At 45.1% G+C, this 57,671-nt stretch carries 42 protein-coding genes (2 of these 42 cut by a window edge); 5 read left to right on the forward strand and 37 right to left on the reverse strand.

Features of this window, described 5'->3' with window-relative positions:
• From H70737_RS22755 to H70737_RS22795, 9 genes are all read right to left on the reverse strand, one after another.
• Positions 1-1,299, reverse strand: the 5' portion of a protein-coding gene (locus H70737_RS22755) for an NfeD family protein (protein ID WP_042194375.1). The gene continues 66 nt to the left of window position 1, outside the view; the window shows 1,299 of its 1,365 coding nt (coding positions 1-1,299); it begins with the start codon at positions 1,297-1,299; its stop codon lies off the left edge, out of view.
• Positions 1,300-1,438: 139 nt separating this feature from the next.
• Positions 1,439-1,882, reverse strand: coding sequence for a GatB/YqeY domain-containing protein (locus H70737_RS22760; protein WP_042190953.1), 444 nt, complete (start codon positions 1,880-1,882; stop codon positions 1,439-1,441).
• 15 nt (positions 1,883-1,897) lie between these two features.
• Positions 1,898-2,071, reverse strand: coding sequence for a 30S ribosomal protein S21 (gene rpsU / locus H70737_RS22765; RefSeq protein WP_036657994.1), 174 nt, complete (start codon positions 2,069-2,071; stop codon positions 1,898-1,900).
• Between the two features lie 139 nt (positions 2,072-2,210).
• A complete protein-coding gene (locus H70737_RS22770) occupies positions 2,211-2,570 on the reverse strand; it encodes a histidine triad nucleotide-binding protein (protein WP_042130338.1) in 360 nt (119 codons plus the stop codon).
• A 366-nt stretch (positions 2,571-2,936) separates the two neighbouring features.
• Positions 2,937-6,350 (reverse strand): AAA family ATPase, encoded by a 3,414-nt coding sequence (locus tag H70737_RS22775; protein WP_042190955.1) that lies wholly within the window; start codon positions 6,348-6,350, stop codon positions 2,937-2,939.
• 1 nt (position 6,351) lies between these two features.
• Positions 6,352-7,533: an exonuclease SbcCD subunit D gene (locus H70737_RS22780; protein ID WP_042190957.1), complete on the reverse strand. Its 1,182-nt coding sequence runs from the start codon at positions 7,531-7,533 to the stop codon at positions 6,352-6,354.
• Between the two features lie 41 nt (positions 7,534-7,574).
• The gene (addA, locus tag H70737_RS22785; RefSeq protein WP_042194376.1) at positions 7,575-11,693 is read right to left on the reverse strand and encodes a helicase-exonuclease AddAB subunit AddA; all 4,119 of its coding nucleotides are present in this window, start codon (positions 11,691-11,693) and stop codon (positions 7,575-7,577) included.
• 2 nt (positions 11,694-11,695) lie between these two features.
• Positions 11,696-15,208 carry a helicase-exonuclease AddAB subunit AddB gene (gene addB, locus H70737_RS22790; RefSeq protein WP_042190959.1) on the reverse strand — a complete coding sequence of 1,171 codons (3,513 nt, stop codon included), beginning with the start codon at positions 15,206-15,208 and terminating at the stop codon, positions 11,696-11,698.
• Between the two features lie 504 nt (positions 15,209-15,712).
• The gene (locus H70737_RS22795) at positions 15,713-16,507 is read right to left on the reverse strand and encodes a MerR family transcriptional regulator (protein WP_042190961.1); all 795 of its coding nucleotides are present in this window, start codon (positions 16,505-16,507) and stop codon (positions 15,713-15,715) included.
• 248 nt (positions 16,508-16,755) lie between these two features.
• On the opposite strand from H70737_RS22795, the gene H70737_RS22800 reads away from it, so the two are divergent.
• Entirely contained in the window at positions 16,756-17,430 is a 675-nt protein-coding gene (locus tag H70737_RS22800; RefSeq protein ID WP_042190963.1) for a DUF4097 family beta strand repeat-containing protein, read from the forward strand.
• A 358-nt stretch (positions 17,431-17,788) separates the two neighbouring features.
• Here the strand turns inward: H70737_RS22800 and H70737_RS22805 are convergent, their stop codons facing one another.
• Positions 17,789-19,213, reverse strand: coding sequence for a class I SAM-dependent rRNA methyltransferase (locus H70737_RS22805; RefSeq protein ID WP_042190965.1), 1,425 nt, complete (start codon positions 19,211-19,213; stop codon positions 17,789-17,791).
• A 99-nt stretch (positions 19,214-19,312) separates the two neighbouring features.
• Here H70737_RS22805 and H70737_RS22810 point away from each other — a divergent pair, with 99 nt between their 5' ends.
• Positions 19,313-20,299 carry a Na/Pi cotransporter family protein gene (locus tag H70737_RS22810; RefSeq protein WP_042190966.1) on the forward strand — a complete coding sequence of 329 codons (987 nt, stop codon included), beginning with the start codon at positions 19,313-19,315 and terminating at the stop codon, positions 20,297-20,299.
• Between the two features lie 52 nt (positions 20,300-20,351).
• Here the strand turns inward: H70737_RS22810 and H70737_RS22815 are convergent, their stop codons facing one another.
• From H70737_RS22815 to H70737_RS22830, 4 genes are all read right to left on the reverse strand, one after another.
• On the reverse strand, positions 20,352-21,182 hold the full coding sequence (locus tag H70737_RS22815; protein ID WP_042190968.1) for an energy-coupling factor transporter transmembrane component T family protein: 831 nt from the start codon (positions 21,180-21,182) through the stop codon (positions 20,352-20,354).
• Entirely contained in the window at positions 21,179-22,885 is a 1,707-nt protein-coding gene (locus tag H70737_RS22820; RefSeq protein ID WP_042190970.1) for an ABC transporter ATP-binding protein, read from the reverse strand. Before H70737_RS22820 ends, H70737_RS22815 begins: the two co-directional genes overlap by 4 nt.
• 110 nt (positions 22,886-22,995) lie before the next feature.
• The gene (locus H70737_RS22825; RefSeq protein ID WP_042190972.1) at positions 22,996-23,556 is read right to left on the reverse strand and encodes an ECF-type riboflavin transporter substrate-binding protein; all 561 of its coding nucleotides are present in this window, start codon (positions 23,554-23,556) and stop codon (positions 22,996-22,998) included.
• A gap of 158 nt (positions 23,557-23,714) precedes the next feature.
• Entirely contained in the window at positions 23,715-25,943 is a 2,229-nt protein-coding gene (locus tag H70737_RS22830; RefSeq protein WP_042190974.1) for a hypothetical protein, read from the reverse strand.
• A 211-nt stretch (positions 25,944-26,154) separates the two neighbouring features.
• On the opposite strand from H70737_RS22830, the gene H70737_RS22835 reads away from it, so the two are divergent.
• Positions 26,155-26,889 (forward strand): AzlC family ABC transporter permease, encoded by a 735-nt coding sequence (locus H70737_RS22835; RefSeq protein ID WP_042190976.1) that lies wholly within the window; start codon positions 26,155-26,157, stop codon positions 26,887-26,889.
• Entirely contained in the window at positions 26,880-27,206 is a 327-nt protein-coding gene (locus H70737_RS22840; RefSeq protein ID WP_042190979.1) for an AzlD domain-containing protein, read from the forward strand. Before H70737_RS22835 ends, H70737_RS22840 begins: the two co-directional genes overlap by 10 nt.
• 793 nt (positions 27,207-27,999) lie before the next feature.
• Here H70737_RS22840 and mtaB read toward each other — a convergent pair.
• The 11 genes from mtaB to H70737_RS22895 form a co-directional block, all read right to left on the reverse strand.
• Complete coding sequence (mtaB, locus tag H70737_RS22845) at positions 28,000-29,343, reverse strand: tRNA (N(6)-L-threonylcarbamoyladenosine(37)-C(2))-methylthiotransferase MtaB (RefSeq protein WP_042190981.1); 1,344 nt, start codon at positions 29,341-29,343, stop codon at positions 28,000-28,002.
• A gap of 3 nt (positions 29,344-29,346) precedes the next feature.
• A complete protein-coding gene (locus tag H70737_RS22850) occupies positions 29,347-30,111 on the reverse strand; it encodes an RsmE family RNA methyltransferase (RefSeq protein WP_042190982.1) in 765 nt (254 codons plus the stop codon).
• A 278-nt stretch (positions 30,112-30,389) separates the two neighbouring features.
• On the reverse strand, positions 30,390-31,073 hold the full coding sequence (locus H70737_RS22855) for a site-2 protease family protein (RefSeq protein ID WP_042190984.1): 684 nt from the start codon (positions 31,071-31,073) through the stop codon (positions 30,390-30,392).
• A 2-nt stretch (positions 31,074-31,075) separates the two neighbouring features.
• Positions 31,076-32,131, reverse strand: coding sequence for a 50S ribosomal protein L11 methyltransferase (gene prmA / locus H70737_RS22860; protein WP_042190986.1), 1,056 nt, complete (start codon positions 32,129-32,131; stop codon positions 31,076-31,078).
• Between the two features lie 190 nt (positions 32,132-32,321).
• The gene (locus tag H70737_RS22865) at positions 32,322-32,900 is read right to left on the reverse strand and encodes a DNA-3-methyladenine glycosylase I (protein WP_042190988.1); all 579 of its coding nucleotides are present in this window, start codon (positions 32,898-32,900) and stop codon (positions 32,322-32,324) included.
• A 136-nt stretch (positions 32,901-33,036) separates the two neighbouring features.
• On the reverse strand, positions 33,037-34,713 hold the full coding sequence (locus tag H70737_RS22870) for a DUF4179 domain-containing protein (protein WP_042190989.1): 1,677 nt from the start codon (positions 34,711-34,713) through the stop codon (positions 33,037-33,039).
• Entirely contained in the window at positions 34,673-35,233 is a 561-nt protein-coding gene (locus H70737_RS22875; RefSeq protein WP_042190991.1) for an RNA polymerase sigma factor, read from the reverse strand. The genes H70737_RS22870 and H70737_RS22875 overlap by 41 nt, the downstream gene beginning before the upstream one ends.
• A gap of 197 nt (positions 35,234-35,430) precedes the next feature.
• Positions 35,431-36,342 carry a methyl-accepting chemotaxis protein gene (locus tag H70737_RS22880; RefSeq protein WP_042190993.1) on the reverse strand — a complete coding sequence of 304 codons (912 nt, stop codon included), beginning with the start codon at positions 36,340-36,342 and terminating at the stop codon, positions 35,431-35,433.
• Positions 36,343-36,864: 522 nt separating this feature from the next.
• Positions 36,865-37,239, reverse strand: a complete 375-nt coding sequence (locus tag H70737_RS22885) for a hypothetical protein (RefSeq protein ID WP_042190995.1) — start codon at positions 37,237-37,239, stop codon at positions 36,865-36,867.
• Between the two features lie 93 nt (positions 37,240-37,332).
• On the reverse strand, positions 37,333-37,512 hold the full coding sequence (locus tag H70737_RS22890) for a YfhD family protein (RefSeq protein ID WP_042130382.1): 180 nt from the start codon (positions 37,510-37,512) through the stop codon (positions 37,333-37,335).
• A 39-nt stretch (positions 37,513-37,551) separates the two neighbouring features.
• A complete protein-coding gene (locus H70737_RS22895; protein ID WP_042190997.1) occupies positions 37,552-37,911 on the reverse strand; it encodes a hypothetical protein in 360 nt (119 codons plus the stop codon).
• A 284-nt stretch (positions 37,912-38,195) separates the two neighbouring features.
• Between H70737_RS22895 and H70737_RS31510 the strand changes: the two genes are divergently transcribed.
• Positions 38,196-42,677, forward strand: a complete 4,482-nt coding sequence (locus tag H70737_RS31510) for a S8 family serine peptidase (RefSeq protein ID WP_052404390.1) — start codon at positions 38,196-38,198, stop codon at positions 42,675-42,677.
• 316 nt (positions 42,678-42,993) lie between these two features.
• Here the strand turns inward: H70737_RS31510 and dnaJ are convergent, their stop codons facing one another.
• The 12 genes from dnaJ to H70737_RS22960 all read right to left on the reverse strand — a co-directional run.
• The gene (gene dnaJ / locus H70737_RS22905; RefSeq protein ID WP_042130386.1) at positions 42,994-44,115 is read right to left on the reverse strand and encodes a molecular chaperone DnaJ; all 1,122 of its coding nucleotides are present in this window, start codon (positions 44,113-44,115) and stop codon (positions 42,994-42,996) included.
• 257 nt (positions 44,116-44,372) lie between these two features.
• A complete protein-coding gene (gene dnaK, locus H70737_RS22910; protein ID WP_042190999.1) occupies positions 44,373-46,220 on the reverse strand; it encodes a molecular chaperone DnaK in 1,848 nt (615 codons plus the stop codon).
• Positions 46,221-46,336: 116 nt separating this feature from the next.
• Positions 46,337-46,918, reverse strand: a complete 582-nt coding sequence (gene grpE, locus H70737_RS22915) for a nucleotide exchange factor GrpE (protein ID WP_042191002.1) — start codon at positions 46,916-46,918, stop codon at positions 46,337-46,339.
• 62 nt (positions 46,919-46,980) lie between these two features.
• Complete coding sequence (gene hrcA, locus H70737_RS22920; RefSeq protein WP_042191003.1) at positions 46,981-48,012, reverse strand: heat-inducible transcriptional repressor HrcA; 1,032 nt, start codon at positions 48,010-48,012, stop codon at positions 46,981-46,983.
• Between the two features lie 104 nt (positions 48,013-48,116).
• Complete coding sequence (locus H70737_RS22925; RefSeq protein WP_042194380.1) at positions 48,117-48,608, reverse strand: N-acetyltransferase; 492 nt, start codon at positions 48,606-48,608, stop codon at positions 48,117-48,119.
• 93 nt (positions 48,609-48,701) lie between these two features.
• A complete protein-coding gene (gene hemW / locus H70737_RS22930; RefSeq protein WP_042191005.1) occupies positions 48,702-49,874 on the reverse strand; it encodes a radical SAM family heme chaperone HemW in 1,173 nt (390 codons plus the stop codon).
• Positions 49,875-50,086: 212 nt separating this feature from the next.
• The gene (locus H70737_RS22935) at positions 50,087-52,336 is read right to left on the reverse strand and encodes an FAD-dependent oxidoreductase (RefSeq protein ID WP_042191008.1); all 2,250 of its coding nucleotides are present in this window, start codon (positions 52,334-52,336) and stop codon (positions 50,087-50,089) included.
• Positions 52,337-52,355: 19 nt separating this feature from the next.
• The gene (locus H70737_RS22940; RefSeq protein ID WP_042191010.1) at positions 52,356-53,183 is read right to left on the reverse strand and encodes a carbohydrate ABC transporter permease; all 828 of its coding nucleotides are present in this window, start codon (positions 53,181-53,183) and stop codon (positions 52,356-52,358) included.
• A gap of 63 nt (positions 53,184-53,246) precedes the next feature.
• Positions 53,247-54,131, reverse strand: a complete 885-nt coding sequence (locus H70737_RS22945) for a carbohydrate ABC transporter permease (RefSeq protein ID WP_231573337.1) — start codon at positions 54,129-54,131, stop codon at positions 53,247-53,249.
• Between the two features lie 91 nt (positions 54,132-54,222).
• A complete protein-coding gene (locus tag H70737_RS22950; protein WP_042191012.1) occupies positions 54,223-55,527 on the reverse strand; it encodes an ABC transporter substrate-binding protein in 1,305 nt (434 codons plus the stop codon).
• A 95-nt stretch (positions 55,528-55,622) separates the two neighbouring features.
• A complete protein-coding gene (locus tag H70737_RS22955) occupies positions 55,623-56,390 on the reverse strand; it encodes a response regulator transcription factor (protein WP_042191014.1) in 768 nt (255 codons plus the stop codon).
• Positions 56,375-57,671: the 3' portion of a cache domain-containing sensor histidine kinase gene (locus tag H70737_RS22960; protein ID WP_231573338.1), read on the reverse strand. 509 nt of this gene lie beyond the right edge of the window; the window shows 1,297 of its 1,806 coding nt (coding positions 510-1,806); the start codon falls outside the window, past its right edge — the gene reads right to left on this strand; the stop codon is at positions 56,375-56,377. The genes H70737_RS22955 and H70737_RS22960 overlap by 16 nt, the downstream gene beginning before the upstream one ends.

Raw genomic sequence — 57,671 nt, forward strand, 5'->3', positions numbered from 1 at the left:
AACGCTAATAAAGCTGCCTTCAGTAACGACATCTACTCGCTCGCCGCCAATCATAGCCGTTCCGGATGGACGAAGTGGAGTAACACTGTTTCCTATAGCTCCAACTAAGCTTAACTTCTCTTCAACAGGTACAAATCCCTGATCTTTAGAGAGCGTATCCTTTAAAATAAACCTATTCCAAATTCCACGTTCTTTAAAGGCGACAGCCACAATCACAATGACTACTGTTGCAGCCGCGAATGCGATACCGAGACTAAACAATGCATGTGTGAAGCTGTATGCTGCGCGTACGACACCTGCCACAAGGCTCACGGAACCAAGTATCCCCAATATCCCAAAGCTCGGCACGAATAGCTCCAGCACAAGCATGACAAGTCCGATTATGAACAAAAGCCAAGTCTCTGATCCGGCAAACCCTGCTACAGAATTTCCGAAAAAATATAAAACAAAGGCTAATGTCCCAATAATCCCAGGTGCACCGAAGCCCGGAACGATCAACTCAATCACAATGCCTGTGATCCCGATGAATAGCAAAATCGTCATAATAATCGGATTCGTCAGAAATTGTGACATTTTCTCGGCACCCGTATGCTCCACACGAAAAATGTCATCTGTAGTATAACCTAACCAAGTAATCGCCTCTTCTGGAGTGGTTGTAATTTGATCAGCATAACCAGCTTTTAAAGCTTCGTCACTAGACAAAGCAATAATTTCGCCCTGCGCTTTAGATACGCCAAGATCTGGCTTATCCACAACCAAATTACTATCGACCATTCCCGCAGCAATATCAGGATCACGCTCATTCAGAGCAGCGGCTCCAATCATTTTTGATTTCCAGTAGGAGACCATCTTCGCGTCATCTACTTTCTGGCCGCTACTATCTACTAGAGATGCAGAACCGATCATGCTGCCCGGCTTCATGATGATTGCACCTGCGTTAAGTGCTATGTAACTGCCTGCGGAAGCGGCATCACCTTTAATAAAAGCAGCCGTAGGTATGTCACTATCTCTTACCATCGTCCCAATCTGTTCTGCTGAACTCACCAGTCCACCCGGTGTATCCACCTCCAGTACAATTAGAACCGCTCCATAATTAGCAGCTTCTGCAAACCCTCTTTCCAAAAAGCTTTGCAGACCTCTTTCAATTTTCTGATCAACCGGAATAATAAACACAGGGCCTTTCTTCATCTCACCATTCGCAGCCTTTGGTGCTTTTGGTACCGTTACATCAGCGCTGACGTTCGGGATAAACGGCGTTAAGAGCAATAGCAGTAAAACAACTGGAATGCTGGCTAACATAATTTTCCGTAATCTTTTCAATGTTTTTACCTCCCTTCTTCAACTTGACCCGGGACACATAAACTTTATTACGTTGTAAGCGTAATTACGTTTCAAAACAAAGAAAAGCACCCCTTTTACAAGGGGTGCTGGCGCTATATTATTGCAGAAATTGCTGAACCGCTTGGTTCACGAGTTTACCATCGGCGCGACCTTTGACCTTAGGCATCAGTGCGCTCATGACCTTACCCATTTCGCTTTTCGAAGAAGCACCGGTTTCCTGGATGGTCTGCTGTACAATTGCTTTAATTTCTTCTTCGGAAAGTTGCTCGGGAAGATACTTAATAATAATCTCGATTTCTGCCTTCGTACTCGCGGCAAGCTCGTCGCGACCCGCTGATTCAAATTCTTGGAGGGCATCTTTGCGCTGTTTGATTTCACGACTAAGGATATCAAGCACTTCGTTGTCGTCCAATGTTCTCTTCAAATCTATTTCAAGATACTTTATTGTAGAACGAACCATTCGAATCGTGGAGAGCGTGAACTTGTCCTTACTCTTCATCGCTTGCTTCATATCTTCGTTCAATCTCTCGCTAAGATTCATGCGTGGGTAATCCTCCTAAAACTTTCTCTTACGAGCAGCCTCAGACTTCAGCTTTTTCTTAACGCTTGGCTTTTCGTAATGTTTGCGTTTCTTCACCTCAGCCAAGACACCATCTTTTGCGATGGAACGTTTAAAGCGACGAAGTGCAGCATCAATTGTCTCGTTTTTGCGAACTTTCGTTTCAGACACAGTTTCCCCTCCCTCCGACCATACCGTCCAAGAGCATAACACGGTTTATCAAATTCCATTATAGGTCAAACGGAAATAGGGTGTCAACCTTCGTGTTATTCTTTTTTTCTGGCAAGTTCTTCAACATTTAATGATTGTACTATGCGTGAGAAGCTGAGTTTCCTGTAAGAGCTCCCAGCTTGGCCCCACCAAGCAAGTGATAATGAAGATGAGGCACAGCTTGTCCACTATCTGGACCACAATTATTGATCAAACGATAACCAGATTCGGCAATCCCAAGGTCGATAGCGATCTGTTGCGCTACACTGTGAATTTCTGCAATTAGCGGAAGATCCTCAGGTGTGACATCATTCATAGAAGCAATGAACTTCTTTGGAATGATCAACACATGCACCGGTGCAGCCGGCTCGATGTCGTAGAATGCAAGAATACGTTCGTTCTCAAATACTTTTTTGGAAGGAATAGTACCCTCAATAATTTTGCTAAACACGGTCTCCATAGAGTGCTTGCCTCCTAAAAATTGGTGAAATTTCACTTCATCATAAGATAATCATACAGGATAATCACCAATTACGAAAGACGCTAGAAGATTCAACATCCACACTCTAAAACTGTATCTATTACAGAATGAAATCCGTTTACAAATGAAGTTGAGCTATATATATACCCGTAGGGCCTAAAAAGGCAAAAAAAAGAGAAACACCCTTCACAGCTTATAAAGCTGATTCGGCGGCGGACGTATGAAAAGGAGTACATTCCCGGTCATACGTCCGCCGAGGTGTTTCGAAAGTAATGTCGGCTTAGCTGTATTATAACAGCGCGTTGATGCTGTATCTGTGATATCGATCACACAGTTTAAAATGCTTCACATTTTTTCCAAAAGGATACGCGATCCCCCTCCACCTTGTTCAGCAGGAACTACCACCAGCTTGCGCGGCAACCTTGCACGAAGCTCTGGAACGTGGCTGATAATACCGACAGACAGCTGGTCATTATGCAACCTTTCAAGTGAAGTAATCACTGTATCCAGCAGCTCTGGGTCGAGAGTACCAAACCCTTCATCTAGGAAGAAAAATTGCAACGGATATTGCCCACGCAGCTGGATCTGAGCTGAAAGAGCAAGTGCCAGCGAAAGGGATGTTAGGAAGGTCTCTCCACCAGACAGGGTTGAGACAGGTCTTCTCACCCCGCCGTTCCCGTCATCACGGATCACAAAGCCGCCACCCGAATCAACCTCCAATGCATAACGCTGCTTACTCAGGAATCGAAGCCGCTGGGAAGCGGACTGACACACCTGCATCAATTGTTCCTCAGCAATGTACTCAACAAAGGCGTTCCCACGTAAGACCGTCTGTAGTTTGGAGAGTTGATCTTGCATAGAAGCGTGCTCAATCCGCTTAGCTTCGAGCTCCATCCAGCGAATATGTCGATGCCGCAGGTCCTCCAGATCACGCTCTGCACGTGCTCTTGCCTGAAGAGATACTTCATCCTCAGCCTTGCTTTCTCTTAAGATCCCCTGACTTTCTTGCCATTCTTCTTCACTTAAGCTGGCTCCGTCAAGCTTCTCTTCAATATTACGCAGTTGCAACGAGACCTCAGCTTCTTCGGCACGATGAGCACGTACGCGGGAATAAGCCATTTCCCTTGCTTCGGATGTGAGCGCTGCTCCTTCAACCTCGGTGGCTGAACTAAACGGTGAAGAAGCCAAGCTTTGTTCCCAATGACTGGTAGCTGCTACGTAATGTTCACGCGCAGATTCCGCAGCCTGGCGAGTAATCGCTGCTTCCTTAACCTCATGCTGAGCCTTCTCCGCCGCTGCGAGATGTGACTGCTTGCTTGTCTCCAGAGCAGTTAACAATTCCTGCAGACGTCCTTCACATTCCGCTAGAAGAGGAGCAGCAGCACGACCATTCGTCCACTCCAGTAGACGCTGTTCTTTTTCACGCTGCAATTCTTCCTTGCCTTCGATCTGTGTGATCCACTGAGCCAGCTCTTTATCCAGCCCCGTTATGGTTTCTTGAAGGTTCTGCACTGAAGCACTTTTCTCCTCCAGAAACTTGACACTGATATCAAGTCGAGATCTAATTTCTTCAGCTTGTGCATCCTTAGCTAACAGATCACGGTAAGCTTGTTCCACTTCTCCAGGTGCCATATCCGGGAACTGCTGTGTCCAGTTCTGCCGTAGAGCCGTTAGCTGGGCGCTGAGTTCCTCAGCTTTGGCAGCAATTCCTTCTACCCAGCTCCGTTCACCTGCGACAGCTGCCGCTTCTTTGAGGCAGAGCTGCTGGACCTCCTGCATCGATTGCTGCCACTGTACCGCAGTTCGGCGTACTTCACCTGACTGTCCTTTTAATCCCAAATGTGCAGCTTCAAGTTCTGCCAAGGCTTTTTCATCTGGAATGATTAAATCGGTGGAAGTAACTGCACTACTTACTTCTGAACCTGCAGCTGCAGGGTGATTTGCCGCTTCGATGACTTCATTTCCAAATACCTGCTCCAGCCATACTTGATCCTGTTCGCGAAGACCACGGAACAGATGACGAGCTTCCAAAGCCCGTCTAGACAATGTTCGAACTTGCTGAAGCTTCATTTCCAGTTCTTGCTGCTCTAAGCTATCCTGCAATAATGCAGGTGCAGGATGATGCTCGCTGCCGCATACAGGGCAGGGTTGTCCTTCTTCCAGCTCCTTAGCTAGTGCTAACGACAATCTGTGAAGCTCTTGATCCTTCATAGCCGCTTCCAAAGAGCTGACATGTTGCTCCAGACGCTCCGCTGTGGTACGCGCAGCTTCTTCTGTCGCCAGCAGCTTCTCTTGATGCAGCGCCGCCTCGCGGATCAGTTGCCCGCGAGCAGCTTCCTGCAGCTCGCGACGGCCCTCGGCCTCCGCGAGTCTCGCCTGCGCAGCCGCGAGTGCAGCGGCACGCTCGCGGCGCTCCTTCTCCGCCTTATCCCACTGGGATTCGGCGGAATGCAGCCCTTGCAGTCTCTGCATCGCTTCTTGCAGAGACTGCCGCTCCTGGGAGCGGACACCGAGCGGCTGCAAGCTCTGCTGCAGCTCTTGCTGGCGCTTTTGGCCCTTGGCCAAAAGCTCACGCTCCCGGGCCATGCCCTCCCGCAGCTCCGCTAGCTTGCGGGAGGCCTCTTCGCGGCGCTCGCGCAGAGCCGCGAGTTCGCGCCGCAGGCCGCCGAGCTCGGACTCGAGCTCGAGCGCGCGGCGGTAGGTGCCGGCCCCCTCCCGGAGGGCCGGCTCTTCCGCCGCAAGCGCGGCCTGCGCAGCAGCCGCGACGGCAGCGGCACGCGCCGCCTCCTGCTCGGCGGCGGCGGCCAGCACCTCTTGGCCCTCCGCGCGGGCCAATCGGCTCTTAAAGGCTTCTTCCGCGCTGCGCCATGCTTTCAGCGCGGGAAGCCTTGCCTCGGCCTCGTCAGCTTGGCCGAGCTTCTGTTCAAGGAGGAGGATCTCCTCCTCCTTGGCGAGCAGCCCCTGCCGCTGTAACTCGCGGCGGGTCCGTTCCTCTTGGAGCTCGCGTATACGCGCGAAACGCTCCGAGACCTGCAGCGCCGCCTCCAGCTTTCGGCGGCATTCCGCAGCATAAAGGGTGGCCTGCTCGAGGCGCTCCGCCGCTGCCTCTACATCTCCTTTGCCTGCACTGCCAAGACCCTGCTGCTCAGCGATAAGCGCGCGAAGCGCAGCCTCATTCTCCTTCACCCGGCGGCTAAGCTTGATCGCAAGCTGATCGCCATACTGTTCCAGGTGGAACAGGCGCTGCAGCATTTGCCGGCGATCTACGCCACGAAGCGATAAGAATTCGGCAAATTTCCCCTGCGGCAATACAACCGCTCGCGTGAAGTCATCCATTTTTAGACCGATATGCTCCTCCACACAGCGCGTAACATCTGCGAGCTTATCCGCCATAACATTATCACCGTCAGGTGTGATTTCAATGAAACGGCTAATCGTGTTGCTGACAGTTTGTTCACCAGTCCGCTTGAACTTCCTTTCAACACGATAACGATGTGCCCCCGCGGAAGAAGTGAGCTCAAAGGTAAACGCCACGCTGAGTGAATCTTCAGAGTGGTTCATAATCCCCTGTGTTCCATTAACAGCACGTTCCACTTTCCCGTACATCGCCAAAGTAATAGCATCCAGCAAGCTAGACTTGCCGCTGCCCGTAGGTCCAAAAATCCCAAACAGTCCCGTCTCACACAGACTTTCAAAATCTATTTCTTGCATTTCTCTATAACTCTGTAATCCTGCTACTTTTAATAGAATAGGTTTCACCTTAGTTCTCCTCTCCTTCCTCTGGCTGACGCCGTTCTTCTTCGGTTAGCTGTAAGAACAGCTCTATTAGCTTATCTTCCGGTTCCGCTCCACCTGTCTGACGCTGATAGAATTTACGGAACAATTCTTGCACCGGCATTCGTGAACGGGCAGTTTGTTCGAGCTCCATCTCCATTTGCGGGTAGATGGGACGAATATGAATGATCCCCTCGCGTGATTTGCGCAGGCGCTGAATATCATTCATCGACATGGCTTCACTAAGCCGAATCTCCAAATCTATAAAAGCAGAAGCATCTCTACCTTCATCCAGCCAGTTATATACCTCCTGCAATCCACCTGTGGAGCTCCATCTTACAAGCGGACGCCCACAGCGAAGATAGATTTCTTCAAAGGTTGGCTCACCACCCGGCGCAACATCAATCAGCGTCACCGATTTAGCCTGTCCTGCTTCAGAAAAACTGTATGCCAGCGGAGATCCGCTGTAACGGATCATTCCTTCCCCTTTGACACGTTGTGCGCGATGAAGATGACCTAGTGCAGTATATTGCGCTCCACAAGCCAAAGCAGAAGGATCAACGGTATACGCTCCGCCCACTTGAATTGGACGTTCCGAATCACTTTCCACACCACCAAGCACATAAATATGGCTCATCGCCAAATTTACAGTCTGCGGCGTGAATTCCCGTCCCAACAGCTGCATGAGCTTGCCTACCCGTGCGCTATAAGCCAGTCGAAGCTCCTCTTCTCCGCTATCTCCTGCAAGCAGTTCACCGAGACGCGCCTCGGAGGGATAAGGAAGAGCTGCGATTTTGGCGATCTCACCCGTGCGTGCAGCATGAACAGTCACTGGCTCTGAGGTAGGAAGCCCCACTAATGTAATCCCCTGCCTTAATACAAGCGGTGAAACTGAAGATACGCGCTCCGGTTGATCATGGTTTCCGGCAATCACAACAAGGGGCCTGCCCCCTGCAGTCAGCCTTGCGGCAGCCTCATAGAATAGTTGTTCTGAAGCCGCTGGTGGATTAACGGAATCGTACACATCTCCCGCCATCATTATCAAATCCACTTTATGAAAATCGGCGATCTCCACCAATTCATCTATGAACTGCTCTTGCTCCTTCTGCCGGCTTCTTCCTTCCAGCGTTCGGCCGAGGTGCCAATCTCCCGTATGCAATATCCGCATCTTCGTCCTCTTTCCCCGCTCCTACGCGGTAATGAATAGATTTATAATTTCACAGCATGTCCGCCGTCAAAAAAGTACAGCCAAATCTCGCTGATCGGTTCTCCCAAAATATCATGTAATGCCTTGCTGTATAACTCTAGCTGAAAACGATATTTTTCCTTAAGCGCTTCTAACCCACCCTGATGTTCTAAAACAGAGTCCGTCTTATAGTCTAACAGAATAATCCGGTCCTCTTCGCGGAACAGACAGTCAATGACCCCTTGGATCAGCACTCCTTCACTAAAGCCTTCATTATTATTTCCATGGCTTAGCTCTGTGACGGCTTTATTCATATAATCGAGCCCTCCATAAGCCTCGCCTGCGGGAAGCATATAACTGAACGGCATTTCTCTAAGCTTCCAAGAAGAATCTATTAATCTACGACCAAGCTCATTCGTATAAAAAGTCTCTATCTGATCGGAGGATACCGCCTCCACCTGCTCAGCAGTTAGAATAGCTAATCTCTGCAAACGGGCTAATGTTTCTTCCACAACTTTAGGATCAACAGAACCCTCCAGCGGAATATGCTGCATAACCGTATGGTAGGCTGTCCCGCGCTCCGCTGGGGTTAGACTGCGCTTTTCCATAAATTTCGGACGCCGCAAGTGCAGACTGTCTGCTCCTGCCACATCTGTACGTTTATTGTTTTCTGTTGAGGTGACAGGATATCCACCTTCCTCTAGAAGATCATAAGAAGGCTGGTCCTGCATCGACAACAAAGATTTTAACTCTGTAACAGAGGTTTTGGCCGGAATACCAGAGGCAGCCGCAAACGGATAGGGCCATTCTAGTCTTCTAGCAATTTCATCGCTATTCACTGATCCATTGACACTTACAGATTCACCTTTTTGCAGCGCCTTGAGTACAGATTGACGTTCTTCTGCTTTGTCCTCTGAGTCATCCGAAGGAAGGAACGCCCCGGAATTCAGTTCGGAAGCATTCTGCACACTGATGCTCCAGTTCGAGACATCGCAGTGCAGCACTGTCGAGACTGTGCCTTCAGAGCCGCCTAGCTTCCGAAGAATAGCCGCCGCCGGATGCCGGATCAATGCCGGTCCAACCCAGTCCAGATAGCTGCGACCCCGGGCTAGTAAATGATCAGCAAGCAGTAGCTCATCCCGATTCTGCACACTGCTCCAGCTAGCAATTTTCCGTGGTAAATCTCTTACGGTACCGACTAGAATCATCTTATCTCTCGGACGAGTTAAAGCTACATATAATACCCGCATTTCCTCAGCCAATAATTCAAGTCGTGTACGACGATTAATAGCCAAATAAGGAAGCGTAGGGTAGCTGACCCGTGTTTCCCGCTCCACAAAACGTGGCCCAAAGCCAAGCTCCTTGTGCATCAGGAAAGGAGAATGCAAATCCTGCCGATTAAACTGCTTGGCCATACCCGCTATAAAAACAACAGGAAACTCTAAGCCTTTGGATTTATGGATAGTCATAATTCTGACCCCATTGCCCTCTTCGCCGCCACCACCAGCTACACCAAGATCTCCGCCATTCTCACGAAGCCGTGAAATGAACACCAGAAAACGGAACAACCCACGCGCCGCAGTATCATTCTCAAATTGAACAGCCCGATCATACAGAGCTTTAAGATTGTTCTGTCGCTGTGAGCCTCCAGGCAAGCCTCCAACCCATTCCAGATAGCCGCTCTCACCATAAATACGCCAGATCAGCTCACTGAGACTGCCTTGTCTAGCTGCATCTCTCCAGCTTTCAAGCCGTTCTAGAAAATTCTTAAGCTTTTGCTTCAGCTTTAGGCTGATTTGCGGTAAAGCTCCACTTCCAGATTCCACCTCATTAATGATTTCATCATTATTATCTGAGGTAACTTTCTCTTCCGCTGCACTTGCTGTTTCTATCACATGAGCCGAGAAAAGATCGTATTCTTCCTCAGCTTCGTTTGCATCTTGCATGTTCGCTGCCATTTGTACAGCACGATAGAAAGAACCATGGCTGTACATCCGAACTTTAGCCAGTTCCTCTTCAGTTAAACCAACAACAGGTGAACGAAGCACACCAGCGAGTGGAATATCCTGCTGAGGATTATCGACTATTTTTAAGAGTGAGAGTGCAATTTCTACTTCTGTAGCTTCAAAATAGCCTTTATTCAGATCTCCGTAAGCAGGGATTCCCTCCATCCGAAGCTCTTCAATAATTAAAGGGGTCCATATTCTCGCCGAACGAAGCAAAATCACGATATCACCATAAATCACTGGGCGCATAATCTTAAGCCCTTTATCATAAATCAGCAGCGGAGATCCGCCATTCAGGCCAGTCATCTGTGAAATGCGGCGAGCAATCGCCCGTGCTTCCAGTTGCGCAGTCTCACTTTCAATAGCTTCGCTTTCCTGAAGTGGAGTCTCACCGTCCTCAGTCTCTTCTACTTTACCTGCTGCCGCTCCGCGATCGATCAATAATAGCTCTGGTGCAAAAAAAGTATCTGGCCCCTTCTCTGCTGCACCCGGGAAATTCGCTCCATACACAAGCTCAGCACGTTCGTCATAATTAATCTCCGCCACTGTCTCGTTCATAATCTGCCGAAAAATCATATTTACGGCATTTACAACCTCCATACGACTACGGAAATTACGGGCTAGATCGATAACCGAACCGCCGGACGATTCATTAGGCTTCTCAGATAACTCGCTTAACTCGGATTCGCCAACTGTATTACTGCCACCTCCGGCATTCTTAGAGCCAAAGCTACGGTATTTATCCAGGAACAGCCCCGGCTCTGCCAGACGGAACCGATAAATACTTTGCTTCATATCTCCGACCATAAATCGGTTACCAGGTGTTTCGCGGGAGATAAGCCGCACAATCTCTTCTTGCACACTATTCGTATCCTGATATTCATCTAACAGAACCTCATCGAATTGGGCACGGTACTCCATCGCTGCATCAGAAGGCAGGGAATGGCCTGGTAGAGAATCATGATGGCGCAAAATTTGCAGACAATAATGCTCCAAATCACTAAAGTCGACGAGACCCCGTCCTGCTTTTTCGATTCGATAACGTTCACCGAACGCTATCACCGTCTCAGCAAGCTCTGCCATAAGAGGAGCCGCTTCGTTCAGTTCTCTCAAAAAAACATCTGCAGGACGGCCAAACAATGCCTTCTGAAGATCTAAAATACTCTTCTTCACACTATCGCGCAGTTCTTTAACCATTTCCTGCAGTCCAGGATCTGTCGAATCCTTCTTACAAGCTTTCAATTTTCCAAAGTATACTTCCATGAAAATATCATATAATTCTGCCCATGGCCGTTCATTCACAGCCTCCTGCAATGCATTTACCATCTCAAGGTCAGTCGTCAAATTCTCGGCATAAGGCGCCGGGCCACCCGGCTGTAGCGCGATCTCCCGGCCTTGGATAAGCTGACTGGCTGCACCCGCAAGGGTCAGCTTCGCTTCTTCAAGAATACTTAGCACCCAAGGAGTTCGACCTAAGCTATCTGTGTCTGGTAATGAGAAATCAGCTGCGGTATCACGAAGCCACTGCTCTGGCCAAGGATGGCTGCGGGCATAATCATGCAGTCGCTGTATTAGCGCATGTACCGCATCATCGCTGCGTTCACCACTGAACCAGTCAGCAAGCTGTACAAATACACTATCCGCGCCATCTTCACCTACTTCACCGTATTTTTCCTCCAGCAGCTCTTGAAGCAGCTCCTGCCGCATCATCTCTGCTTCATGTTCGTTCAGGATACGGAAACCAGGATCTATAGGAATAATCTGATAATAACGCCGGATCACTTCCAGACAGAAGGAGTGTAGTGTTGTAATCGAGGCTTTCCCGAGCAACGACAGCTGACGGCGTAAATGGTCATTCTCTCCATTCTCCTCAAGCTCCCGATCTAGTGCTTCCCTAATCCGCTGGCGCATCTCGGCAGCAGCAGCTTTGGTAAACGTAGCTACTAGCAATCTATCTACGCTAAAGCCATTCTCTTCCTTGCTGATTTTGCGAATAATCCGTTCTACAAGTACCGCTGTCTTACCGGAACCTGCCGCCGCGGCAACGAGGATATCATCACCGCTCTCAGCGATGGCGCGCCACTGGTCATCACTCCATATGCTTCCTTCCGGTTTCGCTTCTATTTCAGACTTCATACTCACGGTGTAGTTCCTCCTTTGCGGGACAGCAGATCCCAAATAACGTCCTTCCCTGGCTTACCCAGATTGTTGTAGCCATTGCCTTCCACGGCTTCATCGAACTGGCAGACGGGTCTAAAGGAACAGAATGTGCAGGCTGTCTCTTGCCCAATCCGGTATGGCTCAATCGCCACATCACCTTCCGTAATGCGTGTCCCGATATCCGAGATCGTTCCCCGAACGGATGATAATAAGTGTCCCCACTGCTCTGGTGTAGCTACAGAGGCACTACTATAAAAACTGCCATCAGCTTTTACTGCTACAGGCACGATAGAAGAATACCCTTTGTCTAAAGTCGTATCCATCAGGGATACTACCTCGCGGTCTGCTGTAAGCAGTCCTTTCATCTTGAAGCGTTTCAGCAATTCTTGTTCTGCCTGTTCCTTGTTCATCCCGTTAGATGAGGTTAACAGTGGGTCATGTACGTGGAAATACAGTGTCCCTGCTGGAAGCGCCGGTTGCCCGAGCCATTGCTCCGAGTACGTAAGCAGCACATCCAGATAGGTCAGCATCTGTAGCGATAATCCATAATACACCTCGTGCAGCTTGAGGTCTTTTTGACTCGATTTATAATCAATCACCCGCAGAAGAATTCCATTCTCTCCACGGGCCATGTCTACACGGTCAATCCGTCCAACAACCTCCATCACACAGCCATTCGGCAGCGTAATTCTTAAAGGAGGCAACTCCTTATCCGGTCCAAAATCCAGCTCCAGCCCTACCGGCTCAAAGCTGCCTCGGCGGGCATGCTCGCCCAGAATTACAGAAGCACGTCCAACAATATTTTTTAGCTTGCGTGAGATGTATCCGTAACGTTTAGAGCTCATCAGAATTTCACCCTGCAGCATCGGCGATAAACGTTCTACCGTCTCACTTGCCTCACGCCGACATTCCTCTGGAGACAAGCTTCCCCAGCCGCGGCCCTCTTCTTTCAGTCTTACCGCCATGTCACTTAACGCAGCATGAAACAGTTGTCCAATATCAGGTGCTTGCAGCTTATATAGCTGGCGTTCCTTCAGTCTAAGTCCGTAAGATGCAAAATGGGAGAAGGAGCAAGCAACAAACTTCTCCATCCGGGACACACTGCCTCGCAGTGTCGATCCACCGTACAATCTAAGGCTTGTTCCACGTTTTAGCTTCGTTCCCACGTTACGGTAGAACAATGAACTGAGCAGACGTTTCAATTCGAGACTACGAATATCATCAGCAGCGAACCAGTTATACACATCCCACCATAATTCAGGTATCTCCGTCCCCTGGCGCCACTGGCGTAGCTGCATAATCAATGCACGAAGACTTTGTTCTGGATGACCAATGTAACCGAGGTGAATGGAATCTCTGACTTCTTCTGGTAGTCCTGCAGGGGGAAGTGCTGCCAAGCTGTGCTCATGAACCCTTGGGAACATTCTATGCAAATGACGGATTACCTCAGAGGGAAGGAGCGCCTTGCCCTCATCATCAGCAGTGGCGTAGCTAATCCAGAGCTTTCGACTTCCTGTCGTTAGCGCATTATAGATCAAAAACCGCTCGTCCAGCAGTTTACGAGAAGCACCAGGAGCAAGCTCCATACCGGCGTTCTCAAGTACAGAGCGTTCGCCTTCCGAGAGAATTCCATCCTCCTTAAACTGCGCAGGCACAACACCTTCATTAAATCCAAGCAAAAAAGCGTATTTAACTCCCGTTGGTCGAGTCCGATCCATGTTACCAACCAGTACTTGATCGAGCGCGGGAGGAACAAGTCCCATCTTAAGCTCAGCAAGTCCTGTCTCTAGGACTCCGGTGAACACATCAAATTCAAGTCTCTCGTTGCCCATCATCTCGACGATCTGATCTAGCAGATCAAGCACTGCACCCCACAGCTGACTATGTTCTCTAGCCTTCTCGGGTTGCCCCTTCTCCATAGCACCGACACTAAGTTTCTCCAGCTTTCGAGCAACATCCGTCTCATCAAGCAGCTTGTACACTGCGGTACATAGTTCAAGGCCGCTTCTACTCTTCTGTATCCGTTTCTCAAAAGCAAATAGAGGACCCGTTATACTAGCACGGCATCGCTCCATTGTAGCAAGCAGTTCTTCATCCATCTGTCTGCCGCCTTCCAGCGACAAGCTAGGAATCCCTTTCCATGAACGGCCATCCGTCCAGCGATACCCTTGAATCCCACAAGCCAGCACATAATTCTCTAAGGCGTCCATATCCTCACGCGTAATACTACCGTCCAGCGGTAGCAAAAGCTCTGTCTTTACACAGCGGAATACATCCTCGAAGCGCCAGCGTCGACGCACCACATCCAATGCGGAGCGTACAAACTCTACCAATGGATGGTGCAGCTCATTTACCTTCTGGTCCAGAAAAAAAGGTACTCCGTAATCTTGGAACAACGGTTTAATCAGTTGCTCGTAATCTCCAATATTACGCATCAATACGGCCATTTCACCATATTTTGCACCTTCATCTCGCGCCAGTCTGATCATTTCACGCAGTGCTCCCTCAACCTCTGCTCTATGAGAAACTGCTGCGCCTATAGATATCGCTTCATTTGCCAGTTCATCTGCACCCATCCAGACCTTTCGGCGGTCATATCCCCTTTCGAGATGAGCAAGAACAGGACTTTCTTCAAAACGCGGAAGAACCGGTGGCTCCAGAAGCTCGTCCCACACATCAATGCCTAGCTCTTCAGCTATTCCACGCAGTTTAATGTAAGTAACCGCAGTTGGGTGAAACAATTCAAGCTCATTCAACTGATCTCCATAGGGATACGAACGATCAAGTGTAAGGGACACGGTCAGCTTCGATGCTTGCTGCATCAATTCTCGAAGCACTACGAATTCCTGCGGGGTAAAGCCGTGGAACCCATCTACCCAAATCTCCGCCCCGCGAATGTAAGAGGAATCAGGAATATGCTCAGCTAGTTCCGCTAAACGATCCTCTTCGTCGATATAGAGGCGTGACATTTCCTTCTCTAAATCGCTGAATACCAGCTGTAAATCATCCAGCTTGCCTTCAAGAATAGGACTTCTTGCAATAGCGCCTCGCATTGCGGATAACTGCTCCTCTAAATCAGAGGAAGCCAAGCAGCAACGCTTCATCTCCGTATGCAGTTGATTCAACCGTTCCACAAAACCCGGTCTGTCGGCAGAGGCACCGAACAATTTCAGTTCCTCTTTACGGCGACTTATGATTTTGTAAATCAACATCTTTTTACCTTCTTCACTGATCGGCAGACTAGCGCTGCCTCCAGTTTCCTGTTTCACTCGATAGGCAAGCCGAGAAAAGCTCAGTGTCTGCGCCCGAATGCTTCCCTTCACATTCCCTACGGTCAAAAGCCCCCGTTCTGCTCCAAAGGAACCTTGTTCCGGTACAAGAATAATGATCGGCGCGCCAAGAGGCTCCTTCTCTAATGAAGAAGAAATAGACTCCCATATTTTTGTTGTCTTGCCACTACCAGAGCGGCCTAGTAAAAAGGTTACCGACATAAATGATAGACTCCTTCCGTAGCGGAGAAAATGTATATGAAACAAGGTGAAATACTCACCGTTTGATAATGTTCAAATGAAAAAGTTCAGTCGTTCCTCGTCCCCTCAGTATAACATAGCTGCACAAATCAGAACATGCGTTTGCTAGTATTTTCTAATGATTTACAATAAAAAAGCTACGAAGTAAACAGCAACTAACGTATTGTGGTGACTTGCTGTTTAGTATTTCTAGTTTGTTAATACCCGGTGTGCAACGTTCGATGCTTTCTGTTTGGAGCGTAGAGTTAGGGTTCGAGATTCGGGTTCGCTTATAGCGTTAATCTACCAGTTAGCTTAATAGATAACATTGAACTATAGTTAAATATTTATCTAATCGGCGAAGTATAACGTTCTTGTCCTCAGTCAGGGGCAAGAAACATGATTCCTTAATCAAAAAAAGCCGCTAAATTAGCGGCTTTCAATCAAACATTTTTCTTTTCCTAAACCTTTTCCTTTGTATTTAATCTAACATGAGTGTTTCTTAATGAACAGTTGTATCTGATAATCCCACTGCAATATTCCAGTCACAATAATGTTATGAAGAACAAAATCTGGACACACATTGTATTCCGTCTTTGCCCTTTCAAGTAAACTTTGTAATACAGCATTCTTATTCTCTTCGGTACAAATTGCACACAGATAGTCCCCTTCTGGTAGCACAGTCAGCCCCTCTAAAGACGGATATTTCAAGCAAACAGCAAATAATCGTGTTATTCCTTCAGTCGTGAACATTCCTGCCATATCTTCAAACAGAAATTGTGAATGCAGAGACGTTTCAATTTGTTGATAGAAATGTCTGTGATAGTCCCATAAATTCTTAAGTGTGGGGCTTTCCATTTTATTCGAAAGCATAATTACCCTTTCCTCTATGTGTCTGACAAAGTAATTTTCACTTTGACTATAACCGTCGTGGAACTTATTTTCATAATGTAGATAGGCACGTTTAATTTTCGATTTTGCATACTGCAGACGAGCAATTTTATCGTCTGCTCTTTTTTCTGCTTGTTTTAGAAATGCAATTACTTTAGAGAGATCATTCTGCTGCAAAATATCTTTAATATCCATTAAAGTAAGATCCATTGCTTTGAGCAGTTCAATGGTTTGCAGCTTTACGAGCTCCTGCTCGGAATAGTATCGATATCCCGACAGTTCATCTTTATGGCATGGCTTGACTAATCCAATACGATCATAGTGCCGCAAGGTCTCAGTGGTCATCTCAACGATCTCTGCTGCTTGCTTAATTGTAAAATAGTTGTTCATATCTACCCTCTTGACCTTTTTGTAACACAAAAGTTTATGATGATTAAAACATATGCGACTTATAAACGCAACGAAATACAAAATGAATTTATTACCAGAGAGGAAGGCAAATATGAAGAACTAAATCATGTATCAAAGGATTATCCTTTGTTGTATATCTGAATTTGTCTGCATAGCAGCTTAATATTGGCATTCGTAGGACTGGCTATATTTAAAAGAAAAATGATTTAACGAAGGAGCGTTTTATAATGAAAAGTACTGCAAAAAAATTACTAACTACTATAGGCATATTGGTGACACTATTGATATCATTAGCAGGATGTTCCTCCGACTCCACTTCCATGGAGGAAAAAAATTACACCATACCTGCCCAAAATATTGATACCTTAACAATTGATGTAAAGGACAAAAAAATAAATATCCTCCAATCTAAAGATGAACAAATTCATATTGTTTACTATGAAAGTGAGAAAGATTTTTACAAGATTGATCTATCTGACGATAAAGAACTGTCAATGGTAAGTGACAGTAATAAGGAATGGAACGACTATATCGGAGGAAAAGGCTCGCAAGTAACCAGAACTATTCAGGTATCGATACCTGATGCAACTTTAAAAAATTTGACTTTAAAAACATCAAATGAAAGTATTGTATTACCAACAATCGTGTTTTTAGGGACAGTGGAAGTAAATATAAATAACGGAAATATCCAACTGGACAAATTGAATGTAGGGACGGCTATAACCCTTGAAACAAAAAACGGAAATATTAGCGGTTCAATTCTAGGGTCATCTGATGATTTCGCGATCTTAAGCAAGGTAAAAAAAGGAGAAAGCAATTTGCCTGCCAATAAAGAGAATGGTTCGAAAAAATTATCTGCTTATACAAATAACGGCGATATTACCTTACAATTTTCTGAGTAGCCAGTAGTTAAATATTGGATCGTATGAAGTCAGATACAATATTGAAAGGGATAACCCCTGTGTTCACTTTTGAAACTTCTGGTCCTACCTCTTCGACTATTCTACCGGCCTATAACCGATAAAATATCCGTCTTGTAATGGAAAACAGCGGCTTATACTTTCTGGATTACATTCGGACTCAGGAGTCGCTATTCATGAATTTCGTGCTGTTTTGGCAACTTATCGGACTAAGCGGACATACCTTGTTAATCCCGAATCCTACTCTTCTTAGAACACAGCAAAAAATCCGTAAAAAGAGGCCTCGATCGAAGACTCCTTTTACGGATTAAAATCCATTGCCTATATATGAACAGCCAGCTTATTTCTTACTCCGCACTTCAAAAATCGCAAACTTCAGATAGTGTCCTTCGTTAACGCCTAGAATCTGCGGATGGTCTTTGCCTGCGGCACGCCATTCCACAAGTCTCAATACTTTACCTGCATCTTTAGCTGCGTCGGCAATCGTCTCAAGGAATAGATCCGGCTGCATGTGGTAAGAACAACTTGCAGTAACCAAATATCCGCCTTCGTTCACCAGCTTCATGCCGTGTAGATTGATATCCTTGTAACCACGGCAAGCACCTGCTACTGCACTTTTAGTTTTCGCAAACGCTGGAGGGTCTAGGATAACTACATCCCAAGTTTTACCTCCACCTGCTGTCATCGGCTTGGAGGTATCTGTTTTGGTTGTTTTGCCTCCGGATTTAGCATTTGTAGACGCTACTGTTGATTCCATTCCGCTTGCAATCGTCGCCCGCTCCGAACGTTCCTCCAGACCTTTTACCTGATTGCGCAGGTAGGCAAAAGCATCATCCACTACAAATTCCACTCGATCACTAAAGCCATTCAGCTCCACATTGACCTTGGCACTCTCTATGGCATGAGCGGAAACGTCAAGGCAGGTTACTTTTTTCGCGCCATACTTGCAAGCATGCAGAGTGAAGCTACCTGTGTGCGAGAAACATTCCAGCACTGTAGCACCATCCCAATAAGGGAAGGTTACGTGTTTACCACTCTTGTTTACCGGCAAAGTTTGTAATGAGCCATCTTCTGCTTCGATTTCTTGCAGCGTAATGCCACTTCGTCCACCCCAGCCCTTCATGAGTGGGGCAATGGATGCTCTATTCTCACGCTGATCAAAGAAGTAGCCTGTCTTTTGGCCCTCTTCGATATCTACTACCAGCTTAAGGCCATTCTCACTTACGGTAACATGACGTGGGCATTCCCCGTACAGCACACCTGTAGTCTGCTCCATCCCTTCCAGTTCGCGCACGCTAACATCACTGCGTTCATAAATACCACGCGGTGTCATAACCTGTACAAGTGCTTCAACAATCTCTGTACGGCGCTTGTCCATTCCGAGTGTAAGGAGTTGTACAACTAGAATATCCCCGAACCGATCCACAATAAGCCCTGGCAAAAAGTCCGCCTCACCATAAACCAAACGATATGCATCTGCCCCAGGGAGGAAACGTTCTCTATGTTGCAGACAATTCGTAAACCGTTCTACGAAAAAAGCTGTATCCATGATCGCCAGTGGTCCCTGCGATACAATTCTCACCCGGATTTGCGATGCTGGATTGTAATAGCCCACGGCCAAAAACCGGCCTTGATGATTTAGGACATCTACTAATCCCCCTGCTTCTGGGTTTCCTTCAACTGATGCAACTTCACCTGCGTAGACCCATGGATGGCCCTGTTCTAATCTTTTTTTACGATTGCGTTCTAAAATAACCGATGCCAATGACTTCAACTCCCTGTTTCTCTAAAAATGATTTTATACATGTCCTACACGTTACTTTCATATATTGGTGTACAACCCTCGTCCAAAGGAGTATGCCCAATGTTCCGTGATCTGCTTTTCCCTATTATATATGGTCTTGTCATTTTTCTGGCTGGCATGAAGCTAATGGAAACAGCGTTGTCCAAGCTTGCAGGGCCACTGTTAACTACAAGCCTGAATAAGGCAACCTCTACACCTATCAAAGGCTTGATCGCAAGCAGTGTACTGTCAGCCCTGCTTCAGAGCAGCACGGCTGTAACTGTGCTAACGATCGGTATGGTGAATGCCGGCCTGCTCACCTATGCTCGTACACTTGGCATTATCCTAGGCAGCAACATCGGCACCACTTTGACCACAGAGTTAATCGGACTTCAGATCAATTCCATGGCATCGCCACTGCTGGCTGCCTCACTGAGTCTGTGGGCCGCAGCAGTTATAGCTGGCGAGTTACCGCATACATCACGGGCAGCAGCACTATGCCGGAAAATATCAGAGCCGCTGCAATTCATCAGCCTGGCTGTATCAGGATTCGCCCTAGTCCTATGGGGAATCGCAGTCATGCAGTCCATTGGCGGGACGCTTCAGGAGAGTGGCCTATTCCTTTGGTTCCTGAATCATGCTACCACAAGTGCCCTATGGGGACTCGCCGCTGGTGCCTGCTTAACTGCCCTGTTACATAGCAGCGCAGCAGTTATCGCCATGGCCATGGGCATTGCTGCCTCTGGTGCCATGCCACCAGAGCTCGGCATAGCCATCGTGCTCGGTGCCAACGTCGGTACCTGCGTCACGGCAGTCATCGCTTCCATCGGCGGCTCGACTTCTGGCGTCTTTGTCGCTTGGTCGCATGTTGTCCTCAATGTAAGCGGTGCGCTCCTGTTCCTACCTCTTATTGGGCCCCTACAAGCAACTGCTGCATGGATTGGCGGAGGAGCCGCCTCACAAATCGCTCATGCACAGACTATTTTTAATGTAGTATGCTCGCTAATCGCACTGCCATTATGTTACCTGCCTGTATGGTCAAGACTGGAGAAACGTCTTCAATCGTAACAATATACTGTAACGCCTGATCCCAAACTTTCCACAACTGTACTATTATACTTCAATCGAAAATATTATAAAACCGCGATCCATCGTAAAAAGTGATTACCGTCGAAGATATTGCGATCAGAGCGAATAAGATTAAAGCAATATAGTCATTTCTTGAGAACGGACGACTGCTGTACCAAGTCCGTTTTCTATTAGTTCCGAAGCCACGTAACTCCATAGCCGTACTAATATTCTCAATTCGCTCAATGCTAGTCAGAATCAAGGGCATTAGAATCGAAATGATATTTTTAAGCCGCTTAGGCAGCTTTTCTTTTCGAGAGATGTCTATTCCCCGTGCCTGAGCAGAGAATGATATATTCTCATAATCTCTTTGGATATCCGGAATGTACCGCAGCGCAAGCGATACAGAATATGCAATTTTATAATTCACACCAATCCGGTTTAAAGACGCTGCGAATTCACTAGGATTTGTCGTTAGAAGGAACAACAGTGCCATGGGAATGACTACTGCATACTTAAGGGCAATATTTAATTGGTAGAATAGCTGCTCATATGTAACGGTATACCGACCTACAAGATGAACAATATCATGACGTGAACCGTAAACCTTTACACCTTCCAAAGGAGAAAAAATAAAGATAGCTATATGATTAAGCACAAAGAAGATCAGGATAAAATATAATACGAAAGCATAATCCTGAAATTGAACTTTAGAGACTCTAAAGGCAATCAAACTAAATAATAACATCACTATTAGACATCTTGTATCATATGTAATCATCCCTGTCACAGACCACACTATAAATAAAATCAGCTTAGTAGCGCCTGTAAGACGGTGAATAGGTGAATCTTGCTTCGTAAAAGTTAACATTGTGGCCTTCATCCGCCCCGGCTCCTCCTGTCGTATGCAATAAATCTTCTTACGAACTCTTCTGGCTGATCCAATTGGACCCTCATAGCCAATGTAAATAGTGAGGTCTCTTTCAAATTAGCATTCCTCACTACTTCTATATTGGTTAATACTCGCTCAGGGCTATCATCAGCAAGCTTAACACCATCAGACAACACTACAGCTCTATCGGCATACTCCAGCATAAGATGCATATCATGGGTAATCATAATGACCGTCATTCCCTGTTCCCGAAGCGTCAAAAGAAATTCCATCATTTCGTTGTAGTGCCTATAATCCTGTGCTGCAGTCGGCTCATCTAATATGATCACTTCCGGCTCCAGGATCATAATAGAAGCAATAGTCACACGTTTCTTCTGACCGTAGCTGAGCGCAGAGATGGGCCAGCTACGAAAAGCGTATAGACCGCATATTTTCAAAACATGATGCACTCGCTCACGAATAATCTCCTCGGACACCCCTCGTAATTTAAGGCCTAGCGCAACCTCATCATATAAAAGCGTCTTAGAAATCATATGATTAGGATTCTGCATCACGAAACCGATCCGCTCTGCCCGCTCCTTAATCGTATCCTTGGCAATATCCCTTCCGTTCATCAATATCGAACCGGAAGTGGGCATATAAAAGCCACAGATAAGCTTAGATACCGTGGATTTCCCAGCACCATTTCTCCCAGCTATACAGACCATTTCTCCTTTATGAATAAGAAGGTTAAGTTTATGAAGTACTGGTCTGCTCTTCTCATAACCGAATGAAACATCATGTAACTCAAGGATAGGTAGACTCTCACGTTTATCCTGCTGCGAATTATTATTATCATACCAGTACTCAAGCTTGCTGGAGCAAGAGTCCAGCCGAATTTCATCTATATGCTGTGGATTCATATCTGATGCAATCGTACATCCTGCATACTTTAAAGCCGTTAAATAGAGAGGTTCCCGAATACCTACTTCTGAAAGTAAGCGAGTGCTTAATAGCTCAGCGGCTGGCATATCCGCCGCAATGCGTCCGTCATGGATCACAATAATGCGGTCCACCGCACGGTGAAGTACTTCCTCGAGCCTGTGCTCGATAATAATAACCGTTTTACCGGTCTCTTTTTGCACTCGGTCAATAAGCTCAATCGCTTTTGTGCCAGTATATGGATCTAAGTTTGCCAAAGGCTCATCAAACAACAGGATGTCCACATCACCAACCAGAACACCAGCTAAGGTCGTTTTTTGCTTCTGACCGCCTGACAATTCCTGAGGTGACGCTCCCAAATATTCGTGGATATCCACGGCTGTTGCCGCAGCCACTACCTTTTCTATCATTTCGGCCTGTTGAACCGCGTGATTCTCCAGACTGAAGGCGATGTCCTCTCCAACCGTTAATCCAACAAATTGTCCGTCCGGGTCCTGCAATACAGTCCCTACCTGATCCGACAATGCTGCAATACTAAGTTCTTTCTGCTCCAGACCCTTAATTTGCAATGACCCAGACATTTCACCTTTATAGGCAAAAGGGATGAGTCCGTTTATACAATGAGCCAGTGTACTTTTTCCAGAACCAGAGGGTCCCACAATAAGTACCTTCTCCCCTTCGGCAATCGTTAAGTTGATATCTGTGAGTGTAGGCTCCTGCTGTGCTCGATATTGAAAACTAAAATCCTTAAATTCAATCACTGCTTTTTTCATCCTTGACCTTCCTCTTAGCTTCGTTTGAAGAATTTCACTTCCATTATATGTTTTACAGCCATAAAAAAGCCGGTGATCTCCACCGGCTTTTGGTTTGGATTATATGCTACTCAGGCTTCTCTGGTCAAGCTGCCTTGCTTCGTTCTTGTCTTTGCATATGCAATTGCGAGTAGTGAGCCAATCACTGCTACAGTGACGATATTGGATGCTCCGGCGATAAGTCCTTGTGTGAATACTTTATTCGCTGGTTCTGCATAGATTAGAATATCCAGTACAGGTGCTACTAAGAACCAGGCGATTGCGTTTGCTACAATCTGGGCCAGATTAAAACGAATCAGTTCCTTTCGTCCGAATTCCCCGTCATGAATCCCAATTCTAGCCACAAGCAGACCAACAACGAGCCCAACAATTCCAGAAGCGATCACCCAACTGAACCAAGGGGAACCATAAAAAATCGCATCCTTCAGTGTATGTCCGATCAGGCCAATGAGTAATCCGGCAAACGGACCGTACAACAGTGCGAACAATGCCAGTAAAGCGTATGTAGTCTCAATGTTAGTGTTTGGAATTCCGGATGGAATCGAACCGAACCTGCCCAAAATAACGAATAAAGCAGAACCGATACCAATCGCAACAATCGTCTTAATCGATAACACCTTTTGTTTTGCCATATTTTCATCTCCCCCAACGCTTCTCTTTTATTTTATGTAATTATACATCGGAATAGTCGGAATTAATATAGATTAAAATAAAAAAATCTGCAAAGCAACATTAATGTTGGCTTTGCAGACCCAGACCACTTATAGAGTTATTATATGATTTGCTTTATCTATTTCACAGTAACGGTTACCGTCACTGTCTTGGTGCCAATCTTTCCTTTAATGGATGCCGTTCCTTTGCTCACAGCTACAATCTGGCCGCTAGCAGATACTCTAGCTACAGAAGGCTTAGAGCTAGTCCACGCCGCACTTCCAGTAACAATAGCGGTCTTCCCCGTATCATACTGCGCAATCACAACTGCATTCTGAACAGCTCCCGGAGCCATCTTCAGTCTATTCTCGTTGACAGTCAACTTCATTAGCTTAGGAACTACATTAATTTTGACACTAGCAGCGAGCCCTTGGTAAGAACCTGATAACGTCGCAGTTCCTTCTGTTATGGCTTTAACAGATGTACTTTTAACCGTGGCAACTGCTTCATTCGAAGACTCCCAATTCATGCTGCTGGAGATATTCCCCGTCTTACCATTAGAGTAGTAAGCCGTTACCTTTATGGATTTAGAACCTTTAATATTCAATTCAATCGCATTCGGTTCTACAACAATCTTAGTAACCTTTTGTTCAATAGTAACCGGGATACTAATAGTCTTATTAGCGTAGGTTCCCTTTAAAGTAGCAGAACCCTTCACCAGTCCTTTGATTACCTTGCCGGAAGAGGTTGTCTTGATAATTGCATTCGTACCGGTAATCTCCCATTCCATAGTACCTGTAGCATCGAGTTCATTCCCATTTTCCATCACAGCTTTGACTTCAGGAACAGCCTTCTCTTCACCAGTAACAATCACAACGTTTTCCTCTGGTCCGAGCAGGATATGAACCTTATCTTTAACTGTAACACTCACTACAACACTTTTTTCCCGGATAGCCGCTTTGGAGGAGGTAGGATTCTCTGATTTTATTTTGCCGACAATATTAACAGTACCAGCCTTTTCAGCAACGAGCTTGCCATCTTTGATGGTGGCGATCTCATCGTTGGCAGAAGTCCACTCGATTTCTTGACTGAGATCCAGCTTCGTTCCATCTAGCTTGGTTCCGTTGACCTTTGGCAAACTAACGGAATCCTCTGTGTACATGTCCAGTTCCTTTTTATCAGCTTCCAACTCAGTAATCGTAGGGTATACCGTCAACTTAAAGCTTTTACTAATCCCTCTGTATTCTGCTTTAATAACCGATGTTCCCACTGCTTTTGCGGTGATCGCTGCAGCATCAGTACCCGCAGTAACCGTCGCCGCGAGTTGGTTGTCCGAACTCCATACTGCACTACTGGATACATTCGGAGTGGAATTCGCAGCATCTCTAACTTCTGCTTTAACGTTCAAGCTCTCACCCATAAACAAGAATTGATCGCCTGATGGAGTAAGCAATAATGCCTCGTAAGGAGCACGTACATATACATCCACAGTTTGTGTAATCCCCAGATAAGATACTGTAATTACAGCTTTTCCTGCGGACAGTACTTTGATTTCTCCCTTGTCTACAGTAGCGACACTTGTATTAGAAGAAGACCATTCCGCTTTCTCTGAAATATCATTTGCGGTCGTCTTTGTAGTCTCTTTGGTAAACGCAGCTACTTTCACCGGATTATCGCCAACGAGCATTTCAATTTCCTTAATTACGATGCCCTTATCATTTTTAAGCTCAATTTCAGAATAAGGCAATTTGACTACAGCTTTAAAGGTTGCTGTTAGATCCTTGTATTTGGCAGTAATGGTTGAGGTACCTTCACCCGCCAGTGTGATTTTACCTTCTGCAATCGTCAATACGCTTGTATTGGAGCTGCTCCAAGTGGTATCAGCCGTTACATCCTTGGCAGAAGTTGCTGTTTCGCCACCAATCGCATTGGCTTTGACCAACAGTTTATCCTCTTCGTCACCCAATTTGTAGTTCCCTTCGGAGCTATATTCGAGCTTCAATTCTTTGATCGGATGTGAAACCTCTACTTCTATAGTAGCGAGTGCATGATTATAAGTAGCTGTAATAATAGCCTTTCCGCTATCTATTGGAGTCAATAAGCCATTTACTACTTTTACAGCGTTAGTGTTAGAAGAATTCCATACCACTGCACCAGTCACATCTCTTTTGGAGGAGGACCCTTCCACATTCGCATATACCTTCAGTTGCTTTGGCGTTTGTCCAACCGTAAGCTGCACTTTGGCAGAGCTTTCAAACTCAATCGAGTTGATATCGCCGGCAGCTGCAAAGACACTTACCGGAAAAACCGCAGTAGCTAACAATATCATGATGAGGAGCATTTTCGTCATTTTCCTGTACACAGTCATTTGTTCTCTCCCTTAGGTTATAATGTCGTTTGGTGGTTTATCCCCACACTCTTTTACTTATATCGACAATTGTACACCAAGTGTTTACCCTATAACTCCATAAAGCCAAATTCAGGACTTTCAGACTAGATAATCAGGTGATAGGTTGATCAATATATTAGGAAGTAATATGCTAGCTACTACATTCTTTTTTTGAACCAAGGGGGCTATGATGAGTATAGAGAACTTTCAACTAGAGACAATCCCTACTCCAAAAGAGGAGGATAGCTTCCTTAAAGGGGTAAAAGATTGCATTCCAACACTACTAGGTTATTTGAGCATTGGACTTGCAGCAGGTGTTGTTCAAAAGACAGCCGGACTAAGCATTGCTGAGATTGCCTTGATCAGTCTGATGCTTTATGCCGGTTCAGCACAGTTTATAGCTGCTGGAATGATAGCTGTAAGCAGCTCACCTGTTGCTATCGTCGTTACGATTTTTATCGTGAATCTTCGTCATATTTTGCTTAGTGCAGCTCTGTCACCTTATTTCCGGCATCTTACCCCACTGAGAAACATGCTGGTTGGAACCCTGCTGACAGATGAGACCTTTGGAGTTGCTATTAATCAAACAGTGAATAAGCAACAAATCAGTGAAAAATGGATGCATGGCCTTAATCTCACTGCCTATTTAAATTGGTTTATTGCGAATATAGCAGGAGCTTTTTTGGCACAGTGGATTTCTGATCCAGATCAATTCGGTCTACAGTTTGCTTTACCTGCCATGTTCATTGGCATCCTTGTTATTTCCATGATTGATCGTAATAAAATAAAACTTGATTTAGTTGTCGCAATCCTAGCAGTAATCATCGCTGTAGCTAGCTCCTTCGTATTCTCCGGTAGTGTGGGTGTCATTATTGCAACGGTCATTGCGTCAACAGTAGGGATGGTGTTTGAAAAATGGAAGTGAGATGGGATGTATTTTTGATTATTCTAGGGGCGGCTTTGGTAACCTTCATTCCAAGGGTGGCTCCATTAATGATTCTAAGCCGATTCGAATTGCCTGAATGGGGAATGCGCTGGTTAAATTATGTTCCTATCTCTGTTATGGCGGCACTAATAGGTCAGGAGATCCTCTTAAATGATGGAAAATTCTCACCTATAGCTAATAACGTTGAGCTTTTTGCGGCAATCCCTACTTTTTGGATCGCTATAAAGACCCGGAGTTTGTTAGGAACTGTACTGGTTGGGATTGTTTCGATTATGATCCTGCGGATGTTTTTTTGATCATGCAGGGGACCCCAAAAGCAATGAGTTACCGTGGCTGCTGCTCCCCCCCCCGTCTCTTATCTGACCACTTCTTGGCGCTACTCGTAAGAATTCATTATCAGGAATAGCTGCATTATTTCTACGTAACGATCAGGATTCATCAGGCCAGTTTCGTCCATAAAAGAGTTAAAAAGATGACATAGTACAAGTCATTTATAGTGATTGTAAGCGAGAGCTTCTCTTTCAGGCGCTCCGCACCACCTTCTCAGCGATATCTGGGGGATTTATACCCCTCTTTCTCACGTTTCACACCTTCCAGACGATATCTGGGGGATTTATACCCCTCTTTCTCACGTTTCACACCTTTCGAGCGATATCTGGGGGATTTATACCCCTCTTTTTCATCTTTCGCGCCTTTCGGGCGATATCTGGGGGATTTATACCCCTCTTTTTCATCTTTCGCGCCTTTCGGGCGATATCTGGGGGATTTATACCCCTCTTTTTCACCTTTCGCGCCTTCCGGGCGATACGGGCGCAGTTTTGGGCTTCTTTACAAAATCACTGCTAATATATGTACCACTTTTCCAAGAATATTGTCCCTGGAGTCCGAAAGTATGCTCAAATGACTAAAAAGTATGCTGGTATCTCCATAGAAAACCGCAAGATTAGGAGAGAGCTATACCTCTCCCATGTAGCAGCTATTCCTCTGCTATGCGGTTGCATTTCTCAGCTAACGCCAAACACACAAAGGAGCAATACTCCATTAACGGGAGAATTGCTCCTTTACTGTCTTTTAACTAACGTCTATTCCTTAACGAACAGCCAGCTTAAGACCGCTCTGACTAACCCCGACCAATTCGCCTCGGCATTCGTTCACACCAGCTTCGGTGATCTTCACCTCACAAAGTTCTCCTTGAAGTGAATCCTCTCCATCAAAGAAGACCTGCAAATAGTTGTCGCTGAACCCATGCTGGATATTGCGGCCTGGAGACCCTTTAGCGGATCTTTCCGGAATCACACTAAGCGTCTGTCCTACAAACTTACGGGCATATGCTAATTGCATTTCTTCGGATAGATCAATCAGCTCCTGCACGCGTGCATTTTTGATCTCCTCATCGATCTGATTCTCCATCCGCGCTGCAGGAGTACCTGTCCGCTTGGAATATGGGAATACATGCATCTCCGAGTAATTTACAGCCTTCATGAAATCGTATCCGGCACGGAACATCTCATCGGTCTCACCCGGGAATCCAACGATAACGTCAGTGGTAATCCCGACATCTGGCATCGCCTGGCGGATCAATTGCATTTTGGCGTAATACTCTTCTGTCGTATATTTACGGCGCATCGCTTTCAGCACATCATTATGACCGGCTTGTAACGGAATATGCAGATGACGGCACATTTTGGAGGAGCGGTTCAGTACCTCAAGCAGCTTCTCATCAATCTGACTAGCTTCAATAGAACTGATACGCACCCGTTCCAGACCATCTACCTTATCTAGATCCCACAGTAAATCGGAAAGACGGTAATTATCAAGATCATCACCGTAACCTCCGGTATGAATACCCGTTAGTACAAACTCCTTATACCCTGCTTCTACCAATTGATGCGCTTGAGCTACGATGCTTTTTGGATCACGACTGCGAGAAAGTCCACGCGACCATGGAATGATGCAGAAGGTGCAGAAGTTGTTACAACCATCCTGAATCTTCATAAAAGCACGCGTCCGATCCGCAAAGCCTGGCACATCCATCTCTTCGAACTCACGTGTCTTCATAATATTACGCACAGCATTGACCGGCTGACGTGAGGCTTCAATATTCTTCACATGTGTCATGATCTGATCGCGGTCCTGGTTACCGATGACAAGGTCAACTCCAGGAATATCTAGAATCTCCCCAGGAGAGGTCTGTGCGTAGCAGCCTGTTACGGCTACGATGGCCTCTGGATTACGGCGCACGGCACGTCGGATCATTTGACGGCTTTTTTTGTCACCTGTGTTAGTTACTGTACAAGTATTAATCAGATATACATCGGCGGGACCCTCGAAATCAACCTGCTCGTAACCTTCATTTTTAAATAGCTGCCAAATGGCTTCGGTATCATAGAAATTCACTTTACAACCTAAAGTATAAAACGCTACGGTTGGCATCTCTTAAGCTCCTCCCATTTCTCCAGATTCATATAATATACAAGCAGCGGCAACCATGCCCGCTGTCTCACAGCGCAGAATTCGCCGTCCTAGTCCTACGGATACTGCCCCGGCTTCTTCTGCCTTGAGGCATTCCTCCGGAGTAAAACCTCCTTCAGGACCTACCACAACCATAACTTTCCCGCCAGACTGCGGCGAAAGCGATGCTAACCATGGAGCGACGCTGCTTCGAAGCTGTAAGCCTTCCTCTTTTTCATAACAGAAATAAACAGCATCATATTCACTAAAAGTCTGCAAAAGCTGTTTCCAGGACAACGGTGACCCTACAGACGGAACGATGTTCCGATGAGCCTGTTCGGCAGCTTCCTTACAAATTTTACGCCAGCGATCCAGTCGTTTGCTTTCTTTACGCTCGTCGTATTGCACTATTGTGCGTTCTGACAGAAAAGGAACAAAGCCTACAGCACCAATCTCTGTACACTTCTGAATGACAGTTTCCATCTTATCGGCTTTAGGCAAGCTCTGAGCGACTGTAATTTTAATTCGAGGTTCATGCGTCATCTCCAGGGACTCCAAAATGTTCACAGTGACTTCCCCAATTTCAATCTGCGCAATCTCTACTAATGCCTCACGGGAAACACCATCGCTAACAATAAGCTTGTCCCCTGCCTTACCACGCATCACTTTAGCGATATGACGGGCGTCTTCCCCATCAATTCTCACGGTATCCGCACCAAACTGCTCCGGTGTAACGAAATATCGCTGCATCTCATCATCATCCTGTTCATAAATTCAGTAACAAATATAAACGCCTTCGGCGTCCTTATAAGGACGGTAAGCGTTTAATCGAAAAATATAAGTTATAAAGTATAAAGTGATACTTATACTTTCATATATTTGAAGAAACGGCTTAGTCGCCCTTATAAGAACGTCACCCGTTTCTTCAAGAAATATAAGGTTTGGTCAGACGAAAATTAACGATCAAATTTTGATCAAATTACATAATACAATGTTTGACAAAGGTTGAACAGACTTCATCTCTTGCCTTAGCTGCCAAAAATTCTTAGAGACAGCTGTACAAATGTTCTCGACATTTCACTAGCCCAGCCTGCGAGCGGATCAATCGTATACGTCCGTAGCCCAGGAATAAACAGAATCAATAAAAACAGAAATACAGCCCATTGTTCAAATTGCTGTAATTTGCCGCGGATCGAACGTGGGGCGATATCTTCCACAATCCGATAGCCATCCAGTGGCGGCAGCGGAATAAGATTGAACAGAAACAGAAAGAAGTTCCATTGAATGAAGGTGCCAAAGAATAAGTATACAGCCTCGAGCATGCGATCATTCGAGATATTATCTAGAACTCCAGTTGCCGCAAGTGCACCGTATATTATAGCACCAATAATTCCTAAGAGCAGGTTACTGATTGGTCCCGCAGCCGACACGATGACTCCCATGAGACGAGGACGACTAAAGTTATCGCGGTTTACCGGAACCGGACGTGCCCAACCGAAGCCAGCAACTAGCAGCAGCAAAATACCAAAGAAATCGAAATGAACAGCAGGATTAAGCGTCATGCGGCCAAGTAATCTTGCTGTTGGGTCACCGAACTTATTCGCGAAATATGCATGACTGAATTCATGTACTGTAAAAGCAATTAAAATTGTAATGAGCAGGAAAGGAAGCTGATCTAAATCTACTCGAATTATATTTTGTAATATATCCATCTTTACCTCTTTCCGGCTGTAAACGCCACCCAATCTTCCTCACGGGATATTTCAATAATCTCAAAACCAGACGCTTTTAGCGCGTTCGCTACAAGTCCTTCTTTATCTTTATATATACCTGAGGTAATGTAGAGGCCTCCAGGCTGAAGCGCGCGGTACACATCATCCGTAAACAATACGATGATTTCCGCCAAAATATTCGCAACTACAATTTGTACAGGCAATGTCAAGCCAAGGTTGCCTTCTTGCTCTTGCTTAGCAGGAACGGCTCCTTCTAGTGAGTGACCAGGTCTAGCGGATGGCCACATCTCTCCAGCCGCTGTATCCGCTACGCCTTCCCCGCCCAGCAGCGATAGAAGATCGCTCTCTTTTACCGTTATGGATGATTCAAGCTTGTTAAGGGCTACATTCTCCCGTGCACTTTCCACAGCCACCGGATCTAAATCTAAGGCCAACACGGATTTTGCACCTAGCAGCATCGCACCTACAGCCAGAATTCCTGAACCGGTGCCGACATCGATAACTTCTTCACCGCCGCTAATATTCTTTTCAAGTGCACGGAGGCACAAAGCTGTTGTAGGGTGAGTCCCAGTACCAAATGCCATGCCAGGGTCGATCTCAATGATGGCTTCATCTGGACTCTCAGGCGTATATTCCTCCCAGGTTGGTTTAATGGTAAGACGTTTGGATACGCGTAGCGGTTTGAAATATTGCTTCCAAGCATGCGCCCATTCGTCTTCATCCACAGTCTTCCAAGAAATCAACGCTTTGCCTGGATCAATCCCGTACTCATGCAATTCGGCTACCCGTGGAGTCAATTCTTCTATAACAGCATCCATATCTGTGGAATCGGCATAATACCCTTTTATGACCGCTTCCCCTTCAGGAATATCATTCAAAGGTTGGTCGTACAATTCACCGTAACGTGTATCCCGTTCTTTATTCAGTGTGCCGGATTCCTCGATAGAAACCCCACCCGCACCAGCTTCATATAAAAAATTCGAAATCATTTCCTGTGCTTCTTCTGTTGTATGTATCGTCACTTCATGCCATAACATCTTTATGTAATCCTCCTAAAAGTTTTGTGAGCATTTGCTTCATTGGTTTACTTCGTGCAAAACTCGCTTCGAAAGCATAGGCTTAGTTTTGTGAGCATTTGCTTCATTGGTTTACTTCGTGCAAAACTCGCTTCGAAAGCATTCGCTTCATAGTATAACATTTCTTATTGGTGTAACGCCAAACTACAGCTCAACGACCTGCGACGTCCTCTTTACGCCTACAAAAGCAGTTGAGCGAATGATCATCCACCATCCCCGATGCCTGCATAAAAGCATAGCATATTGTAGTACCCACAAACTTCATGCCTTTCTTCTTTAATGCCTTACTCATCTCATCAGACTGAGCCGTCGAAGCAGGTACATCTGCACGAGTCTTCCAATGATTAATAGTTGGCACACCTCCGACAAAGCTCCAGAGATACTCTGCAAAGCTGCCATATTCCTCGCAAATTTGCAAATACACACCCGCATTACGAATGATAGCATCAATTTTCAATCGATTTCTAATAATCCCTGGATCACTCATTAGCTCTGCCATTTTGGCTTCATCATAATGGACAATCTTATTCGGATCAAATCCGTCAAATACCTCTCTGAAACGCGCCCGTTTTTTTAGTACCGTGTACCAGCTCAGCCCTGCCTGCATCCCTTCCAGCATAAGCAATTCAAACAGCTTTTGGTCACCATACAGAGGCTTTCCCCACTCTTCATCATGATAGGCAATATATAGAGGATCATCATTGACCCAAGCACAGCGAGTGACTTCCATCATTTCCTCCCCCTTTAATTATTCATAGCTAAACCTTTACAACGTCTACTCACTGTAAACGAAAAAAAGGGAAGAACACAAGGTTCATCCCCTAAAAAAGTTATTCTATTTCCTTTAATTATGCTTCTTCTAACTCTTATAACCGGATCTGCACTCTCGTTTCTTTATCCGGATCATCAGTTGTATAGTAGAACATATAGATAGTAGCTTCTGTACCTTTAAAATCCTTATACACATCAATGGCCTTGTTGTTTCCATCCCCCGCGAAATTGACGGTTAGCGGTTTACCTAGGATGCGCTCCTTACCCAACCCAATATGTGTCTGGTTAATTCCACCGAAGCGAGCATCTTCACTTCCAGTTTCTACATAAAGATCGGATCCTTGCATATAGTATGTCCACTTCACCGGATACCCGTTGAGTTGCTGGATAATCGTCTGTTTCTTTTGAGAAATGTTCGTTAAAAGAAGCGGTATTTTGTCATCATTATTTTTGGTAATTTTATAGCTGCCATGCTGAGTCACCTTATATTTAGCTACAAAGGTAATCGGAGTCTCTTTCGTAATTTCAAGATCGACTGGCCGTTCGAAACGAAGCACTGTCAGCTCCGGCTCACCCTCTGGAGATCTCCATAAATTCCCCTCAAGCGTCTTGCCTGCTACTTCAAGAGCATACTTTTTATAAGGGAAGCCATTGTCTATATCCTTACTTCTAACTGTGACTCGAATTTGAGTAGGCGACACAACCATATTCTCCAGCGTGTAATCAGTCTCACCTGCCTCGAGCGGCAGATTTAGACTGGTTTTTATCGTCCCGCTCTCCATCTGCTTTTTACTTAATTGAAGATCGAATGAAAGTGGTCCATTAACATCTTTTTCTTTCTTCATATATTGCAGCTTATAAGTCGTTTGACCACCGGAAACATCCTCCGCCTTAAAGTATTGCTGCGCTGTATACTCCCCTTTTTCTCCTGGTGTACCGAAAGTACCTCCAGGCAGCGAATTTATGAGCGTTCCATTTTTGTAACCGACAATATTTGGATAGGCCCATTCTTTTGCTTCTGGCTGATCAAAAATGATCGCTGAAGAGAATAACATTTTCTCTTGACCTTGGGTAAACGGCTTCACCTCTATGCTGCGCATCCCCTCCTGTCCAATAGGGAAGCTCTGTGTCTCCGTCGAGTGAATATCCAGCGGCAAATCTAACGATTGTTCACTAAAAGCCTGAATTTCATTTGTAACTAGCTGAACATTCACGGTGTCCTTCTCTGGTGTCCATTCACTTTCGAAATAACCGTTATAAATTTGGTTCTTTTCGTCCCAGTTCAGATAATTGTACTCTCCAGAACTATTTCCCCCCTCAGTACCTTTCAGGGTCATCTCAGTCACACGCCAAGTTTCACTGTCCTGTCGTTGTCCAACATCCAATGTGAATAAGATGACCGTTCGATTCTCATCCACAATGGCGGTATGTAGCTTTAGCGTCACTCCGTCCTTTGTCACCGATTGATCCAGCTTTTGACCGAGGTTTTGTGCCAGTGCCGCCTGAATACCACCTTTTTCACGGAGCATTGTATCCCAATTATAATGAACTGCCGCATATACTGGCGCCGCCGCTAGAAGTAATGAAAACGATGAAACAAGTGCTATTTTGCTCCAGTTTCTCCCCTGTTTCTGGCTACCACTGCTCATCCGAGCGTGAAAAGATGTTGTATTTTTATGTTCAATTCTCTCCCACATGCTTTCAAAATCAGGATATGTTACACTTTGACCCTCATTTAACTGATGCTCCAGCATATTCTCCAACTTTTTCATAAGATTCGCCCTCTTTCCGTTCAATTTGAACCCCAGCCTCCAGCAAAATTCTCCGCAATACCTTTAGCCCTTTATGCAGCCTTGATTTGGTCGTCCCGAGCGGGATGGATAGCAGGTCTGATACTTCAGCCAAGCTGAAATCATGCATGTACCTAAGCGTAATCACCATCCGAAGTTTGACTGGCAACTGGCTCAAATATTTCGCCCATTCCATTGATGTCTCCCTCTGTTCAATCAATCGCTCTACAGGGGTTTCAGGAGATTTCTTAAATAAATAAAGATTGTCTGAGATTTTTTGCTGTAAGGTACGCTTCCGTTTCAAATGATTCAGGCAATGGTTGACCGTTATTTTCATAATCCAAGCCTTCAAATGCTCTACGTTCTCACGATTCGTGTGAAATACGGTAATGAACACATCCTGCGTCAAGTCCTCCGCATCCGCCGCGTCATGCACCATATAGTAGCAGGTCCGATATACATCCTTGTTGTAGGCTTCGAATAATTCCCGATTAGTCTGCAAATCTTTCTCCCTCCTTTCTTATCCGTGATATCTATATGACAACCAATCTCTGGAAAAGGTTCGTTTTTCTGAGCATAAACTATAGATGCTAGTAATAACAGATGAAAGATAACAATTAAACTCGCAACACAAAAAGCCACTCCCCATAAATCTGAGAACTGGCTTTCCTTTATATTCACGCTAACAGCATACAGAAATTAAATGATATTCATAACCTCTCGTGCTTGTGTATCTAAATCCTGGGCTGAGGAAGAAATATTATTGAAATCATCTACGGCTATTTGAATCTGCTGTTGACTAGCTTCTATATTTTCTTGCACCTGGTTTGTTCCTTTGGAGATCTTATTGATTTCCAGCGTAATGGCATCCACACTATCTTTCACTTGAATGATCGAATCCTGCACCATGGAAGATAGCTTCCTAACTTCTTTTGCAACCACGTCAAAACCACGCCCAAACTCCCCGGCATGTGCCGCTTCAATTGCTGCGTTAAGCGCTAACAGTTGCGTTTGCGAAGCAATGTTACGAATAGTTTGTACAATTCCCTGAATCGATACCGCTTGTGTCTCCAGATTAGCTAGAGTCTGTGTATTTTCAATGGATACTTCGGCTATTTTATCGATACTCAGCAATAGTTCTTGACTACGTTCAATGCCTTTCTCGGCTCTATGATTTAAGCTGTCCGACATCTCTTTCATCCGCTGTACCACAACACTCATGTTATTTTGTCGATCCGTGATATTAGTCGCTATCTTAGATACGCCAATGACCTGTTCATTATTTTCATCAAAGACAGGCATATATGTAGCTTCCAGCCATACCGCATTTCCTTTTGCATCCATTCGTTCGATCTTATCCTGAACACTTTTTCCTGAAAAAAGATCCTGCCAGAACAGCTCATAGCCCGGGCTATTTACAAAGTGAGGAAAGCAAAACTCTTTATGATGCATACCATACATCTCTTCTTTGTTATACCCCATCGAACTAGCAAAAACGTCATTCACATAAGCCACTCGTCGCTCAAGATCAAACCTTATAATCGCTAAATTTTTTTCTAAAGATCGGACAACAAGCTCATCGGTAACTCCCTGAGAGTGTACCATTCCCATATAATAATTCCTCCTGGATATCTATAAGTTACTCGTCGCGTCATCATGAAGTATATCTGAACAATTATACGCTCTTATTGCGCAGAGAGAAATACATGATTCTTATTAAATTTATTAAAATTCGTTGTTAAAAAAGGCCGATGGCGAGCGAGTATTGCTCATTTCTAATAGATTGATCCCTGAAATACTTTTAAGTGATGATAATTAAGGAAAACCTCCCTATAAATACACGAATATCGAAGATTTATCTCTTTTTTAGGGAAATGCTCCCTTTAATCTTTTAAAATCAAGCCTTTTTCTATTTTTAAGAGTTATTTGTGGGAGATTCTCCCTAAAAGCTCACATTTTTAGGTGCCTGGAGAAAAATACAGGGAGTTTTTCCGTAATTATTTTTAACCACAAAAACCCCAGCCGTAATTCCAGCCAGGGTTCGAAGCAAGTTCCTATTAATACTAATTTGTCTCTTGCAAAATGCACATACCAAACGGTCCAGCAAACATAGCCTCTTATATGTACATTTCCTTATTTCTTGGATCCGTAATCTCCGATCTTAATTCCCCATACCGAATCCTTCTGATAGGATGCAGCCTCCTTTAAACTTGGAAGTCTTACATCCAGAGGACTGTGTCTTTCCAAATACATCACAAACGCCTGGCGAAGCCCAATCTCAGCATCCAGTTTATTAAGTTCGTTCGGGTGTTTCTCCATCTCGGCTAATTCTACTTCCCAACGATATAAATCGCTTGCCTCTGATCGTTCCAGCCGAACTTTTTCAGTCAGCTCCCGCAGCTCACGGTAGGCCTGTTTTACTTTTGAAGAGTACAGTTGCTTCTGATTCATAAAAGTTAAGAATGCGATAAGTAGTGCTAAACCTATCCATAAAATAACGTTGTCCATATTCTCCCTCCTGCTTGGGCTATTCTCCTAATTATACACACCAGAACGCAAAAATACCCCACAATGTGAGGTATCTGCCTTAGCTTTTAGCATCTATTCTTTTTTCATAATTTCATGCAGCTGACGTTTGTCTGCTTCTAACGCCCGGGCCTGGGCTTCGATATCCTCCAGATCTGCCTCCGCTGCTGAAAACTCTACGTCCTCTGCCTTCGCCTCGTACAGCATTTTCATCTTCTCGGTCTTTGAGAATATTTGCGAGTTCTCTCTATCCATAGTATCGATCGTCTCCCTTCTTATTAAGAAAATTATTATTCAAATCATCCCGCCTGCTTCTTCAATTAAGCGTAATGCTTGATCATGGGACTCCGAATTCAAGATCACCGTAAGTAAAATATCTCTACCCGTCGGTCCTCCATCTCCGCCATGACTCATCCCACTGGCGCTGGTATCAGCAGCAGCTAGTATACCTGTGTGTGCACGCTCAGCAGTCATGGAGTCCATTCTGGCAACATTGCCTGTCACTGGGTTTACCCCTGAGCTAAAGCTCGTGCCTCCATATCTACTGAAGCGATCAACGGAAATTTCAATGGCCCGAAGTGCACGGAGCTTACGAGCAACACCCTCCGCTTCCTCAGGGCTTTTAAAATAAGCCAAAATAGATCTTTCCGACATCTTATCCCCGCTCTCGCTTGAAATTCAGATATCTGTTGCATTCCTTTATATTGTCTTCATTTCACTTCTTTTATGCCCTTTTTTTCTCATACTCCACTTATTTACTGGGAATTCGACATTTTCCTCGACGCTTCCCTGCAATATAGTGCTAAAGTTGTATATTCGATTTGAAGTTATAGCTGTAGAATAAATTTAATTTTCATAATTTTTTACATTTTACGCTGAGGAGGAGAACTACAGATACACCCGTCAATATAAAAATTCATTTGGGAGGATGAACTTATTTGAAACGTACCTTTAAACACTCTATTCAAAAATTTGGTATTGGGGCGGCGAGCTTCGGACTGGCTGTTTCTGTCCTTTTTCCATCCGCTGCATTTGCGAACTCATCCCTTGAAACATCAACTAACCTAGCTAATAATGTACAGTCTCAAAGTGTGACCCCTCATAACTACGCGGGTGTGCTCAAAGGTTCAGCACCAGTATCCGTGATCGTGGAATTAACTAATAAACCAGTCAGTGTGTATGAAAATGAGGCTAAAACTTCTTCTTTACGATCCTCAGTCTCCTTACAACGCAGTAAAATTATCTCAGAGCATAAAAGCTTTATTTCCTCAGCGCAGAAAATCGATGCCGACATCGGTTTTGAATACAGTGAGATTTTTAACGGATATTCCATTACTCTGCCAGCCAATCAAGTAAACAAGCTGTTAGAGCTTCCGGGCGTTGCAGCTGTTTATCCAAATGATGAAGTACATGCGTTAGCAGACAGTCTAGAGGTAGCGACTTTGCCTGTTACACGTTCTTATTCGGACAGTGGCAATCTTATAGGTGCGGATACACTACATGCATTAGGTTACACAGGAGAAGGGGTACAGGTAGCGGTTGTAGATACCGGCATCGATAAAAACCACCCTTTATTAAAGGATAATTATAAGGGCGGTTACGATGCCTATGATCAGGATAATGATCCGTCAGAAACACCTCCTGATGCCAACTTCCCTCCAAAAAATGGTAGCCCATATGAAACCTCGCATGGCACTCATGTAGCAGGTACAATTTTGGATGTTGCACCTGAGGTGGATTTGTACGCGTATCGCGTACTTGGCCCTTACGGTTCCGGTCCAACAGCGGTTGTAATCGCGGGTATTGAGAAAGCGGTCGCTGATGGAGCCGATATAATTAACCTCTCCCTGGGCTCTGATGTTAACCAAAGCTATTCCGCAAGTTCAATCGCGATAGACAACGCCATAAAGTCGGGCGTGAATGTTGTAGTTGCCGCCGGTAACGCTGGACCGGATGTAGGAACATTGGGCGAACCTGCTGGATCTCAACTCGCACTTAGTGTAGGTGCTTCTACTACCCCAGTGAATACCCCATTCTTTGATATTGGCGATGTTAAAAAAATTCCAGGGACCTTAGCAACTTACTCCCCAGACTTAGTTGATAATATAGCTGGCAGTAAGATCGTTTACGCTGGTCTTGGAGGTACTTCCGATTACACAAATTTGGACGTCAAAGATAAGGTAGTCCTTGTCGATCGAGGTGTGCTGAGTTTCGGAGATAAATCTCTAAATGCCAAAGCAGCTGGAGCCAAACTTGTCCTAATTGCTAATAATACTACTGGTGAAATCTCTCCCACCCTTGGTGCGCCTGGGAATTACGTTCCTACCTACGGAATTACTCAAGCAGATGGCAAAAAGATAAAAGCTCAATTGGATGCTGCTAAAGATATCATCAGTTACTATATAGGGCTTGAAGTCAATCAGTTAGCAAACTTCAGCTCAATGGGTCCGGGGATGCCGGATTATCTAATCAAACCTGATGTTGTTGCGCCAGGGGTCAGTATCAACTCCACAATTCCTAGCTGGAATGGTGATTACGAACACGCTTATGGCTTAAAAAGCGGCACCAGCATGGCAACCCCACATGTTGTAGGAGCTGTAGCTTTGCTACTGAGTGAAAACTCTGATCTTAAGCCAAATGAAATTAAAGCACTGCTAATGAACAATGCTGATCCTATCTTTAACCGTGATGGGAATCCTTACTCACTGTATCAACAAGGTGCAGGTTTAATTAATCTGGAGAAATCGGTAAACGCTAAATCCATCGCTAAAGTCGGAGAGAGCTTAATTAGCGGCCTTCCTGGGACTGTAGAAATCCCTTATTACACAGGTTCCTTATCCTTTGGCTTGCTCTCAAAGGGAGCTAGTGTAACGAAATCAGTCTATGTGGAAGATTTTAATAAGAATGGATCAACCTATACTCTATCCAGCAAATGGCTTACAGAAGTGCCTGATGACATTAGTATTAATATTGCACCAAACAGCGTTACCTCAGGTGTAGATCAATATGCACAATTTACACTAAAGGTATCTGACACCGCAAAAGAGGGTGCATATGAAGGGATCCTGTTCCTAACCTCTGATACTGAAACTCTTCGTCTTCCCTTTAATGCACTTGTCGGCGATAAATTCAACTTAGAGCCTGTTAATCAGCTTTCATTTGAAAGTCCACAGATCTCTCCTAATGGGGATGGACGCTCAGACGACACCACCTTTACCTTCTCTGTCAATGAAGAACTGGATGGCATAAGTTTCGTAGCCTCTCCAATAGATGCTCCTGCGACAGTTTTAGGTGAAGTTTATTCTATCGATGAAAAGGTCTATCGTGGCGTTTACGAGATTACAAATTGGGATGGAACGTTAACAGACCTGGAGACCTCCGCCAAGTCCACTTTAGCAGATGGTCATTACTACATCACTCCTGTGCTTCCTAATGGGCAACTGCTCGAGAATCAAAAGACCGAGTTCACAATTGATACCGAGAAGCCATTAGTTTCCGGCATCACACTTGAGGAGTATGAACGTGAAGCGCCAACCGATCCTGGTGCGGCTCAAATCAGCGGTTTTATTGATGATGACCTAATGGCCTATTATATTTCTAATACACAACCTATTGGAAATTGGTTTACCGTGTACGCCGAAGGTAAACATTATGATGGGAATACTTATAAATTCGGTGGAGTAATTGCAAGTAATGGTGCTTTTTCCATTGACGTTCCTGTTAACGAGGGGCTTAATGAGTACAAAATCTATGTGGTTGATAAAGTAGGTAATGGCGCGGACGACGATGATTATGCTCAGCGACTGCTTTATAGCACAGGAGATGGTATTTTCAATGTAACTCCGTCTCTATCTGCAGCCACCATTGATGTGGGACAACCGGTAACCGTTGATCTTGGGTATTCCGTGACAGATGAGGTTTATGGCGTCTATGGAGCTTCATTCGCTGTCATTTACGACGATTCCCTTGAAACACCGGTAATCCAGCCAAGCGTACAACTGGCTACGTATCAAGAGGAGAATTTCTCAGGTATTCCACTTACAGAATTCTCACAAACCTATGATCTAGAAGACGGCCGCAAACTGACACAGTATAGCGTCAATCTGTCAGGTGGTGCTTATCACGGCTCTGGCTCACTAGGCAAAATAACCTTCAAACCTACAGTAGAAGGAGCCTATTCCCTCGAGCTGTATGATGTGCAGATCTGGAATGCTGCTACAACATCAACAATCCCATCTGGTGTGAGAACGGTAAGCGTAAGTGTTAAGACACCTGAAACACCGAAGCCAACACCAACTCCATCAACTGATTCATATGTACCTACGGCAACCAGTGCTCCCGCTTCTGGAATCGCATTGAAATCTGGGAAGCTAGTAGAGACTGCAGATCCAGCAGGTGGCAAGTCTTCAGCGGTGTTCAACATCTTAGACACTGCATTAGCAAATTCGATCCAGAATGCAAAAGATAAAACTTCTGTACTTGATCTTAGCGATGTAAGCTTCAATAAATATAGCCAAGTTGTTGTTACTCTTACCCCGGCCCAAGCCGAGCAGTTAAAGAAATCGGAGAATGCGCTCCGCCTAAATGGTAATGGGTTCAATGTACTTATTCCAGCGGCGACACTTCCGGATTTCATCAACAGCAACGGCTTAACCCTTACGATTAGTCTGACCGATGCGGGCAACACAGCAGTTTTAGCAGGTAGCTCAGCAGCATTAAATATCGGTTCTTCCATTCTCACTATCAAAAATGGTTGGACAACCGGAAAGCCGATCATCCTTCAGCTTAATCTAAAAGCCAGCAGTCTTCATGATGCACGAAAGACTGCCGCTTATGTAGAATCAAAGGATCATAAATGGTCCTATCTACTACCTGGTTCTATCTCTAAAGAAGGGATTCTACAGTTTAACGTTACTGGTGACGGTTCTTACAGTGCAGCATCCCGAAAAATAAGCTTTAAAGATATTGGCACACACTGGGCTCAAACCGATATCGAAATCCTTGCTTCACATGGTATCATTGCCGGCAAAGGAGCCGATGGCAGCTTTAAGCCTGCTGACACTTTAAATCAGGCAGAGCTTCTAACGCTCTTCGACCGTCTACTTGGAAAAGGTGACACTTGGAGTACTCGCATCAAAGAAAGTGGATCTCGTGATGTGCTGACTCGCGAGGAAGCAGCTCTTATCATCGCTAAGGCTCTTGGTGCTGATCTTACAGTAGCCAAGACACCTTTAAGCTTTAAGGATGCCGATAACATCGCTGCGGAGGCACGCAACGCTGTAGCCTATGCTGTAACCAAAGGTTATCTCAAAGGTGTTACTGCGGACAGCTTCAATCCACAAGGTACATTGACTCGTGCACAAGCAGCAACAATTCTGAGCCGTGTGCTAGAGGACCTACGTTCTTCGAACAACATCTAGTTGCACTTTAAAAGAAAGCCCCAGCAGCCAATGACTGCTGGGGCTTTTTCGTCTATAGGCCACATTTGCGTTTCCGAGTCAGTCATCGGACTCAGATGACCTTAAACGCTGGATTATGCGATATTTGGCATGCTAACGGACCCCATAGTCGCTATTGGCTTGAAAAGCACCGTATGAGATTGGCTAGCTTGTCCCTACTAACAGTCGACATGAGCAAACTGCCTTATTCAAAAAAACAGAGCAGCGATCCCCAAATAACGGGAGGATCGCTGCTCTGCTGTATTATTTATTTACTCAATTAATGAAGTTAGAAATATCAGTCCCCGCGGAACGCACGCTTCACACGATCAAAGAAAGATTGCTCATGCTCATGTGTGTTTTCTCCATTTAGAGAGGCGAACTGTCGCAACAAATCTTTTTGCTCATCATTCAGCTTGCTAGGTGTCACAACAATGACTCTAACATGCTGGTCACCTTGGCCAGATCCACGTAGACGTGGGACACCTTTACCTTTAAGGCGGAAGAAAGTACCGGTCTGCGTTCCCGCAGGAATCTTCAGCTTCACTTTTTCCGTTAAGGTAGGAATCTCAATCTCATCGCCAAGTGCGGCTTGTGCAAACGTAAGTGGAACCTCGCACATAATATCATCGTTCTCACGTACGAAGAAATCATGCGATTTGACACGGATGACAATATACAAGTCTCCAGCAGGACCACCGCGTAAGCCGCCCTCGCCTTCGCCAGTCATGCGCAGCTGCGCACCGTCATCGACACCGGCAGGGATGCGTACATGAATCTTGCGCTGCTTCTTAACTTTACCCTGTCCGCTACAAGTCGTACATTTTTCCTTAATAATCTTACCTGTACCACTGCAATGCGAACATGGACGACGATTACGCATCTGTCCAAGTGGTGTATTCTGTACGAATTCCTGTTGCCCACTACCATGACAAGTGGAACAAGTCTCTGGTTTAGTACCCGGTTTAGCCCCGGAGCCGTAGCAGGTATCGCAAGTTTCCGTACGTGGAATAGTGATATCAGTTTCTTTACCGAATACCGCTTCCTTGAATTCAATGGTCATCGTATACTGCAAATCCCCACCACGCTGTGGTGCGTTAGGATCACGACGTCCGCCGCCGCCAAAGAACATATCAAAGATATCGCCTAATCCTCCGAAGTCGCCACCGCCGCCTCCGAAGCCGCCCATACCTTGGTTAGGATCAATATGGCCATACTGGTCATATCTAGCTCGTTGTTGTCCGTCGCTAAGAACATCGTAAGCTTCTTTTACTTCTTTAAACTTAGCTTCAGCATCATCTGCTTTATTCACATCTGGGTGATATTGGCGCGCCAATTTCCGGTACGCTTTCTTCACCTCGTCGTCTGAAGCATCTCTACTGAGGCCAAGCACTTCATAATAATCGCGTTTATCTGCCACTGCTTTCACCTCCGTACATTACATACTCAAATTCCTAATTACCTGTCAAAGAAACCATTATACGATAAAACCCCAGGATCTGACCATCCAGTTCCAGCAGATGTTTATTCTTACAATATCAGAAGGCGCATTCGCGAAGAGTGTGCAAACTGATATTACAAAAGGAAAGTCAAAACACGGGATGACCCGGTTTTGACCTTCCCTTCTTAACTATATAAGAATTTATCAGTTACGCCCTATACACTTATCGTTTAAGGTTACCCTTGATTCTTATCTTCGTCAACAACCTCATAATCAGCGTCAACTACATTGTCTTTCTTAGGAGCGCCTTCAGCAGCTCCAGCGCCACCTTCAGCACCTTGCTCTGCTTGAGCAGCTTGTTCGTACAGCTTCATGGACAACTGTTGTACAATCTCAGTCAATGCTTCTGTAGCTGCATTGATTTCTTCAAGATTGTCAGTTTCAAGTGCTGCTTTCACTTTATCTTTAGCTTCGTTTGCTTTTTCAACTTCGGAAGCATCAGCTTTATCACCAAGATCTTTGATCACTTTCTCAGTGGAATACACGAGTTGGTCAGCGCTGTTCTTCGCTTCTACCAATTCTTTACGCTTACGGTCTTCCTCAGCGTGAAGCTCGGCATCCTTCATCATTTGTTCTACTTCTGCGTCGCTCAGACCGCTTGAAGAAGTGATAGTGATCTTTTGGCTCTTGTTAGTGCCTTTATCAGTTGCAGACACATTCACGATACCGTTGGCATCAATATCGAAAGAAACTTCGATTTGTGGTACGCCACGTGGTGCTGGTGGAATCTCGTTCAGCATGAAGCGTCCCAATGTTTTGTTGCCATTCGCCATTTGGCGCTCACCTTGTAGCACGTGAATCTCAACGCTAGGTTGGTTGTCAGCAAAGGTCGAGAATACTTGGGATTTACTTGTAGGAATTGTAGTGTTACGCTCGATCATCTTCGTGAACACGCCGCCTGCAGTTTCGATACCGAGGGAAAGCGGAGTTACGTCGAGCAATACAACGTCCTTAACATCACCAGTCAATACACCCGCTTGAACAGCAGCACCAAGAGCTACAACTTCATCCGGATTCACACCTTTGTGTGGATCTTTACCTGTAAGCTTCTTAATTGCATCTTGTACAGCAGGAATACGTGTAGAACCACCAACCAGAACGATTCTGGTAAGGTCTGCAGGCGTCATACCAGCATCAGACAATGCTTGACGAGTTGGTCCCAAAGTACGTTCTACTAGACCAGCAGTAAGCTCATCAAACTTCGCACGAGTCAAGTTGATCTCCAAATGCTGAGGCACTCCGTCAACTACAGTGATGAACGGAAGAGAAATAGTGGTTGTCAGTACGCCCGACAATTCTTTCTTCGCTTTTTCAGCTGCATCTTTCAAACGTTGTACAGCAGATTTATCTTTGCTCAGATCAATACCTTGCTCTTTCTTAAATTCGGATACCAGATGATCCATAACCACTTGGTCAAAGTCATCGCCACCAAGTTTGTTGTCGCCGCTTGTAGCTTTTACTTCAAAGAATCCATCGCCCAGTTCAAGGATAGATACGTCGAACGTACCGCCACCAAGGTCATAGACAAGGATAGTTTGATCTTCGGATTTCTCCAGACCATATGCCAAAGCTGCAGCTGTTGGCTCATTCACAATACGCAAAACTTCCAAGCCTGCAATTTTACCTGCATCTTTAGTAGCTTGACGTTGGCTGTCATTGAAATAAGCAGGAACTGTGATAACTGCTTGAGTAACAGTTTGGCCAAGATATGCTTCTGCATCGGATTTCAGCTTTTGAAGAATCATTGCTGAAATTTCTTGTGGGGAATAGTCTTTACCATCGATGCTTTCTTTATGGTTAGTACCCATGTGACGTTTAACAGAGCTGATCGTACGATCAGGGTTAGTAATTGCTTGGCGTTTAGCTGTTTCACCGACGATACGCTCGCCGTCTTTCTTAAAACCTACCACCGAAGGGGTTGTACGTGCGCCCTCTGGGTTTGGAATTACAACGGCTTCGCCGCCTTCCATTACGGCAACGCAAGAGTTCGTGGTTCCTAAGTCAATACCGATAACTTTACTCACAATAATTTGCCTCCTCTAAAGGTATATGGAGCATTCGCTCATTAAAATAATAAAATATTTAAAAAATTCGATTGGTACCGATGGTGGACAGATACTGCCCGTCCTATATATACAGATTACATGCTGACTTTGACCATAGCAGGACGAAGGACTTTATCTTTCAGGAGGTATCCCTTTTGGACCTCTTCCGTTACGATACCCTCTTCGTACTCCTCGCTCTCCACCTGCATAATAGCCTGATGGTATTCAGGATTAAAAGGCTGTCCTACTGTTTCCATAGCCGTAAGTCCCTCGGACTTCAATACCCCATCTAGCTGACGGAAAATCATATTAACACCCTTCACGAAAGCTTCGGATTCTGGGCTGCTAGGAGTAGTCACTAAAGCACGCTCAAAATTGTCCAGTACTGAAAGCAATTCAGTCACGAGCTTGGAGGTGGCATATTGAGCCAACTCTTCTTTCTCCTTCTGAGTACGACGACGGAAGTTATCGAAATCAGCCTGCGCACGCAGCGCACGTCCTTGATATTCATCAGCGAGATCCTGCAGACGTTTTACCTCCGAACCTGTGTCTGAAGCACCTTCACTAATTTCTTCTGCCGTAAATGAGTCGGTTTCCGAAGCTACATCAGCCTCAGGTTCCTCATTTATCAAATCTTCTTTGAATTCATTAGCATCTTGAACTTGTTCCTTTTTCAAGTTGTCTTCACCTCCTTAAAATCATTCATTAAAATCATTCACGTAATCAATGTTGACTCTGTTCACTTATACCAGTGTGCCAGCATCGCTGTCAAATCTCGGGATAAAATGCCCAAGATCCCCATCACTCTTGCATATTCCATTCGTGTCGGACCAAGGATACCAATGCTCCCCAGTGCCTGCCCATCAAGAGAATAAGTGGCGGTGATCAGACTGCAGTTAGCGAACGCTTCATGATTGTTCTCCGTCCCTATTCGGACCTGGATACCTGTGCCGCCTGTTGTAGGGGCCAGCATTTTGAGCAATGTAGGCGTCTCTTCCAGCAGATCAAGAATGCTTTTCACCTTGTCAACATCCTTGAACTCAGGCTGTGTAAGCATATTCGTCGCTCCACTAAGATAGATACGCTGCTCTTGATCACTTTCCAGCGCAATGTCTAGCACTTGCATTAATTCTTCATAATGTGAGATGTGACGCTGCATTTCCTCGCCAAGCTCGGAATACAGCCGAGTCTTCAGCTTATAGAGTGGTACATTGACCAGCTTACTATTCAGTAGGTTAACCACTTTCTCCATCTCGGAAACGGATATCTCCGGTGGAATGTTCACCGTACGGTTCTCAACTTGACCCGTACTTGTAACAATAATCGCTACAGCGGTTTTATCATCTAGTGGTAACAACTGAAAATGACGCAATGATGTATGAAAAACCTCCGGTCCCAGAAGGATGGAAGTGTAATTCGTCATATTGGAAAGAATCATCGCCGCATGTTGGATTACCTGCTCCATCGCATTCAGCTTCTCGGCAAAAAAAGCGCGGATCGTGCCCATCTCTGCCGTTTCGGCGGAATTCCACGGTACCAAATGATCCACATAATATCGGTATCCTTTATGGGAAGGTATTCTCCCCGCCGATGTATGAGGCTGCTCGAGATAACCCAAATCCTCTAGGTCAGCCATTTCATTTCGAATAGTTGCAGGACTGTACCCTACATCACCCCGTTTAGAAATGCTGCGAGATCCTACTGGTTCTGCCGATGAAATATAATCATCTACAATTGCATTTAGTATCATTCTCTGGCGATCAGTTAACATGTTATCCCCTCCTATCGGCTGTTGGCTCCGATTCGTTAGCACTCGACTCAGATGAGTGCTAACCACTAATACAAAAATACCAAACTGACATTGACATTGTCAAGTCAGTTCAGCATCTTAAGTACTGCTATTTCATCGCAGGCATGCTGCTTTTTACAATTCACGCAATCTGTCCATACCTTTTCGGGAAAAATCTCTTTCTCAACAACTTCGAATCCGTTTCTAAGAAAGAAATCTACGGCGTAGGTTAGTGCCATGACCTTAGGGATTTTCTGGTTTCTGGCTTCCTCAACCAACTTCTCTAAAATCATTGAGCCTACACCTTTGCCCTTACCTTCGTCATTCAGACCGATCGAGCGAATCTCTACAAGATCATTCCCGAGTCTGAAGAGTGACCCACAGCCAACGAATCTGCCGCCAATTTCTGCAACAACGAATTGATCGATCTGGCGTGTCAGCGCCTGCCTGGAACGGGGCAACATGATCCCGCGCTGTGCGTATTCTTCTATCATCAGATACAACGGTTCAACATCTTCTATCACAGCATTTCTGCAAATCACCTGTGCGTCTCCTGCTGGAGACGAATGGCGGATCATTTCCGTCTTGGCAAGCACTTTAATTCACCCCTCTGTTGATAATATGAATAAATATACAACAGAGTGAATTACAATTCAAGGGGTATTTTAAAATTAAACTTCTGTCAGTGCGCCTACAAATTCTGCGAAAACATCGTTCCCGAAAAGGATCCCTTGCTTGCTGAGTCGGTAAGTCCCCTCTTCGTGCTCAAGTAGACCCGCATGCAGCATCTTATGCAAGGATTTCGCAAATACATCCTCTATCGAACGCCCAAATTGCGCTTGAAAAGCCTCATTAGAGACGCCTTCATGCATACGTAAGCCAACCATCATAAAGTCCTCCATCGCTTCTGCTTCAGTAATTGGGTATGCGTCTAATCGAGGCAACCCTTTACGTGTAGCTTCAACATAAGGATTTACACCCTTAACATTAATATGACGCTGGCGACCCACATATCCATGTGCACCTGCTCCAAGACCATAATAATCTTCATTACGCCAGTAAGTGATATTGTGACGACTCTCCATACCTGGTTTTGCGAAGTTACTGATTTCGTATTGGTTATAGCCCGCTTCCTTCATAGATGACATCAACAAGAGGTACATTTGCAGTTCATCTTCTTCATTAGGAAGAGGAAGTTTGTTCTTATTAAATAGGGTGTGAAAAAGAGTGTTCTCCTCCACCTTCAAGCTGTAAATAGAATAGTGGGGTAAATCAAGCTCCAAGGCCTTACGAATACTTTCGCCCAGCATCTCTACAGTTTGGTTCGGCAAACCAAACATAAGGTCAACCGACAGGTTGTTAAGACCAACTGCACGAGCATTCTCCAAGCTGCGGTATACATCGTCAACATTATGAATCCGGCCAATACCCGTAAGGAGTTCGTTCTGAAACGCCTGAACACCAAAGCTCACCCGATTCACGCCGCCTTCTTTCATAACCGCCAACTTATCTATATCCGTAGTTCCCGGATTTGCTTCCATAGAGAACTCGATATCTTTATCCCAGTTTGGGAAATGTGTCCGAACTGATTTTAGAAAATAAGCCATCTCATCCGGCTTCAGTACTGTTGGGGTACCACCGCCGACAAAGATCGTTTTGATAACACCCGGTGGAGTGTTCTTGACGGTCAGCTCCATTTCTCGATCCAAGGCTTGGAGATAATCCATAACCGGCTGATCCTTGAGAACGTAGGAATTAAAATCACAATAAAAGCACTTATTGGTACAAAAAGGAATATGAATGTATACGGCCTCAGGGGGACGGCCATTAGTATTCGTGGTCATTAGCTGTCTCCTTTATATAAAAATATCGTTTGACTAGTGTAATCTAAAAAACAAGAAAAGGGAAGCCTGACGGCTTCCCTCCAAGGGCGATCATTTATAAATGATCTCTATTTTAAAATACAAAAAAATATAAGTTTTACGTTATCCTATATATTTTGTATTTCTCGCAGAAACGGATACCGTCCCTATAAGGACGGCTAAGCCGTTTCTTCTTAATATATCCGCATTTCCACGAGTTCTGCACGTTCTCCTCCGTTGGTTTCATGAACAACGATCCGAACAGCATCCGTAAGGACAGGCTTCTCTAAACGATGTACGTTCTTCCGGCGATGATTGTCTTTGACGCGGAACATGACTTGCCACACGCCATCAATGAGTAACTCTACATCGTAAGCCTTTACTAGTTCAGGAATCACTAGAAATGGCGTTTCATGGTGATGTAAGTTGATAAGATCCTCATTAACATCATCGTTAAAGGTAAAATGAATTTCAGAGACTGAAGCAGCATCCGGGAGACGCGCCTCTACCCACTCCGTTCTACCAGCAGTCATCGGCTCAGAAACCCAGCTATGTGGCCCTGCAAAAGGTCGAACATACCCGTCAGTGACTTTGGATGCAGCATATGCGGATGTTTCTACCGCAAAGCAGAAATGCCTGCGTACAAGCTGTTTCATGCTCCACTCCATCACCGGCTGATCTGGCTGATGATCCTCCAGCGCTGAATCGACTACAGGTTTCACGCCTCGCTCAAATGTAATAACACCTGTGATTGGGGTTTCTGAAATATGCAATTGAATATGCTCATTAGCTCGAATAATAGCGAAGATATTACATTCGCCGATTGAACTCCACTGCTCCTCTTGTACCGGAACATCAATCCATTGCTGCTCTCCAGCTTGTACTATTACAACATCAACCTGTCTACACTCTGCTGGAACGTAATTTTCCGCACGCCCAGTCGTCCATAGCTCAACGGTCAACTCTGACTGAGTACTTGCTGACACAAGCAGCTTCAACCCAAGGATATTTCCTTCAACCGGAAACAAAATTCCTACGTCATGAGAAAGCTCATAAGCTTCAGCTGGTCGATCCAGTACTATGCCTTTCATCGTACTGGACGCATGAATCTCACTATTTCTCGCGAGATCTAGCGGATCTTCGTTGCGCAATCCAATAATCGAAGCATCTTGCTTTAACATCACCTGTTGCAATTCATGCATATGCTGATTGCGAATTTCACGAGGGGTTACACCTTTGATGACGGATAATGCTGCACCTGCTCCAGCCGCTTCACCCATGATCGCACAGGTCGCCATGACGCGTGTTGTTCCAAAAGCCACATGAGATGCGCTGATATTCCGACCCGCGAAGAGTAGATTTCGCACATTCTTCGAATAGAGCGAACTAAATGGAATATGATAAATCCCATCCGCATGCAGATGCTTCGAGCCGCTCTCTTCTGCGTACATCCCTTGCGGTGGATGCAGATCAATCGACCATCCTCCGAATCCAATCCGGTCTTCAAATTCACGCTGCGCAAGAATATCATTTTGCGTTAATATCGTATCGCCAACAAACCGTCTGTATTCACGTTTACCCGGAATTGAGCCAACCCACTCCAGCGTCATATTTTCGGCATCAAAATGACCTGAGTTTTTAATGTAATCCCAAATCCCATAAATAACAGAGGATAGCTCATCACGTATACGTTCATTCTCATCCACCGTATCAAGCTCACCGCCCCACTCAATCCACCAGTAGTGACAGCCTGAATCTCCACTCCGAATGACCCGACGGATCGGAATCGACGTTGTTGTAATATCCTTCGCGAACGATGGAGCAACATAACGTACCGGTTTTCCTGTATCCTGTGTATAAAACAATAATGTACTGCCTAATGTAATGTTATCTGGCACTTCAGGTGCCCATTCCTCATTAAATTCATGGCGGGCTTCACGTCCTAATCGGAAGTCAGCTCCTGCTAGGAAGCCAACCAAACCATCGCCCGTGCAATCGATGAACGCCTCACTCTTGAACGTAATCAACCGCTCAGATCCCATCATCCAACCAATCACACTGCGAATCGTCCGATCCTCTGCCTCACCTTCCGCTTCCACTTCGCGTACATCGGTATTTAGGAATAGGCTGATATTCGACTCTGCCTTCACGGCTTCGAGTAAGGTTAGATCCCATAAGTATGGATTTCCCTCCGGGTTCCGGTATTGATTCTCGATGAATAACTCACCCATAATGCCTGTCTCACGTGCATATCGATTTACACCATGTCCTGTTGCACCACATACCCATACCCGAACCTCTGAACTCGAGTTACCACCAAGTACAGGACGGTTCTGCACTAGTGCTACCTTTAACCCTAGGCGCGCTGCAGCGATCGCCGCGTTCATTCCTGCAAGTCCACCACCGACCACTGTTACATCGGATTTCACCGTTTCTGTTCTCATGTTAGTACTCCTCCTATAGTTAGCCTTTCACAGCCGAGCTGGAAATCCCTTGAATAATGTATTTCTGACCCACAAAGAAGATAATAATCATTGGAATAATCGCAGCCGATGAAGCAGCCATCATCCCGTTGTAGTCCACATTGTTCTCAAGAATAAAATTCTGCAATCCAAGCGGAATGGTATATAGTTTAGGGCTTTGCAAGAATACAAGCGCATTCTCATAATCATTCCATTGCCAGGAGAAATCGAGAATAGCAAACGTTGCTATTGCTGGCTTCGCTAATGGCAGAATTAAGCGGAAAAATATCTTATAATGCCCCGCCCCATCCAAAAAAGCGGATTCCGTAATTTCCTTAGGAATACTCATAAAGAACTGCCGAAGCATAAATACACCGAAGATTGAGAACATGGCTGGTAAGATCAGCGCCCAATGCGTATTGTAAATCCCAACCCAGTTAAACATGATAAACTTTGGAACAAAAAGCACCTGAGGTGGAACCATCATCATGGATAAATATATGACAAATAGTCCATCTCGACCTTTGAACGAAGTACGTGAAAATCCGTAAGCGGCAAGGGCAGATAGAAACACAGCCCCCACAGTTCCAATAATTGAAATCTTAAGTGAATTTAAATAATACGGAACAAAATCATGACTTCCTGTCCATACCCGAATATGATTGCTCCAGTTGAGAGATGAAGGCAGCCATTTGTTAAACACCTCGGCAGGTGTCTGAAAGGATGTGCTGAGCATCCATAGGAAAGGCACAATCATAAATAGTCCTAGAACAAACATGATGACCGTTACTGGCAGTTTCACCTTCATGTTTCCTGCGTTTTCATTCATACCGCCTGCTCCTTTAAATTATGGTTTCGGGGCCCCCCGCAAAGCTTCACTTTGTGGGATCATTTAGTAATGAACCCAGCGCTTTTGGCCGATCCACTGAATGACTGTAATGACGAGAATGACGGCGAACAAGAACCATGAAATGGCTGAAGCGTATCCCATATCGTAATAACTGAACGCTGTTTTATAAACGAATAGTGATAAGACCGTCGTACTTCCGCTAGGACCTCCAGCCGTAATGGCTTGAATAATCGAGAACGATTTCATCGTCATAATTAATCCGGTAATCATTAATAAGAAAGTTGTGGGACTAACAAGAGGCCATACAATTTTCCATGTTGTTTTGAATGTGCTTGCACCATCGATCCGGGCAGCCTCCAGCTGTTCTGTCGAAATTTCCTGTAATGCAGCTAAATATATGATCATATTGTAGCCAAGCATCAGCCAGATTTGTACGATATCAATGGCATACATTGCGGTTTCCGTATCCGCAAACCATCCTGGCGGCGATGTTATGCCAATCCAGCGAAGCATTTCATTGATGGGTCCCTGTGAAGGCTGAAATAGCAGCATCCAGACAAATGCAACGGCTACTCCACTGGAGATATACGGTAGGAAGAACATTCCACGTAATACGCCTTTAAGATACACACTGCGGTTTAGAAATAACGCTACAATAAATGCGAGCACCATCGATACTGGAACCGATATCAGGAATATCACCGTATATTTGATCGAGGCATAGAAATTATCGTCATGGAACAATCGTTTGAGATTATCCAGCCCAGTAAATTGCCAATTCGGATTTGAAAATTGATAATTCGTAAACATGAGGACAAAGGAATAGATTGCAGGAATAATAAAGAATAAGAGAATACCAATCATATTCGGAAGAATAAAGGTCATGCCGATCCAGCCTTGTCTGTCCATCCAGCTTCTCCGCTTCACGGTATCGCCGCCTTTCGTATGCTGAAAAATGGGTACACGAAAGAGAAGAACGAAGAAATCTTCCTCCTTCTCTTTTGTGCTAACTATTTCATTATTTCAATAACTCTTGCGAACGGGTTTGCATATTCTTCATCGTGGTTTCAATATCTTGCTTATTTAAGAAGTATTTTTCATACTCTTCTTTACGTGCATCAATGGCTTGTTGAGTTACATTTAGCTGGAAGGACGGGAATTTGCCGAATACAATTTTATTCATTGAATCTGTATCATATTTGTCTTCCACACCCTTCATGAGAAGGCTCATTGCTTCCTTACTATCTACACTCTTAGAGGCTGGAATACGACCCCCGCTTGCCATTGGCAGCATACCGCCATCCGCATACCATTTTGCGAACTCCCAAGCTGCATCCAGGTTCTTGGATTTCGCATTAAGAGCAAGCATGTCACCCACACCGCCCGAATATTTATAATCCTTTTGATCTTTATTCACTTTTGGAATAGCGGCGAACGCGGTTTTGAAATCATGCGGATAGTCTTTCAAGTTGTTCGCATTTCGGAAAATAAACTCACCTGCTGCCAGCATTGCCGCTTTGCCTTGCAAGAACATGGTGTCAACCGGCATTTTACTGGTCAGTTGCTCGCCATATTCCGGTGTGGATTTGTCCACGAACATCATGTTATGCAATATTTCCAGGTGTTCTTTCCATAGATCATTCCCAAAGTTTGAAGTACCATCCGCCTGTTTCACACCCATTCCAGCAAGCGTACCGTCCATCGTTGTTGAGAAGGAGGAATCTGCCTGCAATAATCCGTACACACCAGGCTTCGTTAGCTTCTTCGCATACTCCTCAAGATCTGACCAGGTCCAGTCCACCGCAGGAATCGGTAATCCTGCTGCATCCAGCATATCTTTGTTCAACCACACAAACGCCATGTTTTTCTTTGTAGGAATCCCATAGTACTTATCATTGATTTTCCACATTGCTGCGTCCTCGCCGATCTGGCTGTCGATATCATAATCTGTCTTCGTGCTTAGATCCAAGGCAACGCCTGCATCCATACGTTTCTGTAAATGAGCAAGATCGTAGTTCATGAAAAGGTCTATGTTTTGATTGGTCATCAAGGCAGTATCCAGCTTTAAGTTTCCAGCATCGTCATTTACATTACGGATATACTCGACTTGAATGTCCGGATTATCTTTATTCCAGTTATCAATTACAGCTTGAGGCCCGGCTTCTGCAGGAACTGCCCCCCACATCGTAAGCTTTATTTTCTCCTTTGCTGTTTGTCCATTTGCACTGCCCTGCGCATCATTACTTCCACTAGTACCACAACCAGCCAGCATCGTACCTGCTAATAAGACAGAAAGCACTGCAGGATACCACTTTTTCTTCATCGATATCTTCCCCCTTGGAAGGATTATGTGTTGTGCTCTACGTCTATAACTTTATCATCAGAGCGGATTCTGGGGGATGAACTACATTTGGGAAACTATAGAACGTTTTTTGGTTCTTTGCGAAATTCATTTGGCGTGACGCCACACCACTTTTTGAAAATTTTAATAAAATAATTATCGTTCTCAAAGCCCACCTGCTGCCCAATCTCACTAATTGTTAGCTTCGTCTCTGCAAGCAGCATTTTTCCAGCCTGAATACGCCGCTCTTGAATATAATTCGTCAAGGTTTGCCCTGTCTTTTTCTTGAATAAGTCACTTATATAGCTGGCATCCATTCGTATCAACTCTGACATGGATTTGAGCGAGATGTCCTCAGAATAATGCTCTTCAATATAAGCAATTATTTTGTTCATCTCCACATGATCTGTCGGTCCCGTTTGTTGCTTCTCAGGAAACCATTTATCGGCCTTTTTCATCTTCACCATTCGCTCCAGCTCGGCATGAACCTTACCCATGGTCTGCTTCAAACCTTGGAGATCTAAAGATAGCTTCAGAATGTAGTCCGAAGCTCCAAATACGAGCGCTTGCCGAGCGTATTCAAATTCACTCAATGCGGTCAACATTACAAATCGGCAGTCGAAGCCTTCCTCTCGCGCAACTTGAAGGAGCTTCACCCCATCCATCACTGGCATATTGATATCCGTCACTACCACATCAGGTCGAAGCTCACGAATCATTTGCAAGCCTACTTCTCCATTCTCGGCCTCACCTATAATTTCAAACGGGATTCCAGCCTTTAAGAATAACTTCCGTATACTTTTAACCGCGGGTTGTTCATCATCCACAATTAACGTTCTCCACATGTGAGCTTACCTCCATCGTAAGGTTTTGAAATAAGAAGTGGAAAATGGATAATCACTTCAGTTCCTGTGTCTGATGATACAATGTCCATGCCTGTCCGTTGATTCTTGAACAACAGCTCTAAGCTCTCCCTAATATTCTGAACACCGATTCCTTTTCGTTTCCGTGCAGCCTTATTCAGCTGTGCTCTATCTATCCCCATGCCGTTATCTTTAACCTGCAGATATAGTTGCTGTCCAGTCACCTTAGCGGAAATATCAATTCTCCCTTGTTTCACAGACTGACCGAAGCCGTGAATCAAGCTATTTTCAATTAAGGGCTGAAGACAGAATTTAGGGATTAATGCGTACTGTAGTTCCTCGTTGATATCATATTGAATTTCAATCCCATGTCCGAAGCGTTGCCGCTGAATCTCCATGTAAGATTCTATGAGTACAATCTCATCCTTTAACAGAATCAAATCCACTTCAGTATTTAATGTTGTTTCCAATATTTTGCCTAGCGCAACACAAATTTCATAAATTTCATCATCATCTTTATCTAAGGCGATGCTCTTTATCGTATTCAATGTATTTAGTAGGAAATGTGGATTCATCTGCGAAAGTAACACCTGAAATCGAACGAATTGCTTCTGTTTTTCTTCAAGCTGAAGACGCTGCAACAGCTCATTTAAATCATGGATCATTATATTGAAACTCTGAGTCAGTGCAAGAATCTCTCCCCGCCCTTGCTCGGGTAATTTCATTTTGAGATTCGTTTTAGCGGTCATCTCCATCTTCTTCTGCAGCTTCTTTAGCGGCACTGTAATCGTCGATGATATAAAATAAGTTAATAGAACAAATAGCAGTAGTATGACTCCAAATACAGCAAAAAATCGTTGCTTCTGCTTATACACCTCAAGAAATAGCTGTGCTAGCTGTACCTTTTTAACGACATAACCATTCAACTCTTCGATGTAGCTGTATGTGTATAAGCTCTTCTCCTTCGGATCGATGATAGATGCAGCACGCTCTGTCTGCCGCTGGTGGTCACTCTTCACAATACTCTGCGCAATATCTGGAGAAAAGGTCTCATCCTTATCCGGATTAAGCATCATTCTCCCTGAGGCATCGAGCAGAAAAAAAGAACCTTCCTGTTTACTCCCTAACGTTGATCTAGTAAACCACTCCTCATAATCGATACTTAGCCTTGCATAGGCATAAATGTTAAAACCATTATCACGCATAACCTCATAGAGGCTAAGCATTTTCTTACTTGTTGTACTTTCCCGGACCACATTATTC

It is taken from the genome of Paenibacillus sp. FSL H7-0737 (assembly GCF_000758545.1).
Lineage (GTDB): Bacteria > Bacillota > Bacilli > Paenibacillales > Paenibacillaceae > Paenibacillus_AQ.

Coding starts and splice junctions, on each gene's coding strand:
- H70737_RS22760 (WP_042190953.1), bottom strand. CDS start 1,882: ATGAATCTTAGCGAGAGATTGAACGAAGATATGAAGCAAGCGATGAAG.
- H70737_RS22770 (WP_042130338.1), bottom strand. CDS start 2,570: ATGGAGACCGTGTTTAGCAAAATTATTGAGGGTACTATTCCTTCCAAA.
- H70737_RS22780 (WP_042190957.1), bottom strand. CDS start 7,533: ATGCGGATATTGCATACGGGAGATTGGCACCTCGGCCGAACGCTGGAA.
- addA (WP_042194376.1), bottom strand. CDS start 11,693: ATGAAGTCTGAAATAGAAGCGAAACCGGAAGGAAGCATATGGAGTGAT.
- addB (WP_042190959.1), bottom strand. CDS start 15,208: ATGTCGGTAACCTTTTTACTAGGCCGCTCTGGTAGTGGCAAGACAACA.
- H70737_RS22795 (WP_042190961.1), bottom strand. CDS start 16,507: ATGAACAACTATTTTACAATTAAGCAAGCAGCAGAGATCGTTGAGATG.
- H70737_RS22800 (WP_042190963.1), top strand. CDS start 16,756: ATGAAAAGTACTGCAAAAAAATTACTAACTACTATAGGCATATTGGTG.
- H70737_RS22810 (WP_042190966.1), top strand. CDS start 19,313: ATGTTCCGTGATCTGCTTTTCCCTATTATATATGGTCTTGTCATTTTT.
- H70737_RS22815 (WP_042190968.1), bottom strand. CDS start 21,182: ATGAAGGCCACAATGTTAACTTTTACGAAGCAAGATTCACCTATTCAC.
- H70737_RS22820 (WP_042190970.1), bottom strand. CDS start 22,885: ATGAAAAAAGCAGTGATTGAATTTAAGGATTTTAGTTTTCAATATCGA.
- H70737_RS22825 (WP_042190972.1), bottom strand. CDS start 23,556: ATGGCAAAACAAAAGGTGTTATCGATTAAGACGATTGTTGCGATTGGT.
- H70737_RS22830 (WP_042190974.1), bottom strand. CDS start 25,943: ATGACTGTGTACAGGAAAATGACGAAAATGCTCCTCATCATGATATTG.
- H70737_RS22835 (WP_042190976.1), top strand. CDS start 26,155: ATGAGTATAGAGAACTTTCAACTAGAGACAATCCCTACTCCAAAAGAG.
- H70737_RS22840 (WP_042190979.1), top strand. CDS start 26,880: ATGGAAGTGAGATGGGATGTATTTTTGATTATTCTAGGGGCGGCTTTG.
- mtaB (WP_042190981.1), bottom strand. CDS start 29,343: ATGCCAACCGTAGCGTTTTATACTTTAGGTTGTAAAGTGAATTTCTAT.
- H70737_RS22850 (WP_042190982.1), bottom strand. CDS start 30,111: ATGCAGCGATATTTCGTTACACCGGAGCAGTTTGGTGCGGATACCGTG.
- H70737_RS22855 (WP_042190984.1), bottom strand. CDS start 31,073: ATGGATATATTACAAAATATAATTCGAGTAGATTTAGATCAGCTTCCT.
- prmA (WP_042190986.1), bottom strand. CDS start 32,131: ATGTTATGGCATGAAGTGACGATACATACAACAGAAGAAGCACAGGAA.
- H70737_RS22865 (WP_042190988.1), bottom strand. CDS start 32,900: ATGGAAGTCACTCGCTGTGCTTGGGTCAATGATGATCCTCTATATATT.
- H70737_RS22870 (WP_042190989.1), bottom strand. CDS start 34,713: ATGAAAAAGTTGGAGAATATGCTGGAGCATCAGTTAAATGAGGGTCAA.
- H70737_RS22880 (WP_042190993.1), bottom strand. CDS start 36,342: ATGGGAATGGTACACTCTCAGGGAGTTACCGATGAGCTTGTTGTCCGA.
- H70737_RS22885 (WP_042190995.1), bottom strand. CDS start 37,239: ATGGACAACGTTATTTTATGGATAGGTTTAGCACTACTTATCGCATTC.
- H70737_RS22890 (WP_042130382.1), bottom strand. CDS start 37,512: ATGGATAGAGAGAACTCGCAAATATTCTCAAAGACCGAGAAGATGAAA.
- H70737_RS22895 (WP_042190997.1), bottom strand. CDS start 37,911: ATGTCGGAAAGATCTATTTTGGCTTATTTTAAAAGCCCTGAGGAAGCG.
- hrcA (WP_042191003.1), bottom strand. CDS start 48,012: ATGTTAACTGATCGCCAGAGAATGATACTAAATGCAATTGTAGATGAT.
- H70737_RS22925 (WP_042194380.1), bottom strand. CDS start 48,608: ATGATCCGCCATTCGTCTCCAGCAGGAGACGCACAGGTGATTTGCAGA.
- hemW (WP_042191005.1), bottom strand. CDS start 49,874: ATGACCACGAATACTAATGGCCGTCCCCCTGAGGCCGTATACATTCAT.
- H70737_RS22935 (WP_042191008.1), bottom strand. CDS start 52,336: ATGAGAACAGAAACGGTGAAATCCGATGTAACAGTGGTCGGTGGTGGA.
- H70737_RS22940 (WP_042191010.1), bottom strand. CDS start 53,183: ATGAATGAAAACGCAGGAAACATGAAGGTGAAACTGCCAGTAACGGTC.
- H70737_RS22950 (WP_042191012.1), bottom strand. CDS start 55,527: ATGAAGAAAAAGTGGTATCCTGCAGTGCTTTCTGTCTTATTAGCAGGT.
- H70737_RS22955 (WP_042191014.1), bottom strand. CDS start 56,390: ATGTGGAGAACGTTAATTGTGGATGATGAACAACCCGCGGTTAAAAGT.